This window comes from Vagococcus martis, assembly GCF_002026305.1.
Taxonomy (GTDB): Bacteria; Bacillota; Bacilli; order Lactobacillales; family Vagococcaceae; genus Vagococcus; species Vagococcus martis.
On record NZ_MVAB01000001.1, the window covers coordinates 1 to 57671 of the forward strand.

Annotated in this window: 49 protein-coding genes (1 of these 49 running past the window's edge); 7 read left to right on the forward strand and 42 right to left on the reverse strand. The window is 34.4% G+C overall.

Annotated features, from left to right (window positions below; translation table 11 throughout):
- From BW731_RS00005 to BW731_RS00015, 3 genes are all read right to left on the reverse strand, one after another.
- Positions 1 to 632, reverse strand: a 632-nt coding sequence (locus BW731_RS00005) for a TGS domain-containing protein (RefSeq protein ID WP_079344606.1), incomplete at its 3' end; no start/stop codon positions are given.
- A gap of 320 nt (positions 633 to 952) precedes the next feature.
- The gene (locus BW731_RS00010) at positions 953 to 2581 is read right to left on the reverse strand and encodes a hypothetical protein (RefSeq protein ID WP_079344608.1); all 1629 of its coding nucleotides are present in this window, start codon (positions 2579 to 2581) and stop codon (positions 953 to 955) included.
- Complete coding sequence (locus BW731_RS00015; protein WP_079344610.1) at positions 2574 to 3326, reverse strand: ABC transporter ATP-binding protein; 753 nt, start codon at positions 3324 to 3326, stop codon at positions 2574 to 2576. The genes BW731_RS00010 and BW731_RS00015 overlap by 8 nt, the downstream gene beginning before the upstream one ends.
- Before the next feature lie 126 nt (positions 3327 to 3452).
- On the opposite strand from BW731_RS00015, the gene proC reads away from it, so the two are divergent.
- The gene (proC, locus tag BW731_RS00020; protein WP_079344612.1) at positions 3453 to 4238 is read left to right on the forward strand and encodes a pyrroline-5-carboxylate reductase; all 786 of its coding nucleotides are present in this window, start codon (positions 3453 to 3455) and stop codon (positions 4236 to 4238) included.
- A gap of 41 nt (positions 4239 to 4279) precedes the next feature.
- Here the strand turns inward: proC and BW731_RS00025 are convergent, their stop codons facing one another.
- On the reverse strand, positions 4280 to 6154 hold the full coding sequence (locus BW731_RS00025) for an ABC transporter permease (RefSeq protein ID WP_079344614.1): 1875 nt from the start codon (positions 6152 to 6154) through the stop codon (positions 4280 to 4282).
- On the reverse strand, positions 6144 to 6896 hold the full coding sequence (locus BW731_RS00030; protein WP_079344616.1) for an ABC transporter ATP-binding protein: 753 nt from the start codon (positions 6894 to 6896) through the stop codon (positions 6144 to 6146). Before BW731_RS00030 ends, BW731_RS00025 begins: the two co-directional genes overlap by 11 nt.
- A 189-nt stretch (positions 6897 to 7085) precedes the next feature.
- Between BW731_RS00030 and BW731_RS00035 the strand changes: the two genes are divergently transcribed.
- On the forward strand, positions 7086 to 9185 hold the full coding sequence (locus tag BW731_RS00035) for a Na+/H+ antiporter (protein WP_079344618.1): 2100 nt from the start codon (positions 7086 to 7088) through the stop codon (positions 9183 to 9185).
- A gap of 143 nt (positions 9186 to 9328) precedes the next feature.
- On the opposite strand, the gene BW731_RS13020 is transcribed toward BW731_RS00035, so the two are convergent.
- The 27 genes from BW731_RS13020 to tyrS form a co-directional block, all read right to left on the reverse strand.
- The gene (locus BW731_RS13020) at positions 9329 to 9415 is read right to left on the reverse strand and encodes a PspC domain-containing protein (protein WP_079344620.1); all 87 of its coding nucleotides are present in this window, start codon (positions 9413 to 9415) and stop codon (positions 9329 to 9331) included.
- Between the two features lie 24 nt (positions 9416 to 9439).
- Positions 9440 to 9925 carry a hypothetical protein gene (locus tag BW731_RS00045; protein WP_079344622.1) on the reverse strand — a complete coding sequence of 162 codons (486 nt, stop codon included), beginning with the start codon at positions 9923 to 9925 and terminating at the stop codon, positions 9440 to 9442.
- Between the two features lie 76 nt (positions 9926 to 10001).
- Positions 10002 to 11810, reverse strand: coding sequence for a glutamine--fructose-6-phosphate transaminase (isomerizing) (glmS, locus tag BW731_RS00050; RefSeq protein ID WP_079344624.1), 1809 nt, complete (start codon positions 11808 to 11810; stop codon positions 10002 to 10004).
- A gap of 313 nt (positions 11811 to 12123) precedes the next feature.
- Positions 12124 to 12345, reverse strand: coding sequence for a hypothetical protein (locus tag BW731_RS00055; RefSeq protein ID WP_079344626.1), 222 nt, complete (start codon positions 12343 to 12345; stop codon positions 12124 to 12126).
- A 92-nt stretch (positions 12346 to 12437) separates the two neighbouring features.
- Complete coding sequence (gene glmM / locus BW731_RS00060; protein ID WP_079344628.1) at positions 12438 to 13793, reverse strand: phosphoglucosamine mutase; 1356 nt, start codon at positions 13791 to 13793, stop codon at positions 12438 to 12440.
- Between the two features lie 42 nt (positions 13794 to 13835).
- Positions 13836 to 14807, reverse strand: a complete 972-nt coding sequence (locus tag BW731_RS00065; RefSeq protein WP_158080125.1) for a CdaR family protein — start codon at positions 14805 to 14807, stop codon at positions 13836 to 13838.
- Positions 14797 to 15696 (reverse strand): diadenylate cyclase CdaA, encoded by a 900-nt coding sequence (cdaA, locus tag BW731_RS00070; protein WP_079344632.1) that lies wholly within the window; start codon positions 15694 to 15696, stop codon positions 14797 to 14799. The genes BW731_RS00065 and cdaA overlap by 11 nt, the downstream gene beginning before the upstream one ends.
- A gap of 188 nt (positions 15697 to 15884) precedes the next feature.
- Positions 15885 to 17321, reverse strand: a complete 1437-nt coding sequence (locus BW731_RS00075) for an NCS2 family permease (protein WP_079344634.1) — start codon at positions 17319 to 17321, stop codon at positions 15885 to 15887.
- A gap of 194 nt (positions 17322 to 17515) precedes the next feature.
- Positions 17516 to 18736 carry an ABC transporter permease gene (locus BW731_RS00080; RefSeq protein WP_158080126.1) on the reverse strand — a complete coding sequence of 407 codons (1221 nt, stop codon included), beginning with the start codon at positions 18734 to 18736 and terminating at the stop codon, positions 17516 to 17518.
- Positions 18729 to 19436, reverse strand: coding sequence for an ABC transporter ATP-binding protein (locus BW731_RS00085; RefSeq protein WP_071456915.1), 708 nt, complete (start codon positions 19434 to 19436; stop codon positions 18729 to 18731). The genes BW731_RS00080 and BW731_RS00085 overlap by 8 nt, the downstream gene beginning before the upstream one ends.
- Positions 19436 to 20593: an efflux RND transporter periplasmic adaptor subunit gene (locus BW731_RS00090; RefSeq protein WP_079344638.1), complete on the reverse strand. Its 1158-nt coding sequence runs from the start codon at positions 20591 to 20593 to the stop codon at positions 19436 to 19438. The genes BW731_RS00085 and BW731_RS00090 overlap by 1 nt, the downstream gene beginning before the upstream one ends.
- A 126-nt stretch (positions 20594 to 20719) precedes the next feature.
- Positions 20720 to 21730 carry a DUF1002 domain-containing protein gene (locus BW731_RS00095; protein WP_071456917.1) on the reverse strand — a complete coding sequence of 337 codons (1011 nt, stop codon included), beginning with the start codon at positions 21728 to 21730 and terminating at the stop codon, positions 20720 to 20722.
- Positions 21731 to 21892: 162 nt separating this feature from the next.
- Positions 21893 to 23011: an RNA polymerase sigma factor RpoD gene (gene rpoD, locus BW731_RS00100; RefSeq protein WP_071457838.1), complete on the reverse strand. Its 1119-nt coding sequence runs from the start codon at positions 23009 to 23011 to the stop codon at positions 21893 to 21895.
- 30 nt (positions 23012 to 23041) lie between these two features.
- On the reverse strand, positions 23042 to 24877 hold the full coding sequence (dnaG, locus tag BW731_RS00105; protein WP_079344640.1) for a DNA primase: 1836 nt from the start codon (positions 24875 to 24877) through the stop codon (positions 23042 to 23044).
- Positions 24878 to 24997: 120 nt separating this feature from the next.
- Positions 24998 to 27319 carry a cation-translocating P-type ATPase gene (locus BW731_RS00110; RefSeq protein ID WP_079344642.1) on the reverse strand — a complete coding sequence of 774 codons (2322 nt, stop codon included), beginning with the start codon at positions 27317 to 27319 and terminating at the stop codon, positions 24998 to 25000.
- A gap of 120 nt (positions 27320 to 27439) precedes the next feature.
- Positions 27440 to 28930: a PASTA domain-containing protein gene (locus BW731_RS00115; protein WP_079344644.1), complete on the reverse strand. Its 1491-nt coding sequence runs from the start codon at positions 28928 to 28930 to the stop codon at positions 27440 to 27442.
- Positions 28923 to 29597 carry an ABC transporter ATP-binding protein gene (locus tag BW731_RS00120; RefSeq protein ID WP_079344646.1) on the reverse strand — a complete coding sequence of 225 codons (675 nt, stop codon included), beginning with the start codon at positions 29595 to 29597 and terminating at the stop codon, positions 28923 to 28925. Before BW731_RS00120 ends, BW731_RS00115 begins: the two co-directional genes overlap by 8 nt.
- A 13-nt stretch (positions 29598 to 29610) precedes the next feature.
- Positions 29611 to 31143 carry an ABC transporter permease gene (locus tag BW731_RS00125; protein WP_079344648.1) on the reverse strand — a complete coding sequence of 511 codons (1533 nt, stop codon included), beginning with the start codon at positions 31141 to 31143 and terminating at the stop codon, positions 29611 to 29613.
- 177 nt (positions 31144 to 31320) lie between these two features.
- Positions 31321 to 33102: an ABC transporter ATP-binding protein gene (locus tag BW731_RS00130; protein WP_079344650.1), complete on the reverse strand. Its 1782-nt coding sequence runs from the start codon at positions 33100 to 33102 to the stop codon at positions 31321 to 31323.
- 59 nt (positions 33103 to 33161) lie between these two features.
- A complete protein-coding gene (locus BW731_RS00135) occupies positions 33162 to 34853 on the reverse strand; it encodes an ABC transporter ATP-binding protein (RefSeq protein ID WP_079344652.1) in 1692 nt (563 codons plus the stop codon).
- Positions 34854 to 34938: 85 nt separating this feature from the next.
- Positions 34939 to 35169: a YneF family protein gene (locus BW731_RS00140; RefSeq protein ID WP_071456925.1), complete on the reverse strand. Its 231-nt coding sequence runs from the start codon at positions 35167 to 35169 to the stop codon at positions 34939 to 34941.
- A 90-nt stretch (positions 35170 to 35259) separates the two neighbouring features.
- Positions 35260 to 36159, reverse strand: a complete 900-nt coding sequence (locus BW731_RS00145; protein WP_079344654.1) for a deoxyribonuclease IV — start codon at positions 36157 to 36159, stop codon at positions 35260 to 35262.
- Between the two features lie 104 nt (positions 36160 to 36263).
- On the reverse strand, positions 36264 to 36917 hold the full coding sequence (locus BW731_RS00150; RefSeq protein ID WP_079344656.1) for an amino acid ABC transporter permease: 654 nt from the start codon (positions 36915 to 36917) through the stop codon (positions 36264 to 36266).
- A gap of 16 nt (positions 36918 to 36933) precedes the next feature.
- Complete coding sequence (locus BW731_RS00155; RefSeq protein ID WP_071456928.1) at positions 36934 to 37578, reverse strand: amino acid ABC transporter permease; 645 nt, start codon at positions 37576 to 37578, stop codon at positions 36934 to 36936.
- A 20-nt stretch (positions 37579 to 37598) separates the two neighbouring features.
- Positions 37599 to 38267, reverse strand: a complete 669-nt coding sequence (locus tag BW731_RS00160) for a transporter substrate-binding domain-containing protein (RefSeq protein WP_408645955.1) — start codon at positions 38265 to 38267, stop codon at positions 37599 to 37601.
- A 137-nt stretch (positions 38268 to 38404) separates the two neighbouring features.
- Complete coding sequence (locus BW731_RS00165; protein WP_079344660.1) at positions 38405 to 39136, reverse strand: amino acid ABC transporter ATP-binding protein; 732 nt, start codon at positions 39134 to 39136, stop codon at positions 38405 to 38407.
- 300 nt (positions 39137 to 39436) lie between these two features.
- On the reverse strand, positions 39437 to 40699 hold the full coding sequence (gene tyrS, locus BW731_RS00170; protein ID WP_079344662.1) for a tyrosine--tRNA ligase: 1263 nt from the start codon (positions 40697 to 40699) through the stop codon (positions 39437 to 39439).
- Positions 40700 to 40867: 168 nt separating this feature from the next.
- Between tyrS and BW731_RS00175 the strand changes: the two genes are divergently transcribed.
- Positions 40868 to 43237, forward strand: coding sequence for a transglycosylase domain-containing protein (locus tag BW731_RS00175; protein ID WP_408645865.1), 2370 nt, complete (start codon positions 40868 to 40870; stop codon positions 43235 to 43237).
- A gap of 49 nt (positions 43238 to 43286) precedes the next feature.
- Here BW731_RS00175 and glyS read toward each other — a convergent pair whose 3' ends face one another.
- From glyS to BW731_RS00220, 9 genes are all read right to left on the reverse strand, one after another.
- Positions 43287 to 45362 (reverse strand): glycine--tRNA ligase subunit beta, encoded by a 2076-nt coding sequence (glyS, locus tag BW731_RS00180; protein ID WP_079344664.1) that lies wholly within the window; start codon positions 45360 to 45362, stop codon positions 43287 to 43289.
- Positions 45355 to 46260, reverse strand: coding sequence for a glycine--tRNA ligase subunit alpha (glyQ, locus tag BW731_RS00185; RefSeq protein WP_071456933.1), 906 nt, complete (start codon positions 46258 to 46260; stop codon positions 45355 to 45357). Before glyQ ends, glyS begins: the two co-directional genes overlap by 8 nt.
- 243 nt (positions 46261 to 46503) lie before the next feature.
- Positions 46504 to 47307: a DNA repair protein RecO gene (gene recO, locus BW731_RS00190; protein WP_079344666.1), complete on the reverse strand. Its 804-nt coding sequence runs from the start codon at positions 47305 to 47307 to the stop codon at positions 46504 to 46506.
- A gap of 45 nt (positions 47308 to 47352) precedes the next feature.
- Positions 47353 to 48258 (reverse strand): GTPase Era, encoded by a 906-nt coding sequence (era, locus tag BW731_RS00195; RefSeq protein ID WP_079344668.1) that lies wholly within the window; start codon positions 48256 to 48258, stop codon positions 47353 to 47355.
- 15 nt (positions 48259 to 48273) lie between these two features.
- The gene (locus BW731_RS00200; protein ID WP_198931950.1) at positions 48274 to 48672 is read right to left on the reverse strand and encodes a diacylglycerol kinase family protein; all 399 of its coding nucleotides are present in this window, start codon (positions 48670 to 48672) and stop codon (positions 48274 to 48276) included.
- Positions 48656 to 49132 (reverse strand): rRNA maturation RNase YbeY, encoded by a 477-nt coding sequence (gene ybeY / locus BW731_RS00205; RefSeq protein ID WP_079344672.1) that lies wholly within the window; start codon positions 49130 to 49132, stop codon positions 48656 to 48658. Before ybeY ends, BW731_RS00200 begins: the two co-directional genes overlap by 17 nt.
- A 2-nt stretch (positions 49133 to 49134) precedes the next feature.
- A complete protein-coding gene (locus BW731_RS00210; protein WP_079344674.1) occupies positions 49135 to 51306 on the reverse strand; it encodes an HD family phosphohydrolase in 2172 nt (723 codons plus the stop codon).
- Positions 51307 to 51334: 28 nt separating this feature from the next.
- On the reverse strand, positions 51335 to 52288 hold the full coding sequence (locus BW731_RS00215; RefSeq protein ID WP_079344676.1) for a PhoH family protein: 954 nt from the start codon (positions 52286 to 52288) through the stop codon (positions 51335 to 51337).
- A gap of 562 nt (positions 52289 to 52850) precedes the next feature.
- Complete coding sequence (locus BW731_RS00220; protein WP_158080127.1) at positions 52851 to 53714, reverse strand: helix-turn-helix domain-containing protein; 864 nt, start codon at positions 53712 to 53714, stop codon at positions 52851 to 52853.
- 100 nt (positions 53715 to 53814) lie between these two features.
- Between BW731_RS00220 and BW731_RS00225 the strand changes: the two genes are divergently transcribed.
- The 4 genes from BW731_RS00225 (at position 53815) to BW731_RS00240 (ending at position 57165) form a co-directional block, all read left to right on the forward strand.
- Positions 53815 to 54336, forward strand: a complete 522-nt coding sequence (locus BW731_RS00225; protein ID WP_079344680.1) for a hypothetical protein — start codon at positions 53815 to 53817, stop codon at positions 54334 to 54336.
- Between the two features lie 85 nt (positions 54337 to 54421).
- Positions 54422 to 54910 carry a DNA-deoxyinosine glycosylase gene (locus tag BW731_RS00230; protein WP_079344682.1) on the forward strand — a complete coding sequence of 163 codons (489 nt, stop codon included), beginning with the start codon at positions 54422 to 54424 and terminating at the stop codon, positions 54908 to 54910.
- 95 nt (positions 54911 to 55005) lie between these two features.
- Positions 55006 to 56532 (forward strand): class I adenylate-forming enzyme family protein, encoded by a 1527-nt coding sequence (locus BW731_RS00235; protein WP_079344684.1) that lies wholly within the window; start codon positions 55006 to 55008, stop codon positions 56530 to 56532.
- Between the two features lie 108 nt (positions 56533 to 56640).
- Positions 56641 to 57165, forward strand: coding sequence for a DUF2165 family protein (locus tag BW731_RS00240; protein WP_079344686.1), 525 nt, complete (start codon positions 56641 to 56643; stop codon positions 57163 to 57165).
- Positions 57166 to 57389: 224 nt separating this feature from the next.
- On the opposite strand, the gene BW731_RS00245 is transcribed toward BW731_RS00240, so the two are convergent.
- On the reverse strand, positions 57390 to 57671 hold the 3' portion of the coding sequence (locus BW731_RS00245; protein ID WP_158080128.1) for a GNAT family N-acetyltransferase. Its footprint extends 207 nt past the window's final position; only the last 282 of its 489 coding nucleotides appear in the window; its start codon lies off the right edge, out of view — the gene reads right to left on this strand; its stop codon occupies positions 57390 to 57392.

Consider the following 57671-nt stretch of genomic DNA (forward strand, 5'->3'; position numbering starts at 1 on the left):
TGGTTATCAGAATTTCCTCTCCAGTATGCTCCAGCAACAGATAATAATTTGAAGACTTGAATACGTCCTGTAGATGGCACATGCACCCCACGACATAAATCAACAAAGTCACCTTGCTCATAAACTGTAATCACTTCATCTTCTGGTAAGTCAGTAATTAATTCCACTTTATATGGGTCTTCTTTAAACAACTCTAAAGCATCGGCACGAGAAATTTCTTTGCGAACGATTGGGTTATTTTCTTTTACAATCGCCATCATCTCTTTTTCAATTTCTTCTAAGTTTTCTTCAGAGATAACATTTTCACCATTATCAGTGTCATAGTAAAACCCATTTTCAATCGCTGGACCTACACCAAAGTGGATGTTTGGATACAAGCGTTTCATCGCGTTTGCCATCAAGTGAGCTGTTGAGTGACGTAAAATTCCTAACGCATCTTCATGGTCTGGTGTCACGATTTCAATTGACCCATCCACTTCGATTGGTCGCTCTAAATCAATCAACTCACCGTTTAATTTACCTGCTAAGGCTTTTTTTGCTAAAGAATTGCTTATGCTTTTTGCAATATCTAATGTTGATGAGCCACTCTCAAATTCTTTGACAGCGCCATCTGGAAAAGTAATCTTAATCATACTATCGTCTCCTTTTAATTTTTTAAATAAAAAAAGCCCTAGTAAGTCATATTTGACCTACTAGGACGAATCATCGTGGTTCCACCTAATATTTAAGACATAAACCTATGTCTCCTCGAGCGTGTTAACGGTACGACCGGTCAAGTTTCAACCTGACTTTCGAAAGTGGTCAACACATGCACTTATCTGGAAAACTCTCAATTATGTTTTCCTCCCTGTCAGATAGCCCTCACATATCGGTGTCTTTCTCAACAATTATCTTTTATTTATCTACAGTTATATTTATAACACCTTTATAAATATAAAACAAGTACAAACAATTAATTTTTTAGTTTAAACGTTTTGGGTGCGACTTTTTTTATCACAATTAGCCCAATAGCCACATACAATAACGACACAATAGACAAGCCTAATGCATAGTAAAGTCCTGTTGTTTTTAGTTGTAAATTCATGTAGGCAAATAAATAAAAGACACCGTTCACTACTTTATAAATGGGGTTGATTACTTGAAAATCACTTGTAAAGGGTTGAAGGATATAATAAACAAATAATTCGTGAAACGAAAAAAGTAACGTCAGACTAATCATCACAAATAACACAAGTCCAATCAGATAGAGTGAGTTAAGCCCGACAACGACTAAATTAAAAACGATTAACCAAAATAATAACACACCATTCACCATACTGTTATACAAGAGGATTTTCTTAAATCTAGCAAAAAATCCACTTATAATGGCTTCTTTGGTTCGATAAAAAGGAAAACTTAACATTGAAAGATCACAATTCATAAATAAACTTTGAACCACACTTTTTCCAACTGATGTTAAATATAAAATGAAGAAAAGCGAAGGAACAAGTCGGTACATAAATGATTCTAATTCGCTCACATCAGACATGAATGGAAAAAATAGACTGGCTATCATTAAAGCGAGCCCTAGCACGCTGATGCTAATAACCTTAATCCACATTCCTCGACTGAGCCCTTTTTTAAAACGACTAAAAAATAACGCATTTAAGTAGGCATTACCTGACAAATCATCGAAATTCGCCTCTTCATCAATACTCATTTTTTTCGTTAAGCCAACACCTTCAGTAAAGTTTGTGGTTTTGTTTTTTAACTCTTTATCATCTGCTTCAAATGCATACATTGATGAGTTAACTTTCTTTTCAGCAACTAACGTAAAACGAGGATAAGACAAATAACTTTTGACTACTAACCAACTAGCTAGAATGTTAAACATAATCAGTCCTATTATGACCAATGGATTAGAAAACAAAAAATGCATCAAGGAAGCTAACTTTGTTAACAGGAGGACACTAACCAAGCCAAGCATTCCTACTAAAATCGCAACTTTCTTTACCCATGGATGCTTTTGAATAGTCAACGGTAAATCTATCAAAGACCATAATAATTGACTAAATAGATAAAGACTACTACCAAATAATGTCGCTAATACTACTGGTAGATGGTTCATCATACTCAGAAAAATTAACACAATTGTTGCGATGAACACATCCATACAAATAACGAGTAAATTCATTCTTTTCAAATGAGAGGATTTATTAATCCGAAAATTAGTGATAAATAACACATCTTTTTTATCAGGAATACTAAACAAGGAAGAAAATATTGGCAGATAAAAACCAAAAACAACTAGCCAAATATCAAAACTTGTTAATGATTGCTTGTCAAACGCAATAGTCGCTAAAAACGAACTAACGACAAACGGAATGATTCCTATTATAACTTTGATTGCTAGTGATATAGCGAATTTGATATATGTGAATACTTTTTTCAATGGATAATCTGCGTAGACCATTCCAACTGGGACGATTTTACCGATGAAAGGAATTCTACCAATAAAATATACCAAACCATTTATAAAGGTGGTTCCTTTAAATAACTGAAGGGACATATATTCCTTGAGAGTTGATTTCACATTATTCATCATTAGACTCACCTAATACTTCAGCTACTACTTCTTGCTTGTCACTGACCTCATCAGATAATAAAGAAACAATATCTGCTTCAAAACTGTTTGTATGAATTTTACTTGGATCAAATCCTGTTAGTTTCCCGTTATGTAAGACCACAATCTCATCACATAAATCTTGAGCTAACTGTAAAATATGAGTCGAGAAAATCACAACAGAGTCTTTTTTTATGGATAAAATCAATTCTTTCATTTCATGAGCTGCAACCACATCAAAACTCGTCAATGGTTCATCAAGTAACAAGACAGGTGGTTGAACCATCATGGTTGCAATCATTTGTACTTTATTTTTCATACCATGTGAATAGTCTTTTAATAAACGATGACGATCCTCTTTTTTAATGCCGACTTTTGCTAAGTACTCATCTGGCGTTCGAACGTTTAACATTTTTTCTTTATTCATATCGATAAAAAATTTGATAAATTCATAACCTGTCATAAAATCTGGCACTGTTGGAGTCGCATGAACTAACCCAACTTCTAAATCAGAAAAATCATGCTCTATCATGTCCTCTTTCAACTGAATCGTCCCTGAGTCAATGGATAAATCTTTTGATATACAATTAAAAAGTGTCGTTTTACCCGCTCCATTTCGACCTAATAATCCATATATTTTGCCTTTTTCAAATTGAAAACTCGCTTCATCTAAACTCGCTTTATCATCAAACTTTTTCACTACGTCTTGTATGATTAACTCCACTCAACCCACTCCTTTAATTTAAATGTCTTTATAGTATATCATAAAGTGATATACTATAAAATTAGTTGTCACAAATAATTTTACGTTCTATACTTGAATAAATATGTTAAAGAAAGATGGGATGATATGAAAATAGGTATTTTCGGTGCTGGTCATATGGGTAGTGCCATGATAAAAGGATGGGTTCAATCAAACGAAATTAAACCAGAGGATATTTTAGTTAAGGGTGGTCGTAGTAATACTGCAGAAGAGTTACAAAAAACGATTCCCTTTAAACTAACAGATCATGTAGCTGACTTTAATCAGGTAGATATTATTTTTTTAGCCGTTAAGACACCTATCATTTTGCCGGTGATTCATGAGTTAAAAAACTTTTTAAAATCTAGTATTCCTATTGTGTCAGTATCTGCAGGTGTGCCTGTTTCTGAGATGCAAGTCGCTTTGGGTGAAGCGTATCCTGTGGCTCAAGCCATTCCGAATACACCTGTACAAATCAATCAAGGTATCACGGGTATTGTTTATGCTGACTCAATCACTGACGCCCAAAAAGAGAGGATTCATCAATCACTTGCTATTTTAGGTATGGTGAAAGAAATTAGCGCTGATAACATTGATATTTTTGGTACATTAGCTGGGTGTGGCCCTGCATTTGTTGATGTCTTCATGGAAGCTCTAGGAGATGCGGCTGTTCTTCATGGCATGAACCGCGAACTGGCCTATGAGGTCGTTGCTAAGATGGTGAGTGGTGCAGCTAACCTTTTATCAGAGTCTAAAAAACATCCAGGTGAGTTAAAAGATGGGGTTACTTCTCCGGGAGGCACCACAATAAAAGGGGTTGTCGCATTAGAAAAAAACGGCTTTAGATATGCCGCTATCTCCAGTATTGATACTATTATGGAGTCGTATGAATAAAAAGACTATCCCAGAAAACCATGATGGTATCTGGGATAGTTTTAATCTACAGTGACTTCTTTATATAATTTTTTAAAATAAAATGCTCTAGCAATGAGATAATAGCTAATTTGGATAATTAAAAATATGCCTATTACCCAAAAGGCTGTAATTTGTAGTCCTTGCCCAAACATGGCGTACATTGATTTAAGTGCAACAATGCCATGAATAGAAGACACAATAATTGGTGTGAAAAATAAGATGGCCACTTGCCGATAGACAATACGTTTCATTTCTTTTCGACTAATCCCTAACTGATAAACAATTCGAAATTTTTCCGTATCCACTGACATATCACTATACAATCTAAAATATAAAAAACTACCCGCCGAAACAAAAAAGATCGCCCCTATAAAAAAACCAACAAATAAGACGGGTGTGTATATATCTGTGATTGATTGCATAATAAGTGCCTTACTTTGTAGCCCTTGTATATCCGATAACCGACTTGCCACATGCACTTGTTTGTCGCGTGTTTTCTTATCGGCTAACCAACCAATTTCTTGTTGTTCACCGTATTGATCAATAAAGGCTCGATATGCCTCTTTTGGTACAACATAAACATTTTGAAATCCTGGAATGACTTCTTTTTTTACTTGTATTGACTCCACAGATAGACTCGATTGGTTAGGGACTGGTAATTGTTTTAAATACCCCTTTTGATAATTACTACTCATATCCTCATGTTTGGTTTCAATACGGTATGTTTTACTATCATCTGGCAGTGTTTCATTGCCAATAAATTTGGCCAATTCTTTATATGTGCGGTGACTGATGACTCGATAACCGTTATGCTGTTCATTGGATGGAACGTTTACGATTTTCATCCGCAATTCCATCATGTCTAAATCTTCTTTATCAATCTCGCGTTGCATCACATCCAGATTTTTTGCTAATTCTTGTTTTTTACCATCAATATCAGTCAGATAAAAATCATAGGTCATCGCGTCAACTGAGGCATAAGTCATCTCTTTAAACCCAGTCAATGAGCCAATTGCTGCAAATGCGACAGTGGTAATAATCGACACTAAGAAAAAAGAACGTGCGTTATCTTTCATCCGAAATCCTAAATCAGAGTAGACAAGCATATTAGTTTTATTCCAAAAACGATGTTTATTTTTTTTCAATCGTGAAATCACCAGAATACTAAGCTGATTAAATAAAAAATGCGTTCCGACTATGACAATTAAAATAACAGGTATCATCGCAAAAAATACTTGCATTCCTTTAACAGTTAAAGCAATGGCATACCCAATACCAATTAACAAGACAGCTAATAATGACTTGAAGGGTGACACTTTTAGTTCCCCTTTACCATTTTCATCGCTTTGTAAAAGTTCTTGAATATCCATTTTTGGTATTTTTAATTGAATAAATAAAGAAATAGAAAAAAATAACAAGGTAAAGGCAATAAATGTAATGAGAATTGAATACACGGGAAAATAAAATGGCAACTCAATACCTAATATTGATTTACTCAAAAAAAGGAGTAATTGAGAAAAAATAAATCCTAGTAGTATCCCACCAATTGTCGCCACAAACCCAACAAGCGTATTTTCACCAAATATCATTTTTCTTAGTTGTTTCGGTGACATCCCCTGAATTAGTAACAAGCCAAATTCTTTTTTTCTCGATTGTAAAAAAATATCCATCGAATACAAGACATAAAAAAAGGAAAACACAAAAATAATCAAGGATGAGACATTCATCCCCACTATTACAATCTGGCTCATATTCTCATGACTTAACATAGGATGATGAGCGAAAGTTGAAAAGGTGAAAAAGGTCATCACTGTCGTTAGCGTGCTAAGAAGATAAGCTAGATATAATGATTTATTACGTACAGTATGCTTGAATATAAATTCATTAAAAGTCATCTGCTTCACCTTCTAACTGTTTCAAACACACTAAAATATCATCATAAAATTCACTCTGAGAAGCATGTCGTTGGATTTCTTGTGTCAGTTCGCCATCTTTAATAAATATAATCTTTTGACAATAGCTAGCTGCAAATGCGTCATGCGTTACCATTAAAATAGTAGAATGTAAACGTTGGTTTAAATTGGATAGTAATCTCATGACTTCTTTAGACGCCTTGGTATCTAAATTTCCAGTAGGTTCATCGGCTAGTAATAATTTTGGTTTATGAATCATCGCTCTTGCAATAGCCACGCGTTGAGCTTGACCTCCTGATATTTGACTCATTCTTTTATTGAGTAGTTGTTCTATCCCTAAAATATGTGCCATCTCATTTAAAGCATTTGTCATCAGTTCAACACTTTTACCATCCAACGTCAGTGGTAAAACAATGTTTTCACCAACTGTCAATGTAGGCATTAAGTTAAACCCCTGAAACACAAAGCCTAATTCATTACGTCTAAATTTTACTAAATCATCTTGATTAAATTCAGAAGGGTTTTCCCCGTCAAGTAAGACTTGACCGGTTGTGGGTTTATCAATTGTTCCGATTAAATTTAATAACGTGGATTTACCACTACCGGAAGGGCCCATAATCCCAACAAACTCTCCTTTATCGACCGTTAATGATACACCTTTTAATGCTTGAAAAATCAAGTCACGTGAGCCATAAGATTTTGTGACATTTTTTAATTCTAACATGTTATTTACCTACTTTCTCTTCCAAAATTCCCCTAATTATAGAGTAACATGTAAGAGCCTATATTTAAACGAACAATAGTGTAAGTTTGTTAACAAACGTTTAATATTAACACAATTTTATTAAAAAAGACTATTATTTATACATATTTTTGCTATACTTATTAAGTATAAAACCATGGAGGTGACAAAATGGCCGTTTTAGAAGCGACGATTTTATTTATTATACTTGTTATAATATCCAATATTATTAGTCATTATCTCGTAGCAATTCCAACAGCCTTAATAGAAATTAGTGTTGGTGTGATTGTGGCGTTATTTTTACATATAGATATTGAATTACAAACAGATTGGTTCATGTTATTATTTGTTGCACCACTTCTTTATAGTGATGCCAAGCATTTTCCAAAGAAAGAATTATGGGAGTTACGAACCCCTATCTTTGCCAATGCTATTTTGTTAGTTTTTTTGACGACAATAGCAGGCGGATTATTGATTAATGTGTTTATTCCTCAAGTCAGTTTACCGCTAGCTTTTGCATTGGCTGCAGTCTTGTCTCCAACTGATCCAGTTGCCGTTCAAGGCATCGCCGAGCAAGTAAAATTGCCTAAGAAAATTCTAACGTTGATTAGTGGTGAGAGTTTAATCAATGATGCTAGTGGATTAATTGCGTTTAAATATGCACTTGCAGCCTTTTTAACTGGTTACTTTTCCCTCAAACAGGCAACAGGTGATTTTATTTATATGACGATTATTGGGATTGTCATTGGATATGTGATCAGTAAATTAGTTTACATGATTCAACGAACGTTACTCAGACAAGGGATTCAAGATGTGATTTTACACTCATCATTACAAGTTATGACGCCTTTTGTGATTTTTATCGCTGCTGAACTGGTGCATGCTTCTGGAGTGATTGCCGTTGTGGTAGCAGGTGTGTTGGCGATTCAACAAGAACCACTATTTCGAGGACGATTTTCCGAAATTAAAATTGTCACAAATAAATTATGGGACATCATTATCTATTTATTAAACGGTATTGTGTTTGTTATTTTAGGTACAACACTCCCATATGCGATGCGTGCTGCTATTATTGACCCATCAATTAGTAATGGACTACTGATTTTATATGTACTCATTGTCTGGGTTATCTTAATGAGTATTCGAACACTTTGGTCTTACACGTATATGTGGTACGACTACCTCAAATCCCAAAAGTCCATGCCACTTAAGCCTAGATTTTCTGTTGCTGTATTAACTGGATTAACAGGTGTTAGAGGTGCTGTTACAATGGCAATGGTCTTATCAATCCCTTTCTTCTTACCGGATGGAAATGTCTTCCAGGAAAGGTATTTGATTATCTTTTTAGCTAGTGGGGTTATTTTAGTGAGCTTATTAGTGGCAGTCATTACCTTACCTATTTTCACTAAACAAAAGAAACGTTTAGTTCTGACAGGCGATGAAGCAAATCCAGAACCAATTGATGATCTTTCAGATGACACTCAATTGCCAGAAATTGAAGCACGAAAATTAATTACAAAACAAGCGATTAAATCCTTGCAACAAGATTTGACTTCTGAAAACGAATTGATTATCAACGACATTTTACAAGATTTAGATAAACAATTAAGGTTTCTTTACTTAGATGACGATCGAACGTCAAATGAAATATACTATAAATTAGAACTTGAATACCGTCACCTTGCTGCAGATTATGAAACAAAAAAAGTGTGCGAGCTGTTACCAATACTCAACTTACCAAAGAAAACTGAAAAAAACTATTTAAACATGTTATATTATAAACAACGAGCTCATTCAAGTAATATCAACATGATGGCTCATCAATACTTATATAAATTACAAAAGAAAACCAAACGATTAATTTATCAATCTATCTTAAAAAAACAACCAGATTCCTATCAATTGGATACAATCAAAAAAATTACAACATTAGAAGTGAATAGTTCAGAAGCAACTGTCGATATGCTTCAAACGTGTCAACATCATCTCGATCAATCAGATCGGTATTTTACTGTGCGATATAATATTTTGAATCAATTAATCATGGAATACCAAAGTAAAGTCCATCGACTTCAGCATTATCACCTAGTACAAGAAGCAAGTTATCAAGAACTGTATCAAGATTATTTTTTACGTGCATTAGACGAAGAACGTGGAATGATTCAAACCTTACTTGAACAAGGGCTTATCTCAAATACTATGGCAAATCAGTTAAGACAAGGGATAAACTATAGTGAAACATCGTTCTTACAAACAAACGTTGAAGAATAAAAAATCATCCTGAGAGAAAAACTCTTAGGATGATTTTTTTGTATATGTTAGATAACATGCAAATTTAATAATCTGGAAGAAAAATCACCAACAAAATGTATGGAATTAGTGCTCCAGTGAAAAAGAAAATCAGTCTAAATAGATTAGGTGACATTCCAAAAAAAGTCACCCAATCCTCCACAAATTCCAGAAAAAACTTTATCAGTACTTGATTTCCTTAATCTTTTCATTATTTAATTCTCCTTCAGTTAGTTTTACTTACTGTAAGTTAATTCATACTCGTTACCTAAATCATCTGTTAATCGATTCTCATTTGACTCTGACATAGTAAATTCTTTCGTTATATCTTTTCCACTAATGGTCACTTTTTTCTTCTCATTATCTACTGAAACAGTAACGTTTTTGAACGATTTTTCAACTTTATTGTTAAAATTTTCTTTTTTAATGGTGTCGTTAGGAAACTCTTTGTTTAGATTTTTTATAGTTTCCTCTAACTTTTTATCGTATTCTGAATCGGACGGATTAGTATTTGGGTTTTCAAATGGTGAAAACGTCAAATTGACCTCTAGTTTTCCATTATCAAAATGATATAAAGCATTTTCTTGGAGCGTCTCTTTATTATTTAAAACTGAAGTAATCTGAGCAGATTTAACTTCATTTTTATTAATCGAACAACCAGTCATGACAACGGTCACACAACATATCCCAACAAACCCTATAAATTTAGCAATATTCTTCATTTTAACCACTCCACCCTTTTTAAATATTATACCATAAAAAAACCAACCTTCAATTAAGAAAGTTGGTTTTAATTATTTATTCTACTGTCACACTTTTTGCTAAGTTACGTGGTTTATCAACATCTAACCCTCTTTGTAAACTTGCATAGTATGCTAATAGTTGTAAAGGCACCACACTAACTAGTGGTGTTAGTAGTTCATGTACTGGCAACAACACGAGTTGGTCGCCTTCATGTGCGACATTTTCAAGTGAGATTGTTAAAACATTTGCCCCACGACTTTCCACTTCTTTTGCGTTTCCGCGTGTATGACTAGCCGTTTTTTCATCTGTGATAATCGAAATGACTGGTGTTCCTTCTTCAATCAAGGCAATGGTTCCATGTTTTAATTCACCTGCAGCAAATCCTTCTGCTTGAATATAAGAAATTTCTTTTAATTTAAGTGCTGCTTCCATTGATACGGCATAATCTAGTCCACGGCCAATAAAGAATGCATTGCGTGCTGTTCCTAAGAATGACTCGCTAAGACCAGATATTAATTCTTTTTCACTAATCATTGAATCCATTACAGAGGCGATAATTGCCATTTCATGAGCTAAATCAATGGATGATGCTGTTTCTAACCCTTTTTTCAATCCAATAGATTGTGCTAAATAAGCCATAACCGCAATTTGAGACGTATAAGCTTTTGTTGATGCTACCGCAATTTCTGGACCAGCATGTAACAATAGTGTGTAGGTCGCTTCACGTGATAGTGTAGAACCTTTTACGTTCGTAATAGTCAGTGATGGCAAGCTTAATTCATTTACTTTAACCAATACTTGACGACTATCGGCTGTTTCACCACTTTGCGTTAAGAAAATGAAGAAAGGTTTTTCTGATAAAATGGGCATATCATAGCCCATCTCACTAGCTAAATGCACTTCAACTGGAATATTAGTTAACTCTTCAATGATTTTTTTACCAACTAAACCTGCATGCCAACTTGTACCACATCCGACGATATAGATACGATCACTTGATGCCATATGAGCGATAATGTCTTCATCAATTGTTGTCTTACCATCTTCTGTTAAATATTCAGAAATTAATTTTCTCATCACACTTGGTTGCTCATCAATTTCTTTTAACATGTAATGAGGGTATAAACCTTTTTCAGTGTCTGTTGCATCAAGGTCTGCTACAAATGACTCACGTGATAATTTATTTGACTCTCTATCAAAAATTGTCAACTCACTTGGTGTTAAAATAATGCGTTCGCCATCTTTAATTTCAACGAATTCATTTGTTTCATTAATCATTGCCATTGCATCGCTACCAACATAATGGCAATTTTCGCCAAGTCCGATTAGTAATGGGCTTTTATTTTTCGCAAGGTATAGCGTGTTGTTATCTTCTACGTCCATTAACGCAATCGCATAAGAACCTTCTACTTTGTCTAACGCTGCTTCAAATGCTTCAAAAGGTGTTTTACCTTGACGATAAAAATAATCAACCAATTCAACGACAATCTCACTATCTGTATCCCCTTTTAAGGCGATATCAGTTAAATAATCATTTTTTAACTCTAAATAGTTTTCAATCACACCATTATGTACTAAACAAAATTTCCCACTTGTTGATTGATGTGGGTGTGCATTTTCTGTATTTGGCACACCATGAGTTGCCCAACGCGTATGACCGATTCCAATATGACCGGCAGGAACGTCATTTGCTAAAGCTCTTAACTCACTCACACGACCTGGTGTCTTTACAAGGTATGATTGACTGTCATCTGCAACCATAATACCAGCTGAATCATAGCCTCTATATTCTAATTTTTCTAATCCTGTTAATAAAATGTCTTTTGCTCGGTTATTTCCGATTACTCCAACTATTCCACACATTAATCTTTTCCAACTTTCTTTAAAATAGTTGTTTCTATTTATTGCATAGATAAAGTTTTGTCAAACACGTTTCCCTGTCTTTTTGTCTTTATCTTCAGAGTGCAATCCCCTATGAGCCACCCGCCGAATTTTCGATAAACTCATTCCTCGTCACCTCTTAAAAAGGTCTGGCGCTAATTGGTATAGATAACCTAAATAGTCATATAAAATAGAAACAAGAACATAATAACCTTTAATAAAGTCTCAGTCAACATTTAAATAACTTAATATTGAAAATAACCAACTATTGGTATAGACAAAAAGATGATATTAACTAAATGAGTTTGTCATCACTAATATTTTTTATGGCATCTGATAACTCTTTATAAATTCTTTCATAAGTACATTTAAAGAACAAAGCTGAACAAAAAAAGAGTAAACTTCCTACGATCCCCCATACAGCAACTTGATAGATAGAGATAATAAACGTGACAAAGGAAAAGAACATCACTCCCTGAAATAATTTAATATAGCAGTTGATTCTTTTTAATAGCATCACTCACTCCCCCTTTACTAATCAGATAATTACAACAAAACTTATAGTATACATAAACAGTGAGTGAAATTCTCCACTCACTGTTTATCAGTTTAAATTCCGATTTCTTTTACGACAACATCAGCAATTTTATCAACATAATAATTAACTTTTTCTTCTGTTGGTGCTTCTGCCATCACACGAAGTAATGGCTCAGTTCCTGAAGGTCTTACAAGGATTCGGCCATCCCCATTCATTTCTCCTTCAACTTCTTCAATAATCGCTTTTATAGCCGGAACATCCATCGCACCATATTTATCTGACACTTTAATGTTCACTAATTTTTGTGGGTATTCTTCAATGTCGGCTACTAATTCAGATAATTTTTTACCAGAAGCTTTCATTACTTGCATCAATTGAATGCCTGAAAGTAAACCATCACCTGTTGTATTGTGTTGTAAGAAGACGATGTGTCCTGATTGTTCTCCACCAAGATTGTAACCAGATTTGCGCATCTCTTCAACCACATATCTATCACCAACTTGAGTTGTAACGGCCGTCATACCTGCTTCTTCAACGGCTTTATGGAACCCTAAGTTACTCATAACAGTGGCAACAATTGTATCTTTGTTTAACTCATCATTGGCTGCAAGATATTTACCACAAATATATAAAATCTTATCTCCATCAACGATTTGGCCTTTTTCATCAACAGCAATCACACGATCACCATCACCATCAAAGGCTAAACCTAAATCAGCTTCTTTTTCAACAACCATTTCTGCTAGTTTTTCAGGATGTGTTGAACCAACACCATCATTGATGTTTAACCCATCTGGTCTAACGCCCATTGTATAGAAATCTGTATCTAAATCTGCAAAAAGTTGATTGATTAACGGAGTGGTTGCTCCATTTGCTCCGTCTAGGCAGACACTCAAACCAGTGAATTCTTCATCAACTGTTTTCTTCAAGAATTCAATGTATTTTTGCGCACCTTCACGATAAACATTCAAAGTTCCAAGTCCTAATGCTGATGGTCGAGGTAAAACGTCGGTTTCAGCATCTAATAATGCTTCAATTTCTTCTTCTTCTTCATCAGATAATTTGAACCCATCTGGCCCAAAGAACTTGATTCCATTATCTTCAGCTGGATTATGTGACGCTGAAATCATCACACCTGCTGCTGCTTTTTGCGTTCTTGTTAAATACGCCACGCCTGGTGTAGAAATCACACCTAGCTGTAAGACTTCTATTCCAACTGAAAGGAGTCCTGAAATAAGTGCTTGTTCTAATAATTGTCCAGAAATACGTGTGTCTCTTCCAACAAGTACTTGTGGTTTTCCTTCAGTTAAGTGGCTATGTTGACATAAGACATGCCCTCCACAACGTCCAATTTTGAATGCTAGTTCTGGTGTTAGTTCTTTATTTGCAATCCCTCTCACACCATCAGTTCCAAAATATTTACCCATTTTAATTATTCTCCTAACTCATTTTACAATTTTTATAATGTATTATTTACTATCACTGGTCGTTTTTGCTTCATTTGGTTTAACTGTTATGGACACCATTTCCGGTGTAGCTTTCACACCATTTGGTACAACCACAGAATAAGAACTTGTTGTTGTTTCACGAATGTTTGTTGTATCAACCTTAAGCTCTATGCCATTTATTTCATCCAGTACTTCTTTTGGTCCTTCTATATCCACCATGTCATCTTTTAGTGTAAACGTAAAATCTTTAATCCCTTTTGGAATGGTACCTGATTGGATTGGAGTGATTTTAACTCGTTTACTTGGGACATTGACTTTTACATTAACAGTCACTGTATCAGGTTCAATTCGAACATTCAGTGGTTCTCCAGCTTTATTGACAGCATAAGGCTGCACTTTCTCTGAAAAATTCCCTGTAACGTTTGTTCGTTCACTGACACCAGCAATGACTCGATCAATTTCTTGAATAGACGATTCAGATCCACTTACTTTTACATTCATTGGATCAATCGTCACTTCTTTTGTTGAGTATCCGTCTTGGTAAATTTTATTATCAATCGCTGGTTCAACTTTGAATGAATTGCTATCTTTATTCTCTATGGTAACCGATAATTTATTCGGTTTAACAGTTCCTTTAACCGAATTTGGTAACCCAACAATTTGCAATGGTACTTCATGTGTCCCAACACTATATTTCGTTAAGTCCATTACCACTGAAAAGCCACGTGTTTCAGCATTAGACTCCTTGTCTAACAAAATTTTATTATTACTTGTCAATTCAACAGAGACACTTTCTTTATAACCGGAAATAAAATACTTATCTTGGTTATAAGTAACATTAACTGGTACATTTTCAGCTGTTGCTTCCAAATTAGTTACTGCGTTATTTGTCTTATTTGATATGACAAATGAGTTGGCATTATAGTATAAAAGAATGGCAAAAAACAAAGATAATATTCTAATAAACCAAGGTGATTTACGATCATTTTTCATCGTTTTTTCCTCCCTTAGTAAAACTTTTTTTAATATCTTCGATAAACATTGCCAAATTTGATTGGGATACATCTTCTTGATCATCAGCTAATTCTTGTTTTAATACTTCTAAATAAGCTTCACGCTGAAGACCTGGTAAAAATGTCTTGTTATGCGTAATACTCACATCACCTGTTTCTTCTGATACAACAAGTGTCAACGCATCCGATGATTCACTCATACCAATTGCCGCACGGTGACGTGTCCCAAATTCTTTTGGTATTTTATTACTTTCTGATAAAGGCAGATAACTCGATGCTGATGCAATTTTATTATCTTTAATAATGACAGCCCCATCATGCAATGGTGTATTGGGTATAAAGATATTAATTAGTAATTGACTCGATATATCCGCATCAAGCGGAATACCCGTTTCAATAATATCTATTAAACTATCATTTCGCTCAATCGTAATCAATGCCCCTATTTTTCTCTTAGACATATATTGCAACGATTCATCTAACGCAGTAATGAATGATTGTTGCATATTTTTTTGTTTGTTAGAGTGCGTTAGTGCCGCACCTCTACCAAGATGTTCTAATCCACGCCGAACTTCAGGTTGAAAAATGACAATCGCAGCAACCACACCATAAGTAATCACTTGATTCATTAGCCAAGAAACTGTATTTAAGCCAATAAAATCACTGACAATCCTTACAATGATAATCACAGCAATCCCTTTAAATACTTGAATCGCTTTTGTGTCATTAAGTAGCATCAACAATTTATATACGACATACCACACCACTAATATATCGATGATATGTACCAGTACACTAAGCGTAAAATATTTATCTAATAAATTTTGCCATATCTCAGGTCTGAACAAGCTCGCTTGAGTTAACATCATCTTGCTCCTCCCCCTTTACAATGAAATAGTTTGCTCTATCTTACTCCCCCCTAGCATTATGGTGACTTTCTCATACTTTTACTATTATAACATAGCATGGTTATCGGAAAACTTTCAATGACTTTTTTTAATAATTTAATTACCTTCAATAAAAAACACACTCAACAGTTGTCGAATGTGTCAATAAATTATAACGTTGCTAATACAATGAAGTTAATTATAAATAGAGCCGTCACTACCCATAAAACAGGTGAGACTTCTTTTACTTTTCCTTTAACGACTTTGATTAATACGTAGAAAATAAATCCTGCAGCTATACCATAAGAAATACTATATGCTAGACCCATAAATATCGAAGTAAAGAAAGCTGGCACAGCGTCTTCAAGATTAGTCCAGGCAATTTCTTTAAATGACGCCATCATCATGATACCAACTAAAATTAACGCCGGAGCGGTTGCTTGAGAAGGTACTGCCCCAACAACAGGTGATAAGAAACTACTTAACAAGAACATAATGGCGACAACCACTGATGTTAAACCAGTACGTCCACCCGCACCAATACCAGCTGCACTTTCTACATAAGTTGTTACGTTACTTGTCCCAACTACTGCTCCAGCTGTTGTTGCAATAGCATCAGCAAACAATGCTTTGTCCATTTTTGATTTAATCCCTTTACTTGTCATAACAGATTCTTCTTCTTCTTTTGAGAAAATACCAGTACGACGACCTGTCCCAATAAATGTTCCAATCGTATCAAAAATATCAGATAAACTAAATGCTAAAACCGTTAATAAGACTTGAGGTATTTTGGCTGCATCAGAAAATAGTGAAGGCATGCCATTTGGACCAAAAGCTGCACCAAATGTCGTTCCTAAGTCTTTGATTGAGTTTCCTAGTGAATTCTCTTGAAAATTAATAGAACTAAAATCAACGACCCCCATTGGAATCGCAATAATCGTAGTCGCTACTATCCCTATTAGAATAGCCCCTTTGACGTTTTTAATCACTAACACTGTAGTAATAACTAGCCCAATCAGTGCCAAAATAATAGCTGGGTTATTAAAATTCGCCAATGCTGGGACAATCCCACCATTTGATACAACGTTCGTTGCTTTATCCCCATCAACTACTGAAGAAACAATTGACGCTTCATCTGATGTAAATTGAAGTAATCCCGCATTTTTAATTCCGACATATGCAATAAAAATCCCAATCCCACCGCCAATAGCATGTTGTAAACTTTCGGGAATTGATTGAATAATTAATTTTCTCAAGTTTGTGATGGTAATAATAATATTGATAATACCACATAAAAAGACCATCGCTAAACCTTGTTCCCATGAATAGCCTAATCCCATGACAACAGTAAAAGTGAAAAACGCATTTAAGCCCATACCTGGTGCTTGTGCATAGGGTACATTAGCAAACAATCCCATAACGAGCGTTCCAATTGCAGACGCGATAATAGTCGCTAAAAAGACTGCTTGAAACGGCATCCCTGATAAAGATAAAATGGTCGGATTCACAAATAAAATATAACTCATTGCAAAAAATGTCGTTAATCCCGCCATGATTTCCGTAGAAACCGTTGTGTTATTCTCTTTTAATCTAAAAAACTTTTCCATTTCTTAACATTGCACCTTCCATAATATAATTAGTTCGTTAATAACTGTAACAAAATTGATTATAGAATTAATAATGAGAAATGGCAATCATTTATTTATATTTATCTAAATATTTCTTCATATTGTTCGTATTTTACTTATTTAATAACAAAAAACACCTAATTTGCTCGATTTGAACAAATTAAGTGTGTTATTTATTGATAAATTGCTTTTATAGGATCTAATTTGGCTGCATTAATAGCTGGTATAACACCAAATATTAACCCAATTCCTGCTGAAATAGAGGCTGAGAGTATTGCCATACTTGGACTAACGATTGCTGTAATACCATCTGCAAAAGTTGAAATCAGTGTTGCAAGTCCCCAGCCAAAGAAGATACCGATGACCCCACCAATTAGCGTAATAAAAGCAGCCTCTAATAAAAATTGTAATAAAATGGTGATTGGTTTCGCACCGATTGCACGGCGAATCCCGATTTCACGTTTTCGCTCAGAAACAGACACATACATGATATTCATAACCCCAATTCCTCCAACTAATAAAGAAATAGCCGTAATGAATAACAAACCTGTCACAACTGCTTGAAGCATCGATTCAATTTGTTGACGTGCTTGTTCATTTGAACGATCTTCTTCAAATGTTCCAACTAAATTAGGGTGTTGTTCTTTAAGTAACGTATTTGCTTGATCAATAACGGCTTGTCTGTCACCCTGTTCTGTCGTTTTTAATTTAATTGCATTGATTGGTTTATTCTTTGCAAGTTCATTAAACGCTTTTTTAGGCACTTCGTCAAAAAAGGCTGAATCATCCATTATCATGGCACCATCATCAATTTTAGACTTTACACCAACTACCAAAAATTTTATACCATCAACATCAATCGCTCTTCCAATAATATCTTTAGGTTTTCGGATGCCTAACGTTGATTGCATTGTATCATACGTGATGATAATACTATTTGATTCTAATTGCTCAGTAGTAAAACTATTTCCAAAACCAACTGGTGTATTCGTTTTACTTGTTGCCACAATTTGACCACTACCTGAAGTGTCAAAATAGTTTAGTGTACTCGTCACCATTTCTTTAGCACCGAATCCAAATCCATAATCAGCACTAATTGTATCAACACCATCGAGTCCTCTTAGCAGCTTTAAATCAAGTTTATCAAACGCAAACGGCTCTTCGTCTTGAAAGCCAATACTATCATCACTCTGATCGATTTTATAGATTAGACGAATCACGTTAGCATCAGTAGATTCCATTACTTTTAAGCTACTTTGCTTCATCCCTTCTCCGATTGCTGATACTGTCACGACAGCTGTGATGCCAATAATAATTCCAACCATCGTTAAAAAAACACGTAGTTTATGTGCCCTTAAACTTAGGAAAGTACTTAATAATAGATTTTTAAGCATTGATAAATTCCTCCTCGGTAAGGAATAAACCATCTTTCATATAAACCACTCGTGTGGCATACTTTCTCATATCAGGATCATGGGTGACCATAACAATTGTTTTTCCTTCTTTATTTAAATTCGACAAGATAGTCATAATATCTTCACTCGTTTCACTATCAAGGGCTCCTGTAGGCTCATCTGCCATAATTAAGAGTGGATCATTCACTAAAGCTCTAGCTATGGCGACACGTTGCTGTTGTCCTCCTGATAACTCAGTCGTTTTAGAAAACTCTTTTCCTTCTAAACCAACCATCGCTAAATAGTCTGAGGCGATTTGACGACGTTCTTTTTCTTTTTTCTTCCCACCATACACCATTGGTAATTCAACATTTTGAATCACATTTAATGATTGAATTAAGAAAAATTGTTGAAAAATAAATCCGATGTATTCGTTTCTTAAAGTCGATTTTTGATTTTCAGTTAATTCTGACGCGTCTTTATTATCAAAAATATACTCACCATCTGATAGTTGATCTAAAAATCCAATAATATTCATCAGCGTCGTTTTTCCACTACCGGATTTCCCCATAATCATGATAAATTCGCCTTGCTCAATAGTAAGGTTGAGATTTTTTAAGACATGCAGTGTTGATTTGCCGACTGGATAGTATTTATTTATATCATTTAACTCAACTAATACTGGGTTGTCGTGACTCATTATTTTTCTCCTCCTTCATTTTCGGTAACTTCACCTCCAGGAGTTGGTTCACCTACTGTTAAAGGTGCTTCGGATGAAATAATGACACGATCTAAGCCTTCTAAACCACTTGTAACGATAATTTTATCTTTTGATGCACCTTGGTCGGTAGTTTCAACTACACGTTTTGCAATTGTGCCAAAATCATCAACGAGTACATAAACTTCTTTCGTTTTATCATCTACTTTTACTGCTTCTTTTGGTATTTCTATTTTTTTATCTTCTAGCTTAATTGAAGCTTGTACATGGAATCCTTTACGAATTTCTTTTGCATCTTTTAAACTTAATTTTACTGTGTAAGTTGATAAAGAATTCCCACTATTTGATGCACCACCTTCTGTTGCTTGCTGTGTATTTGGAATATTAGACACATAAGTGACTTCACCTTTGTATAATTTATTATCAGCAATGGTTCTAACGTCCGCTATTTGTTTTTCTTTCACTTTTTCTAAATCTTTCTCATTGACACTGCCTTCAACATAAAAATCAGTTGATGATAAAGTTAAAATGGCACTATCTCTGTTTTGGTCTTGTGGAATAATAACCTGACCGTCAAAAGGTGCAATGACTTTATTAACCTGTTTTTCACTTAATTCATTAATTTGTGTTTGTAATTGACTCATTTTAATATCATAACTACCTAAATCATATTTTAATTCTATGCTTTCTTTCGATACAGGGCTACTGGCAGCTTCCCCTGATTCTGATGTTGGCATATTATTCATTTCATTTATTTCAAGTTGCATTTGTCTTGCAGCTTTTTCTTTTTCGGCTTGTGTTGATTCAATTTGAAATTTCAAGTCTCTAATTTGAGAGTCTGTTGTCTCATCTAAGTATTGATAAAGCACTGTATCTTTTGTGACATTTTCACCATTTTTTACGTTTAAATCACCCAATTTACCTAGAGTTGTATCTTTGGTAAATTCTTTTGACATAACAGGAGTTACCACACCATTAATAAACACTTGATCGACATTTTCAACGGTATAAAACTCAATTTTTTCTTCTTCCTTTGTGTTTACTGGCTCTTTTTTCGATAACACCATTTTGCCACCGATTGCAGCAATCACAACCAACCCAATAATACTCCCAATAACCACTTTTTTCTTTTTCGACATCCCAAATAACTCCTTTTTCATTAGTAATTTAAGTATACCTAAAAATAACATTAGAAAAATCAGTCGATGGTCGTATTGTGGATAAGTATAAAAAAACTACCTAGTTTTCACTAGATAGTTTCAGCGTTACTTAAATAAGTTTGAGAAGAAATCTTTAATCTTTTGCCAAATTCCTTTTGCTTTTTCTACATTTTCTTCTGACAATAAATTATCTTTAAATTCTTTACCATTTTTCACGATGTCATCTTTAAACCCAGATAATTGACTGGTTAATTCTTTATCTGTGATGGCACTTGTATTAGTAAAGTTCACCATGTTATTGACGACTTGCGTTTTTAGTTCTGGTGTAATGGCTTCTTGTAGCCCGTTTTTCTCAATTTGTTCGTCAACCACATTGGTTACTTCTTGTTTCTTTTTCTCATCAGACATGTCACTTAATTTCTTATTAATTTTTTGTAATTCCATTTGAATATCAGCTAACATGACTAAGATGTTTTCAGAAGAATAATCTTTATTATCTTGGTTTTGTTGATCAATGGCAGAAACCACTTGCATTTGATCTTGTGCTACTTCACGCTTTTCATCACGCTCTTTTTGTTCTGTTTGATTAGAGGCAGGGTCTACTTCATCATAAATCTTATAAATACCAGCTAATGCCCCACTACCATCCATTGGTCGAACGCTTGCAATACGAATGTATGCATCATATACACCACTTGTAATAGCTGCTGAGCGGTACATTGCTTCTGTTCTGGCAGTAATTTTATCTGGTGTCACAATATCAACTGTCACACCCGACCCACTTTTTGTACGAGCAATCAACGCACTTGAATAAGCTTTTGACGAACTAGTAAATTCTGGAACGTCGGTTACATATTTCACTAAATCATTGCCATCAACAATGTATTCATTTATATTCTGAGTGTTTGTTCCACTTAACATGGATACTTTACTCAAGTCTTTGGTTAAAATATCACGTGTTTGTTGCTTTTCAGCATCTGTTAAGCCATTACCTAATGCGATATTGGGAATATCCCATCCTTCATCTTTCGCTTTTTCTGCAGCCGAAACTTGCGTACTTAATCCAACTGTTGAAAGTAGTGTAAGACCTAGTAAAATCTTTTTAAATTTATTCATAACATCACCTTTTCATCTTAATTCCTACTAAATGTAACACATCTATTCCTTATTTCCATCCATCTTTAGAATGAATTCAGTCTTTTTATTGATTATTTAACATTCTTTAAAAAAAAACAAGTAAAAACAAACGCACTAGCTTTAACTAGTGCGATATTCTTTTTATTCTAAAAAGTCTTTTAATTGTTTTGAACGAGATGGGTGGCGTAATTTTCTTAACGCTTTTGCTTCTATTTGACGGATTCTCTCACGTGTGACACCGAATACTTTTCCAACTTCTTCAAGAGTACGCGTACGGCCATCATCTAAGCCAAAACGTAAACGCAAAACATTTTCCTCACGATCAGTCAATGTATCTAATACACTTTCTAATTGTTCTTTTAATAATTCATAGGCTGCATGTTCAGCAGGACTTGTCGCTTCTTGATCTTCAATAAAATCTCCTAAGTGCGAGTCATCTTCTTCCCCGATTGGCGTTTCAAGAGACACAGGCTCTTGTGCAATTTTAAGGATTTCACGTACTTTTTCAGGTGATAAATCCATCTCCGCTCCAATTTCTTCAGGTGTTGGTTCGCGTCCTAAATCTTGTAGTAATTGACGTTGGATACGAATTAATTTGTTGATTGTTTCAACCATATGAACCGGAATACGAATCGTTCTGGCTTGGTCGGCAATCGCACGAGTAATCGCTTGGCGAATCCACCAAGTCGCATAAGTAGAAAACTTAAATCCTTTTTCATGGTCAAATTTTTCTACAGCTTTCATCAATCCCATGTTACCTTCTTGGATCAAATCAAGGAATTGCATCCCACGACCAACATAACGTTTGGCAATACTAACCACTAAACGCAAGTTAGCTTCTGCTAGTTCTTGTTTTGCTTCAGGGTCACCTTCTTTAATACGTAACGCTAGAGCCACTTCTTCGTCAGCTGTAAGAAGGGATACACGACCAATTTCTTTAAGGTACATACGAACAGGATCATTAATTTTTACCCCAGCTGGTGCAATTAAATCCTCTTCTTCTTCTTTTTCTTTTGTCTTCTTAGATTCTTGATTTTTTTTAGCAACACGCAAACTATGTTCACTTGGCTCGCCTTTTTCGTCCACAACGCTGATTCCTGCGTCCTCAACTTTTTCAATCAATTCATCCATATCATCAGCATCTAATTCATAAGGAGTAGCTAATTTGTTTGTTAACTCATCATAAAACACCGAACCTTTTACCTTGTTCAACTTGATGAATTTGGTTACTTCTTTTTTGTATGCTTCATCTTTTACCATTTTTGACACGATGGACTCCCCCTTATATTATCACCAATTACTTAATTTTTTTTGTAATTGGATAATCTCTAATGTTACTTCCATTTCTTCAACAGCATTCCCTGTCTGCTTAGCTGTTTGTTGTCGAGTCATTAAATCGTCAATTTTAGATTGAATGCTCGCTTTTTCTATCACATGTAAACAATCACTAATCTCTGTCTCATTACTTTGTTGACTAATGTCCTGCATGGTAATCGTGACTAATAATTGTCTTAAATTTTCTTCTTTTAAATAATTAATAAAATCTGCTAGTTCAATTTGACCATATAGTTCATAAAAACTTGCTATATGCTGAAATAACTCTTGGTATTCATCATGAACAAACGAAAAATCCTTTTTATTTACTAATTGAGTAAATATCGCCTTCTCTTTTAATATACGATAAATTAGTAATCTTTCAGCTTTTTCAACCACCGTTTGTTTTCGGACTTGTTGAATTTGTGGTATCACAACTTCTGGTTGTTTTGGGATGACTTTTTTAAACTGATGAGCTTTGTTTGACTGAATAAACGAATTTAACTGGATTTGCAAGGTATCTTTTGAAACGTGATACTCTTCAGATAATTGAGTTAACGCAAAATCTTTTTCAATAACTGATGGGATTTTCGCTAATTCCTGTAAGACAAGGTCTAAATAAGTTAAAACATCTGACTCATTGTCTAGATTAAACTCTTGTGATAAAAATTGTTTCTTAAACTGAAACACGGTTAACTGATGGTGTTTTAATTCATTTTCCAATGCTTCAAGACCATATGTTTTTCTATACTCATCTGGATCTAACCGATTGGGTAACATCACTACTTGAACACCTAGCGTTGTATTATCAGTTAATAACTCTACCGCACGATTTGTCGCATTTATCCCAGCAGCATCACCATCATAAACAATCGTCACATCTTGACAAACTCTCTCGAGTCGACTAATCTGCTGTTCCGTCAAACTCGTTCCCATTGTAGCGACCGCATTTTTTACCCCTGACATATGAGACGCTATTACATCCATAAATCCTTCAAATAAAAACACATCATTCGACTTTCTAATATGGGGTCTTGCCAAATGAAAATTATAAATGACATCTCGTTTATTAAAAATTTCCGTTTCAGGACTGTTTAAATACTTTGGTTGTTTGACGTCTTGTTGTGCCTGTTCAGAAGGCATCATGCGACCTGAAAAGCCAATTGTTTTACCTTGAGCATCTTTTATTGGAAACATAATCCGGTTAACAAATCGATCTGTATATGACCCATCATCTCTTTCAATAAATAAACCTGACTGCCCATAAAGCGTATCATCAAACTCTTTTTCCATAACTTTTAATAAAATTTGCCGATTGTCCGGAGCAAACCCTATCTCAAATTCTTCTATCACGTCTTTAGGAATATCTCGCGACTCTAAATAAGCCATCGCCTCTTTTCCAGCCTCTGTATTCACTAATATATGATGAAAAAACTTTTTTGCATGCTCATGCATTGTGATTAACGTCTGGTGCGTTTGATTTTTTTCAGTGCTACGTTGTTCACTATAAACTGAAGTTGGTAATGAGACATTTAAAGGTTCTGCCAATTTCTCAACAGACTCAGGAAACGACAATCCTTCTATCTCTTGAATAAACGTAAACACATTACCACCCTTGCCACACCCAAAACAATGAAAGATTTGTTTGTCCTCTGCTACAGTAAACGAAGGCGTTTTTTCGTTGTGAAAGGGACATAAACCAAGGTAGTTTTTACCAGATTTTTTTAATTGAACATAGTTTTCAACAACCTCAACAATATTTGTTTCTTGTCTAACTGTATCAATTAATTCTTGAGGGATTAATTGTGACATCGTAATCATCCCCTTTTTACATACTTAAGTCAGAAAAGTCGCACTGAACCCAGCGCGACCATGACATAACTTTTCATAATAAATTATAACATAATTCGATATGTTTGCAACAGTTTCTACTTAGTGAAAAGAACCCATTTTTCCAGTAATCAATTTATCTAAAATTAACTTACCTAAAATTGAACAGATAACAAGCACGATAAAAATAGGGAGTGTTGTCGCATTGAGCCACGTAATTTCAAGTAATGACTTGAATAGCATAGCGGCAACAAATGTTCCAACAGTTGTTGTCACAGCTAAGAATAATCTTAATGGATTAAATGGAAGACAGGCTTTAATGACTGCCATTGAGCTCACTGCAATTAACATATAATACATTAACGTCGTTTGATCGACTCCACTAATACCAAACTTCGGCGAGATAAAGTAAATAACAAGGATGTTTATTACCACCAGTAACGCATTTGGTAACGCCCGTCTTAACGCAGTTGGTAAGAATTTTGTTGTAATCTTGCGTTTATCTGATTCAAATGATAAAAAGAATGTTGGGTAACCTTCAATTGCCAAATCAAGTAGTGTAATTTGAATTGGAATAAATGGAAATCCAATCGCTGCTACCATACAAATGATTGACAAAATGAATGAATAGATTGTTTTAATAAAGAAAATACTTGCCACTTTTGTCACGTTATTAACCACACGTCGACCTTCAAATAATACGTCTGGCAACGTAGTAAAATCTGAGTTAAGCAAAACAAGATTCGCCATTTGACGTGTGGCGTTATCTCCTTCCGCCATGGCGATACTACAATCTGCTTCTTTCATTGCTAAAATATCGTTGACACCATCACCTGTCATAGCAACAATATGGTCTTTTTGACGCAAAGCTTCCACTAACCATTTTTTCTGTTGTGGACTCACTCGCCCAAATACAGTGTAATCATCAACTATTTGTTTGACTTCTTCTTCAGTTTCGATAGTCGATAAATCGATATATTGCTCATAATTTTTTAATCCCGCACGTCTAGCAACATTTGATACGGTAATTGGGTTGTCACCTGAAATAACTTTTAACGCGACTCCTTCACTATCCAAATAAGCTAATGTTTCTTCCGCATTTTCACGAATGGCATCTTCAATAACTAAAACTGATTGAGCGTCAACAGAACCAACTGTGTCGTTAATTTGTGTCGCCTGTGCATCAATACCTATTAATAAGACACGACTTCCCTGTTCTTGAGCTTGCGTCACTTCTGTAGGTATTGAACTTTCTGATACTAATCTTTCTGGTGCACCTAAATACACACAACCAATGCCTTCAAATAACACAGCACCCCATTTTCTATCAGAAGAAAATGGTAATACATCTAATACGTTTAAATCATTTGATGTCTTGAAATATGAACGTAAGGCTTGCATTGTAAGGTTATTATCATCTGTTGCATTGATATAATTGCCCATTAACTTATTTGTGTCAATTTGGCTATTTTTACTCGCCATATCAATCACTTCTGAGACAATCATGTTACCTTGAGTAATGGTTCCAGTTTTATCCAAACATAACACGTCAACATGAGCTAACGTTTCAATAGAATGCATATCTTGTACTAATACTTTTTTCTTCGTTAATTTCACAACACCTGTTGCAAGCGCAATACTGATTAAAAGCACCATTCCTTTTGGTAACATGCCAAGTAGTGCTGCAGCTGAAGAAACAACGGATAGCTTGATGTCGCTGTTTCTTAAAAAATAAGCTTCTAAAAATAAAATGACCCCTAATGGAATAATAATGTAACTCGTAAATTTTGCCACTTTTCTAATGGATTGAACTAATTCAGACGTCACAGGTTTATGTATTTTAGCTTCTTCGGCAATTTTAATCGCATAATTGTCTTTTCCAACATGAATGACTTTAGCCACACATTGACCACTTGTCACGTAACTCCCTGACATTAGCTGGCTATCGACACCTTTTTTAATTAAATCTGCTTCACCGGTTAAAAGTGACTCATTGACTTCCACATTACCTGAAACAATAATTGTATCAGAAGGAACTTGCTGTCCAGCTGATAAAATCACAATATCATCCATTACTAACTCAGTCGTAGGAATGCCCATTTTTTGATTATCACGATAGACATCCACATTTTCTTCGTTCACAATGGAGAGTTGTGCTACTAAATTTTTCGCACGAATTTCTTGAGACACACCAATCACAACATTTAAAATAATGATTGCCATAAAAAACATATTACTATAAGCACCGACTAAAGCTAAACATATCGCAATAATCACGTTTAGTAGGTTAAATAGGGTGAAGACATTATCAAAAATGATATCCTTATTACTTTTTGAAGTATCTGAAACATAGTCATTCACTTGTCCATTGGCTATTCGCTGATTAACTTCCTCTTTTGTTAATCCTGTTTCATTCATTTTCATTTTATCTACTCTCTCTTTTTCATTTATTCTTTCATTATTATATAGATATTTATCATAAGTTTAAAGTCTTTTAACAAATAATTAAACTCCTAACTAAAAAAGCTTAGGAGTTTAATTATTTTACTCATCTTGACTGGTCGTTTTTTCATCAGGTAATGAGGCATATCGACCATTACTTACAGCAAACACTAAATGTGCATTTGTCGAAATATATTGATTATAGGCATTGGTATTCACAATTTGTCCTTTTTCTTTATCTGAATCAACATAATACACTTCATAAGTAACTGAAGCACCTTTTGAATTAAAGTTTTCATAAATTAGTTTTGGGATGTCTCCTTCAAGTTGACCAAAAAATGACTTAATATATGGTCGTCCAGCAGAATAGGTGACATTAACCGTTTTATTATCATTACCTGTCAATTTTTTACCTGCTTCAACAGATTGAGCAATTAATTGACCAAATGGCACGTTATCAGAAAAGCTTTGTTTCGTGACAACCTGTAAATCAGGCGAGACGTTCGTTGCTTCTTCGGCAGAATAATTCGCAAAATTAGGAACAACCACGGCTTTTCCAACAGATATCGAGACACTCATTTTATCATGCTTGGCTAATTTTGTTTCTGGAGAAACTGTTTGTGATATGACAAAATCTGGTTCAATCTTATCTGAATCCGCTTCTTTGAACTCGACATTGATGTCATTTTTCTTTGCCCAATCTTCAACCTCTGATTTTGCTTTTTTTCTAAAATCAGGAACAGAGATATTCTTTTCAAAAACTTCTTTTCCTTTAGAGAAGTAAACATTGGCAATATCTTGACGCAAATAATTCTCTTTATTGACTTCTTTATCAGTAAATTCCAACCTAATAAATTTACCTGTTTCGATTTTATCATTGTATTCATCAATGATTGTGACATTTTCGGCTTTATTTTTTTTAATCCATTGTTCCACTTCTTCTTTAGACATCGTTTCAAAATCAGGTAACGTAATTTTCCCTTTTGGATCTGCTCCTTCACTTACCTTAAATGTTATGTTAGAGCCTTTTTTAATCTTTTTATTTGGTGTAACTGATTGACTTATAATACCGTTTGAATCTATTTTTAAGGAATATTCTTGTTTTATTTCAGGTTTCATTTTATTTTCAGTTGCCCAGTTTTTTGCCTCCACAACGGTTTTACCTGAAAAATCTGGTACTGATACACGGGTCATTTGATAATATACCATATACAACAACAGTAAACAGATACCAACTATCCCACCTATCAGGATTCGTTTTGTTTGTTGTTTTTTCTTATAATCAGGGTCTATTTCAACATCATGTTCTACCCCATTACCTGTCGAATGGTCTTCATCTATCCCCTTATCAGATTTTTTTCGTTTTCTTTTAACTTTTATTTTGGTGTCATTGACATGTTTTGTTTCTTCTTGAAACATAACATCTACATCGTCAAACTCTTGCTTATCATAGTCGGAAGCTGATGATTGTAAATCATCGGTTTCTAATGCGAGATTTTCGTTTGTATCTGACGACACGTCTTTATTATTTTTTTTTTCATTCAACATATTTTTATAATTATCACTATCAAAATTTGATAAAAAATCAGACATTCTCTTTTAAAGCTCCTTTTCTTAGAAGGTAGGAGTGATCAGATTGTAACGCTATCTCAGGTGAGTGTGTGACAACCACTACACATTTGTTGTGTTTATGAGCTAACATTTTAAATATTTCCACAATCTCTTGTTCCATCTCTTCATCCAGATTACCGGTTGGTTCATCAGCCAATATCACATCTACATTAGTTGACAAAGCTCTTGCGATTGCCACCCGTTGTTGTTCTCCTCCTGATAATTGTGTCACCAAGCGTTTTGATTTTTCATTTGGTATTCCCATATAATCTAATAAATTAATGGCGACAGTTTCTTGCTCATCAGGTAGTTTATTATCCGTAATGGCCATTGGGACCATCACATTCTCAACGGCTGTTAAATACGGAATTAAATTATAATTTTGAAATATTATGCTAATGTAATCTCTACGATAAGTATCATAGCCAATTTTTTCAATATTTTTCTTCTCGTAAAAAACTCGACCTTCCTGCGGTGTATCAAGTCCCGCTAATAACGATAGTAAAGTCGTTTTACCAGATCCAGATTGCCCAACAATGGTATAAAATTTACCTTTTTCAAATGCAACGTTCGTATTTTTCAAAATGAACCGACGCGTATCACCATCTTGGTAATAGTAGTTTAACTTACTTGCTTTTAATATAGACACGGCTTAGACTCCTTTACATCATTATTTTCTTCGGATTGAGCCTCATAATGTAAACTAGAGGAACAATCGTAGATAGTAACACAACTATTAACCCAACGAGATAAAATAGAACAATGTAGGAAGGCGTTAATCTAATTTCATATGCACTAACAACATCATCTTCAGTTAGATTGATGTCGTTTATCGGGCTACCATAAATTATGGTATTATCCTCTGTCACATGATCGCTTTGTGTGGTCATCAATGAGTCAGAAAATCCTTTTGCTAGCAAATTACCAGAAAATACGGATAACGTCATCGCTACCAATGCTACTAACATTACTTCCACGACAATTTGTCCTACAACGTTGAGTCGCTTCTCTCCAAGAGACAAGTATATCCCTAATTCGTGTTTTCGATCTCTTAAGAACAGTATCGTTACTAACGTAATAATAAAAATAGACGCAATCACAGACACAATAAGCACGATACGAGAGATTTTCGCCATTCCTTTAATAGGACCAGCAATTGAATCAAACTGATCAGAACTTGCTTCTATTTTATAGTATCCTAACCCCTTATCTTTTAGAATTTGGTTTCCAAGCATTCGAAAGTCTTCAATGTCTTCAGGTTTGTTTAATACATATGTTGCTTGAATAGATGTATAAGAAAACTCTTTTAACACTGTGTCTTTGTCCATTACTTTTTCATTTTCATCTAAAAAATTATCAGGGAAACTATCATATGAAAATTCTAGCATTTCCTTTTGTGTTTTTTCGATGTAATCATTTGGTAAGTATATAGCATTTAACTTGTCATATAAATCAATGGTTTGATTCATTTTTTGATCCGTGTCTTTTTGAGTATTTCCTGTTGATTTTTTTTCTTTTATTTCTTTTACATCAAACAAACCAATAATTTCAATCGGATACTCTTTTGCTTTGGTTTCAGTCTCTGTGTCACCAGACCCTCCTTGACTAATATGCGTAACGAGTCGGTCAAACACCACTTTATCTCCTACATGAATGTTGTTTTCTTTTGCTACTTTATCCGAAATGATGGCAACAGCCGATCCCTTTTTAATTTCATCAGCATTGAAAGTTCGACCGTCTACTAAGCTAATCTTTTTAGATTGCTCATCAACAAGTTCTGGTCGACTCGCTCCCTTTATATCAAAATAAGAGATGCCTTCAAATTCACGCACATAACTATCATCTGAAGGCTGCACGTTTTTAATCTTTTTGGTTTGCATCATATCCGTAACTGAGTAGTCATAAAATTTCACTTGTTTTAACTGACCAATTTCTTTATAAACAGTTGTATCTGGCTCTTTGATGTCCAGTTCTTTTCCAGACTCTTCTATTTCTTGAATTTTATCTTCATTAAAAGATACCGTTGCATTGGCACCTAGTTGTGTTTTAATATTAGTCTCAACACCACGAGTTGCTTGTTGAATCGCAATCGCACCTGCCATTAAGTTTCCTAAAATAAATATCACTAAAAATAAAATGATCGATTTACCCTTTCTCCGCTGAATACTTAATAAGGCTCTTTTTAAAAAGTTCACTTTTTCACTTCCTTTTTAATAACTGTCTTATCAATCATTTTATCATCCTTTATTATAAAATTCATTAAAATTTAATTTTTTCATAAAAAATAATTCAAACTTTTATCACTACTCTCTCCTTTTGCTAATAAAAAAGATGGCAAAGCGTGTTGAAACGCCTTACCATCTTTAAAAAATTTATATTTGGTTATTTTGCAAACGATACATATCGTAGTATAACCCCTCTTTATCAATTAACTCATCATGCGTTCCTTTTTCAACAATATGACCTTTTTCAAGAACTAAAATAAGATTGGCATCTTTAATAGTAGACAATCTATGTGCAATGGCAATCGTCGTACGACCTTTACGCATTTTCTCTAATCCTTCTTGAATCAGTGTTTCGGTTTCAGTATCAATATTAGCAGTGGCCTCATCTAATACTAAAATCTTCGGGTCAGTAACGATTGTTCTGGCAAATGAAATCAACTGACGTTGGCCACTTGAAAAACTTGATCCGCCTTCCAAAACAGGTGCATGATACTTTTTAGGTAATGTCTCAATAAATTTATCCGCTTGAACAAATTTTGCCGCATGAACAATCTGCTCATCTGTAATCGCGCTATTTAACAATCTAATATTGCTTGAAATGTCACCATAAAACATAAACGCATCTTGTAAGACTAATCCCATTTTCTCACGTAATTCTTCCATTGGATAATCTTTGATATTCACATCATCAATTAAAATGTCACCATCATAAAACTCATAAAATCGCATCAGCACATTGATAATTGAACTTTTACCACTTCCAGTATGACCAACTAACGCCACTGTTTCACCTGGATTTGCGACAAAACTAATGTTATTTAATACGTTATGCTTTCCATCATAAGAAAAACTAACATCTCTGAACTCGATTTTTGCGTTTGTAATGGTTGCATTAGCTCCTTCATTTTGTTGTGGAACTAATTCTTCATGATCTAAAATACGCATAATTCGGCTTCCAGCAACAAGCCCATCTTGAAATGTACTTAAAAAGTCCATCATCTGTGTCATTGGATTAAAAAATTGTTGTACGTATGAAATAAACGCATAAATCATCCCAACTTCAACTAATGAGTTGAATGATTTAAACCCAAAGAACCCTAAAATCATCGCTGTTGCTAAAGCGAAAAGTAAGTTAATAATCGGTGCAAGAAGTAATGAATTGGTCCGAATCATGGCATACTTTGTTTTTAAGTATTCATTATTATTTTCTTCAAATTCTTCTTCAAGACGTTCTTCTTGTCTAAAGTATTGCACAATTTGCATACCTGAGATCGATTCATTTAATTTTGTGTTTAATTGACTTAATCTCTCACGCATGTTGCGGTAAATCTTTGAACTAAATTTTTGATAATACCAGATAATCACCAGTAATATCGGGAAAAAGATCAAACAAGCAAACATTAATTGCACATTAATTGTTGCCATGGCAATAAATGATGCCACGATACCAAATAACGCAGATAAAACCATCAAGAAAACTAACCAAAAATCAAATAACGTTTCAGTGTCATTTGTCACACGAGAAACAATTGATCCAGCAGGTGTCTGGTCAAAGTATCTCATGCCCATCATTTGTAGTTTTGAGAATAACTTAACGCGGATAGATTGGTATGTTTGCAATGAGCCTTTGTAATATAAAATCCACTGTCCAAACCATACAATAGCTTTAAATAACGTTCCTAAACCATAAAGGGCAGCGAAATATAAAATCGTCTGTGTCGTCACACTAGTATCTGTTAGATGATTATCCATAAACACTTGCAAAATTTTCGGCAAAATAATATTAACGACCGCAAGTAACACGGCAAATACTAATGAGCCGACAAAGTATTTTCTAAACGGTTTAGCAAAAGTTATCAAACGCTTAACGATTTCTTTTTGCTCTTTCATCGTAAACGACTTGGACCATGCTGATTGTTGTTCTTCCATTAGTTTAGCCCCCCTTCAATTTTTTGTTCAAGTTGTTGATGGTCATACATTTTCTTATACTAACCATTTAACGCAATCAACTCGTTATGGGTGCCTCGTTCGATGATTTTTCCTTCATCAATCACAATGATTTCTTTTGCATGTTTTACACTACTTAATCTATGAGTCGTGATAATCGTTGTTTTATTTTGTCTTGTTTCTTTCAAACTAGATAATATTAATTCCTCTGTTTTAGCATCAACAGCAGATAACGCATCATCTAAAATTAATAATTCTGGTTCTGTTAATAGGGCTCGTGCAATCGAGATACGTTGTTTTTGACCACCTGAAAGAGAGACACCACGTTCTCCAACCATTGTGTCATAACCATGACTAAATCCCATAATATCATCATGTACAGCAGCTTGTTTAGCAATCGTTTCGACTAATTCTTGCGATGCTTTTGGGCGACCAAATCGAATATTATCTCTTACTGTCATCGAAAACAGGAAATGATCTTGTGGCACATAACCAATCGAATGAAGTAGTGCATCTAATGTATAATGTTGTAATTTGTTACCACCAAATACTATTTCACCATCATAATCATCGTATTCACGCATTAACAGTTTTAGTAATGTTGTTTTCCCTGATCCAGTTTTACCAACTATTCCAAGAGTATCTCCCTCATGTAAGGTAAAATCTATATTTTCTAATGCTGTTACCTCATCACCTGGGTAATTAAATTTGTCTACGTGATAATGGATATCTCCTTTTGCTGGCTGAGATACACCTGTTTTCATTTCTATAATCGCTGACTTTTCACTTAATAATTCATTAACACGGTCATAACTTGCATTCCCTCGTTGCAAAATGTTGAAGAAACGCCCGATTGCGAACATTGGCCAAACCAACATTCCAATATAGTTAAAAAATGAGATTAACTGCCCAATTGAAATACTTCCAGTTTTAACTAAGTAGCCACCTAGTGAAATCGAAATAATGTAACTTAACCCAATAATAATTGTAATCAGTGGATCAAATAATGCATCTAAAAAGTTGACGCGATTATTTTTTCTAACAGAGTAATCCACTTTTTCTTTAAAATCTTCTATTTCTTCTTTTTCTTGTCCAAAAGTTTTAATCACTTTTATCCCAGTAATTGTTTCTTGTGTTTTATCATTTAATCTTGAAAACGCATCTTGTGACTCTTTAAATGCTGCATGTAACTTGTCTCCAAGTTTACTAGATAACACAGCAAGTAGTGGAAACGGTAGTAACGCTAGTAATGTTAAACGCCAATCAATGAAAATAATCATCGCAATCACCGTTATAGCTCCTGTAATAAACGCATCAGCAAAGGTTAAAATCCCTCCACCGGCCACGTTTTGGATGGCGTTTAAGTCATTTGTGGCATGTGCCATTAAATCTCCTGTACGATAACGTTGATAAAACGTTTGGTCCATCTGCGTAAAATGATGGAACAATCTTTTTCTCATACGTTTTTCTAATCTAGCTGCACCACCCCAGATGTGTGTTCGCCACACATAACGCAATAAATACACCACGATAGCCGCTAATACTAATAATCCAACCCAAAACATTAATTTTTGAACGGTTAATGTTTTATCAGCAATAGAGTCCACGACAATCCCAATCACTCTCGGCGGTAATAATTGAATGATAGCAACTAAAATTAATGCCCCTACACCGATAATGTAGTTTTTCTTTTCTTCTTTGAAAAACCAAGCTAATTTTTTAAAAACGCTCAAGTTGTTCACTCCTTTTGACCATAAAAAAACAGGTGCGAAAAAGCACCCGTTTTTTATGTTTTTTATTCATTCCAAAACAAAACAACTATTTTTTCTTCTTGTTGTTTTGAGCTGTCATGTTTTGCATCATTTGACGTATTTTCTTCTCTGACGGTTTTTGACCCATCTGTGACATCATCATACGCAACATATCCTCATTAACGGGAGGATTTTTCTGTAATTGATCTTCAAATGTTTTCTTTGCTAAAAAGAATCCACCGACTGCTCCTAAAATTAGGGCAATAATAATGAATAAAATAGCTAATCCAGTATTCATCTTTTCGACGCTCCTTCCTCCAATTAATCTACTCCACAATAATCAATTGTACTAGAAAATAACGTCAATGAAAAGACTCTTTTAACAAATTTAGGCATTATTTTCAATATCTATTAACAAATTAGGATTAAATTCTCCTTTTTTCAACATTTTAATCTCATGATAGTATGGTGCTTTGGCTGTTTTTTTATCTTCACCTACAAAAGGTGTTTCTAAAATTTTCGGTAACTCTGTTAATTGGTCGTGATGAACCACATAATTTAATGCATCAAACCCAATTGTCCCAAAGCCAATATTAGCATGACGGTCTTTATGTGAGCCTTGATCGTTTTTAGAATCATTGACATGAATGACTTTTAATCTGTCCAAACCAATGATTTTGTCAAACTCTTCTAACACACCATCAAAATCTTCACGTACATTATAACCCGCATCGTTAATGTGACATGTATCTAGAGTGACAGATAATTTATCGTTATGTGTTACACCATCAATAATACGTGCGATTTCCTCAAATGAACGACCGATTTCTGTTCCTTTTCCCGCCATCGTTTCTAGCGCAATCTGTGGTGTTTGATCACTTGTTAACACTTCATTTAATCCTTTAATAATTTGGTTAATCCCCGCATCAACTCCCGCTCCAACATGGGCACCAGGATGCATTGTTATTTGTGTTGCACCAATAGCTGACACACGTTCAATTTCTTGACGTAAAAAGTCAATGGCAAACCCAAAGTTTTGTGGTTTCGTTGTGTTACCAAGATTGATGATATAAGGAGCGTGTACCACTATTTTATTCATGTCTAAATCATGTTGAAGCATAAATTCTCGACCTGCTTCAATATTTAACTCTTCAATTGGTTTTCTTCGTGTATTTTGTGGTGCCCCTGTATAAATCATAAAAGTTGATGCACCATATTCTGCTGATTGTTTTGCTGACCCTAACAGCATCTCTTTTCCACTCATACTAACATGAGACCCTAATAACATAAAATAATTCCTCATTTCTATTAACTTACTTTATAGATTGTAGCGTTTTATCGAATTGACTACAAGATTATTGCCTAAAAAAATAACCGAACAAATTCGTTCGATTATTTTTGATAATTTAATTCAAATCGTTTCGCAAAAAGCGATAGTGAGTAGCAAATGGCAAAATAACACACTGTCATGATGATGAACATCACCAATACTGTACTAGGGTATTGGGCATAAATAATTTTAGAATTGTGTGTCAACTCTGGTAACGAAATCACAACTGCTAACGATGTATCACGAATTAACGAAACAAACTGGCTAACAAGCGGAGGAACCATCAATTTAATCCCCTGTGGTAATACAATATAATACATTGTTTGAGCAATATTAAGACCAGTTGAACGACCCGCTTCCATTTGTCCTTTAGGTACAGCTTCAATACCACCTCGAATAATTTCAGATAGCATTGCTGATTCAAAAATCGTCAATGCCACAACCGCTGACCAAAAAATACTAAACTGTATACCAATTTGAGGCAACGCAAAATACGTAAAGAATATAATTAAAAGTAATGGTAAATTTCTGATGATATCAATGATAAGTCCAACTATTTTGGATAAGTACGGTATGCGTAAAAATCGGATAACACCTAAAATCCCACCAATGATAAAACTAAAAATAATCGAAATAACCGCTACTTCGAGAGTTACTAATAACCCATCAAAAATAAAACGTAAATTAGGTAATGTCAAAGCTTGAGCAAAATTCATTTCTTTCACTCCTTTCTTAATTTGTTGCAACGCGTGTTTCAATATATCGCATCAAATACGACAACGGCATCGTCATCAGTAGATAAATGAGGCCAATTAATGTATAAGTGCCTAACGTATTAAACGTTTCACTGGCAATCAAGTCACCGGTATACATAAGATCTGCTCCTGTAACCATAGCTAAAATAGACGAATTTTTAACTAAATTGATAAATTGATTCCCCAATGAAGGCAACGCTACCTTAAATGCTTGGGGTAACACGATATAGTACATAATTTGGAAATAATTTAAGCCTGAAGACATTCCTGCTTCTTTTTGACCCGTTGATACAGCTTCAATACCTGATCGAACCGTATCCGCAATAAAAGCTGATGTATATAGTGTTAAGCCGATGGTACCTGATGTGATTCCATTAAATTTAAATCCATACAACGGTAATACAACAAAGAAAAACATTACCACAATTAATAAAGGAATATTACGGAAAAAATTAACGTAGATATTGCCAATTCGTCGAATCCATTTTTTTGTGGCTACTTGCATCATGGCTGTTATGGTTCCAATAATCAAACTACCAATTAACGCAATCAAGCTGGCTGTCAATGTTACTTTTAGTCCAGATAAAATATCTTGATGATAAGTATTCCAAATTTCTAACATAGTCTCAACTCCTTTATCTTTTAGTCTTTAATCCATTTTTTATATATCTTGTCATAGGTGCCATCTTTTTTCATGTCTGATAACAAGCGATTGACTTCATTTACTAAGTCTGTTTGCCCTTTATTAAACGCAATTCCATATGGTTCCTCAGTAAAATTACCACCAACTAATTCATAATCAGGGTTTTCAGATGCCATACCTAAAAGGATGCTATTATCTGTTGTCATCGCATCGCCTTGACCAGATTGAAGAGCCGTAAACGCTTCAGCATAGTTTTCTAATTCTAAAACTGTCACATCAGGGGCTTTTTTCCTCACGTTTACAGCTGAAGTAGATCCTTTTACTGCTAAAACTATTTTCCCTGCTTTTAAATCATCAATACTTTTTATGTCGCTACCTTTTTTAACTAAAAGAGATTGTCCCGCATCAAAATAAACATCTGAAAAATCCACTTGTTTTTTACGCTCGTCACTAATGGTCATAGTGGCAATAATCGCATCAATGTTTCCATTTTTCAAAAGAGGGATTCTTGTTTTTGATGTCACCTCAACAAATTCTGCTTTCTTTTCATCACCTAACAGACGTTTAGTGATTTCTTTTGCGATATCAATATCCAATCCTTCTACTTCTCTTTTTTCTATATTCATCAAACCAAATAATTTGGTGTCATACTTGACTCCCCAAATCATTTTATCGTTCTCTTTGATTTTATCTAACACATTTGATTCAGAAATACTTTTTGCCCCACAAGCTCCAAGTAAAAAAACGAAAGAAAGCATCATTAACATCAATAAACCACGATAAACTTTTTTCATATTGCTCCCTCCTAATGACTAATAATTTTACTTAAAAATTGTTTCGCTCTTTCATCTTGTGGATCATCAAAAAAGGCTTCTGATTCGCGATCTTCTAGTACTTCTCCATCAGCCATAAAAATGACTCTATCCGCTACTTCTCTGGCAAATCCCATCTCATGAGTTACCACAACCATCGTCATACCAGACTCTTTTGCTAGAGACTTCATAACGTCCAATACTTCTCCAACCATCTCTGGGTCAAGTGCTGACGTTGGTTCATCAAATAACATATAATCAGGTGTCATAGCTAAACTTCTTGCAATAGCCACACGTTGTTGTTGACCTCCTGACAATTGTGAGGGATACGACTCTTTTTTATCTAACATGCCAACTCTTTCTAATAAACGCTCAGCACGTTCATTTGCTGCTTGCTTATCTAGACCCAATACTTTTATTGGTGCTAACGTAACGTTTTCTAAAACCGTCATATTTGCATATAAGTTAAATTGTTGGAATACCATCCCTAGATTTTTTCTGACATCATTTAAATTCGTTTTTGGATCAAAAATATTCGTTCCATCTACTATTAATTCGCCCGTTGTGATATCTTCAAGTGCATTGATACAACGTAACATGGTACTTTTCCCTGAACCAGAAGGGCCTAGCACAACAACAACCTCACCTGTCTCAATGCTTAAATTAATATTTTTCAACGCATGAAACTCACCATAATACTTTTCTACATTTTTAAATGTAATCATTGTTAAAAACCCCTTTCTTATAACATCATGATAAATAACATTCTTCTCTCATTAAAACCTAATGTTATTCTATTAAGAACTAATTATATACTCAAAACTTAACAGTTGTAAAGGTTTCTTAAATGAAAATTTCTGAAAAAATTATTAAAAACGTTGTATTTAGAGAAACAATTTATCCTATTAAGAACAATAAATAATAAAATTTACAAGTTATGTTGCAACCTATCCACTTCATTATGGACAGATAAAAAAGCTAAAAAAATGATGTTATGCATCATTTTTTTAGCTAATTTAAAAACCTTAAAATGTTAAAAGGAAATATTTTTTCTTACCACGACGAACCACAATAAATGAGTTCTCGATTTTATCTTTATCTGATAAAACATAGTCTAGGTCTTGGATTCTATCGCCGTTAATGTAAATAGCACCATTTTGGACATCTTCACGTGCTTGACGTTTTGACGATTCAATACCAGAGTTGACTAGTAATTCAACAAGGTTTAAATCATCATTAGCTGAGACATCATAACTAGGAACATCTTTAAATCCTTGTTTAATTTCTTCAGCTGTTAATTCCTTGATGTCACCACTAAACAGTGCTTTAGAAATTCTAACAGCTTGTTCGTAAGATTTTTCACCATGAACAAGTGTTGTCACTTCTTTAGCCAACGCTTTTTGAGCTGCTCTTTCATGAGGTGCCTCATTAAATTCTTTTTCAATCTCAGCAATTTTATCTAGTGATAAAAATGTAAAGTATTTTAAGAATTGGACCGCATCACGATCATCTGTATTTAACCAAAATTGATAAAATTCATAAGGAGATGTTTTATCTGCATCTAACCAAACCGCATTTCCTTCTGTTTTACCAAATTTTGTACCATCTGCCTTTTTAATTAGTGGCATCGTTAATCCGTATCCTTGAACTTCTTTTTCACGGCGTAATAACTCAATTCCTGAAGTGATATTTCCCCACTGATCACTTCCACCTAATTGAAGTTTTACTCCTTCAGTCTCATATAATTTTAGAAAGTCATAAGCTTGCAGTAATTGGTAGGCAAATTCAGTATATGAAATACCTGTTTCAATACGACGCTTCACACTTTCTTTACTCATCATATAGTTAATTGTAAAGTTTTTACCCACATCTCTTAAAAAGTCAATCAATGTCATACTAGTTAACCAATCAGCATTATTAGCTAAAATTGCAGGATTTGTTTTATCATCAAAATCAATAAAACGAGACAATTGATTTTTAAGACTATTAGCCCATGATTCAACAATTTCAGTAGAATTTAAACTACGTTCTGCATCTTTAAATGATGGGTCACCAATCATACCCGTTCCCCCACCAACAAGTGCTACTGGCACGTGTCCTTGTTCTTGAAATCGTTTTAAGGTTAATACTGGTAATAAATGACCGATGTGTAAACTATCTGCTGTCGGATCAAAACCAATATACAACTTAACAGACTCTTCATTCAATAATTCTTCTAATGCTTGTTCGTCAGTCATTTGATAGACGAGACCACGATCCTTTAATTCTGATAAAAAATTCGTTGTCATATTAGTTCCTCCTTAATTTTATTCATCTTTAATCTTAACCTATTCAAATCATAAAAGAAAGATGAAAACGTCATTTTTATCTTATAAAATCAAAACAATTTGACTAAGTATAATGATTAATTGTAAAATAATATAATTGAGCATATTAATATAAGATGAGGTGATACATTGAATGAGGATAATCAGTTTGACCCCTCTAACGAATTGAACAGTCAAGTTCCCGAACAATTGGACACACAAGCACCTGAACCCAATAGCAAACACGATTGGCCATTTGTCCTAAATGTGACATATCGCGTCATTCGCTCTCTCATGTTATTACTTATCGTTGTTGTACTAGCTGTTGCAACGTTAGGTGTTGGAACCGGTATAGGATACTTTGCCTCACTAGTCAAAACGGTAGATGTTCCAAAACCAGATGACCTTATAAAAAAAATCTCTAATTTGGATCAACAATCAAATATGACTTATGCAGACGGATCACAAATTGCTGTTATTCAATCCGATTTAATCAGAACAAACGTCTCTTCTGATAGCATTTCGGACTTTATAAAAGAAGCCTTGATATCAACTGAGGATGAGAACTTTTTTAAACATAAAGGAATCGTTCCAAAAGCCATTGCTCGTGCAACGATTTCTGATGTCATAGGTATTGGTAATAAATCTGGTGGTTCAACAATTACGCAACAGCTTGTCAAACAGCAAGTTTTAACTAATGAAACATCTTATCGTAGAAAAGCATCCGAGATTGTACTAGCCTTAAAAACAGAGAAAATCATGTCAAAAGATGAGATTTTAAGTTCCTACTTGAATGTATCCCCATTTGGGCGAAACAATCATGGTGAAAACATTGCTGGTATTGAGGAAGCTGCTTTAGGTATATTTGGTGTTCATGCCAGTGATGTGACACTTCCACAAGCTGCCTTTTTAGCAGGATTACCGCAAAGCCCTATTGAGTATTCACCTTACACCAATGACGCACAACTAAAAGAAGACTTAAGTGCTGGATTGAATCGAAAAAATGACGTGTTATTCAATATGTATCGTGAAAAAATTATCACAAAAGATGAATACGAAGCAGCTAAAGGGTATGATTTGAAGCAAGATTTTCTCAAACCAGAACCAAAAGCAGAAAATGATAATGGCTTTTTATACAACTATATTTATGACGAAGCCACGCGTGTGTTAATGCCTAGCTACTATGAAGCAGACGGGTATACTGAAGCCGACATTAATGAGTCGAAACAATTATTCGATCAATACTTTGAACGCGTGAAAAAAGATATTGCTCGTTCTGGTTATACGATTCATTCTACTATTGATAAGACAACACATAATGCCATGCAAGAAGCAGTTAATAACTTTGGGTACTTACTTGATGACGGCAGCGGAAAATTGCTCGAAACTGGTAGTGTCTTGATGGATAATCAAACTGGACGAATCTATGGGTTTATTGGTGGACGAGATTACAATCAAAATCAAAATAATCATGCCTTCCAAACAAGACGCTCACCTGGCTCTACGATGAAACCTATTTTAGCTTATGCTCCTGCTATTGATAATGGGATTATCGGTTCAGAATCAAAACTTTCTGACTACCCATTGAAATACAAAAATGGTCAAGAAGTAAAAAATTATTCTGATAAGGGGAGTAATTCGTTCAAATCAGTCAGAGAAGCGTTAAAATGGTCGTTGAATATTCCTGTTGTGAATCTTTACAATGATATGCTTCAAAGCATTGATCCTAAACAGTATTTTGACAAAATGAATATTGGACTTAACCCAGATGAATATTACCGAGAATCAATCCCTCTTGGAGGAACGGATCATGGTATGACTGTATTAGAAGAAACTGAAGCCTATGCCACTTTGGCAAATAAAGGGGTATATAATAAAGGGTATTCTATTGATAAAATCACCAATGAAAAAGGTGACGTGATTTATGAGCATAAACAAGAACCTAATCAAGTCTTTAAACCTGCCACTGCCTCAATCATGAATGACATGATGAGAGACGTATTAAAAAGTGGTACCGGGCAACCTGCTCAAGACGCACTCAAATCTGTTAATCCAACACTAGCTAAAGCAGACTGGGTTGGAAAAACGGGTACTTCTGAAAACGAACAAGATTATTGGTTTACAGCTTCAACACCTGGTGTGACAATGAGTAGTTGGATTGGCTATGATGATAACACCCAAATGAACTCTACTTGGAACAAACAAAACATGGTGTACTGGGCTTATATGACTAATTATGTTTACCAAAGAAATCCAGATGTTTTCAAAGCATCTGATAAATTTACCCTAGATCCTTCAGTGAAAAAAGAAAAAGTGGTTGAATTTACCGGTGAAAAAGTTGGGGTCGTTAAAGTTGATAATCAACAAATTAACCTAAAAGGGTCTAAAGAAATTGATAGCCTATATGCAACTGATGGACCAAAAGATAGCGTCTTTAAGTTTGGTATTGGTGGAACCGATGCTAATTATAAGGATGCTTGGAAAACATTTAGTAAACCTGCAACAAACAAACGTAAATAAATACATAAAAAAAGAGTGATAGCTTATTTTTAAGCCTCACTCTTTTTTGTTATTTCACAATCAGACGATCTAAACTAGCAAATGATAATGCAATATTTGCAATAGTACGTAATTGATTTAAACGATTTGTTCGAACTTCGTCATTATCAACCATCACCATTGTATCTTCAAAATAAGCTTCGATTAATGGGTTTAACTGACGTAATTCCTCATATAATTCATTTAACGTCAACTCACCCACTTTTTTAGAAACGGATGCGATGGCATCATATAATTTTTTCTCTGATTCATTTTCAAATAAATCAGGATTTACTGCACCTATTTCGTTATCTTCCACTTTATTTGATAAATTGATGACACGTGTCAACGACTCAATTGTTGGTCTAAAGTCCGATTCCGCTGCATGACTTTCTAGAATATCAGCCGTTTCAAACATGGTATGCAAGTTTTCTTGGCGACTTTCTAAAACTGCTTCGATGATATCATGGCGAATTTTTTTACCACTAAACCATTGTTTCATACGACCTTTAATGAATTCTGTTAGCACTTCTTCATCTGAGTCAATACTTAAACCAAAACGTTCAATGTCTTCATTAATTAATTCTTTCATTTGTTGTTGTAAACGAACGATTGGGAAATCCCATCCTTTCGATTCGATAATACGGATAATACCATAAGCTTGTCTTCTAAGTGCATATGGGTCATTTGATCCTTTAGGCATAAGTCCAACAGCAAAAAATGATAATAACGTATCAGACTTGTCTGCAATAGCTAAGACAGCCCCCACATTACTTTCAGGTAACTCGCCATCACTTGATTTAGGTAAATAATGCTCGCGAATCGCTTGAGCTACACCTTTACTTTCACCTTTAATTGTTGCATATTTTTCCCCGATTAATCCTTGTAACTCTGGAAACTCATCTACCATTAATGTGACCAAATCAAACTTATAAATTTGAGCAGCACGTTCTAAATCTTTCATCTCTGTGTCAGATAGACCAACTGATGTTCCAATTAATCTTGAAATCACAGAAACACGTTGCATTTTTTCATACATTGACCCAATTTTTTCATGGAATGTGACTGATTTTAGTTTTTCGACATAATCAGCAATAGATGATTTCAAATCTTCTTCATAGAAAAATTCTGCATCTTCCAAACGAGCTTGAAGAACTTTTTCATTTCCTTTTCGAACGTTATCAAGATAGTCGGAGTTACCATTTCGTACAGAGACAAAATGATTTAGTAAGTTTCCTTCTGAATCTAGGACTTCAAAATAACGTTGGTGTTCTTTCATCGACGTAATTAAAACTTCTGAAGGTAATGATAAGTAGTTTTTCTCAAAGTTTCCAACAAAAACAGTTGGGTATTCAACAAGATTAACGACTTCTTCTAATAAATCGGCATCTTGAGGAATTGTCCATTGATTTGCTTCTTCTATATCATTGATTTGTTTACTAATTTTGTCTTGACGAATCACTGGATTAACAATCACAAACTGTTCTTCCAAAGCTGTTTCGTAATCAGATGAGTGATTAATTGTCGCAACTTTTCCTAAGAAACGATGTCCACGAGAGGTGTTTGAGCTGTTAATGCCAAACAATGACATAGGGATAATGTTATCTTCAAGTAACGCCACTAACCAATGTACTGGACGGATAAAGCGGTAGTTTCCTTCTCCCCATGTCATACTGATTGGAAACGTTAAATGAGCAGCGACATCTGTTAAGCCTGGTAAAATCGTTTCAACAGGTTGGCCTTCAATAAATTTATCAACAAAGACATACTCAACATCTTTAATTGTTTCAACATATAAATCATCAGTTGTTGCCCCTTGACCTTTAGCAAACCCAATGGCTGCTTTTGTCCAATTACCGTCCGCATCTTGTGCGATTTTTTTTGCAGGTCCTTTTGCTTTTTCTTCTATGTTTTCTTGTTTATCAGCTAATCCATTTACACGAATAGCAAAACGTCTTGGTGTAGAAAACACTTCAATATTATCAAATGACACACGGTGTTCATTCAAGTAATCTGCTGCTTTTTTGGCAAATTGTTTTGATGTTGGAGTGACTAAATGAGCTGGTACTTCTTCCAACCCGACTTCTAATAAAAATTGTTTACTCATGAATATCCTCCTCCACTGATTCTTTTAATAATGGGAAACCTAATTTCTCACGTTCTTCAACAAACCCTTTAGCTAACGCTCTAGCCATATTACGAATTCTTGCTAAATAACCCGCACGTTCTGTAACAGATACGGCTCCTCTAGCGTCAAGTAAGTTAAACATGTGACTACATTTTAATACATAATCATACGCAGGATGAATTAATCCTAATTCAATGGCACGTTTTGCTTCGTTTTCATAACTGTTAAATAAGTTTAATAATAACTCTTGGTCACTTTGTTCAAATGAATACACTGAATGCTCATATTCAGGTTGCACAAAAATCTCACCGTATTTAACACCTTTCGTCCACTCTAAATCATAGACACTTTCAACTTCTTGAATGTAAGAAGCCAAACGTTCTAATCCATATGTAATTTCTGATGTAACAGGTTTACACTCTAATCCACCCACTTGTTGGAAATAAGTAAACTGAGTGATTTCCATGCCGTCTAACCAAACTTCCCAACCTAATCCAGCACAACCCATAGAAGGATTTTCCCAGTTATCTTCAACAAAACGAATGTCATGTTGTAATGGGTCAATGCCTAATACTTTCAAACTATCCAAATATAATTCTTGGATATTTTCTGGTGAAGGTTTCATCACGACTTGGAATTGATGATGTTGATACAAACGGTTTGGGTTATCTCCATATCTTCCGTCTGCAGGACGACGTGATGGTTCAACGTATGCTGCGTTCCAAGGCTCTGGACCAATCGCACGTAAAAAAGTATATGGACTCATTGTTCCGGCCCCTTTTTCCGTGTCGTAGGCTTGCATTAACATACAGCCTTGATTTGACCAATAATTTTGTAGAGCTAAAATCATTTCTTGTATGGTTAATTTTTGACTCATTGTTTCTCCTCCTATTTTTTTACATAATAAAAAGTCCCTATGCTTGATAAACATATCAAACATAGGGACGACTATTCGCGGTTCCACCCTACTTCCGTTTTCACGGCAGCTTCATTTTAAAACACTCCAGAATGCCTTCAAGATGATGTCTAATATTTGGCTTACACTCTCCCAAACTCGCTTTCATTAGCTCACTCAACTTTACTTAGTTCTTTCAACGTGTCTATCTAAGTTGTCTTTATTTTAATTGGTATTGTCTTGTTTGTCAATTTTGTTTTCTCTTTTTGGCATCATTTCCTTCCAATTTTGCATATCATCAATAAATTTTTTACTTTTTAGATGCAAGCCAACGTATTCTTCATAGATGGAATCAATCACTTGTCTAATGTATTGTTTCGTCTCGTCAGACAAGTTGATGCTTTTAATCTGTTCAAAACTAATATGATTAAATAATCGAATAAAATGCAATGCTCTTGGTGAGTAGTGAAACCTTCGATCATCCATTGACCAATGCTTTTGGCACAACACCCCGTGATATTTATCAGAAAAATCAAATGGTTCCTCTTGACTACCACAAATGGCACACGATGAAAAATTAAGTTGTATGCCAAAACGTTGAAGCAATTGGATTTCAAAAATATTGGTGATTATTTCGGCATCATAGCCCTCATCTATCAGGGTTAGTGAGTCTTTGATAAAACCAAATAAAAACGGATCATAGACATTATCGTCAATGGCAGCATCACTTAGATTCAAGATATAAGTAGCATAGGCTGATAAAAAAATATCCTGTTGAATCGCAAAAAAAGGATGAATGTCTTTGGCAGAGTTTAAAAAAGAGAGCCCTTCCTCTTTCAAATCACCAATGTAATTGGCTTGAGTAAAGGGTTGGATGGCTGAATTAATTTGACTGTTCTTTTTATTCGCGTGACGCACAAAAAACATGCGTTTGCCACTTGATTCAGTAAAAATCTTAACAAGTTTATCACTCTCACGATAATTCCTTGAAAAAAGAACAATCCCATTAACCTCTTGTGGTCCTCTCAATTTGCCACCTCCTTAAATGAATAAAAAACATGGAAAAATCCATGTTTAATAATCTGTTTCTCTGTATCCATAATTTTGTAAATCACGACGTTTATCACGCCAATTTTTTTGTACTTTGACCCACAATTCTAAGAAGACTTTATCACCTAAAAGGTTCTCAATATCTTTACGACTTTTCGTTCCGATATTTTTAAGCATTTTACCACCTTTACCAATGATAATACCTTTTTGGCTATCGCGTTCCACTATGATTGTGGCTTGAATATGAATTTTATCATGATCATCACGTTTCATACTTTCTGTTACGACCGCTACAGAATGAGGCACTTCTTGTTCTGTTAATTGTAAGACTTTCTCACGAATAAGTTCTGACACGATAAAATACTCCGGATGGTCAGTGACTTGATCATCTGGGAAAAACTGTGGCCCTTCTGGCATATCATTTACTAGTGTTTCTAATAAGTGTTCTACATTATTTCCTTCTGTTGCCGAGATTGGGACGATTTCTTTAAAATCAAGTTCTTGACGGTAATCATCAATAATCGGTAACAATTCATCTGGATGCACGGTATCAATTTTATTAATGACTAGATATACAGGAGCATCTGCTTTTTTCAATCGTTCGATGATAAAGTCATCACCACGACCTCTTGGCATATCTGCACTCACCATAAAGATAATGGCATCGACTTCACGTAACGCACTATAGGCTGTTTCTACCATGAAATCACCTAATTTATTTTTAGGTTTATGAATTCCTGGCGTATCAATAAACACAATTTGTGCTTCTTTTGTGGTATAAATTCCTTGAATTTTATTTCGTGTTGTTTGAGCTTTATTACTCATAATCGCAATTTTTTGAGCCACAATACGATTTAATAAGGTTGATTTCCCAACGTTTGGTCTTCCGACGATTGCGACAAATCCTGATTTAAAATTTTGTTCTGACATTCAATTTATCCTTTCTTAACGACCTACTAAAAATGATATTATTTTAGGTAGGAAGATGATCATCCCCACAAATAAAGCAAAAAAGGCACTGAGTAACACCATTCCGGCAGCCATGTCTTTTACTTTTTTCGCCAAAGGATGATACGTTTTATTTGTTACTAAATCAACTAATACTTCAAATGCTGTATTGGTCATTTCAGCCATCAATACTAACACAATCGCACAAATTAACCATAGCCATTCAGCGATTGAAATGTGACAGAAAACACCTAGTATAACCGCACTGAGTCCTAACAACATATGATACTTCATGTTTCGTTCTTCTTTTATCACAGTCTTTAATCCATATAATGCATGAGTTAAAGACTGGATAAAACGTCGATTTTTCTCAGTTTGTTTATCGTTCCAAGCCATACGCATCTAAAATCTTTCTCTGTAAATCAAACATCTCTTTCTCATCTTCTGGTGTCATATGGTCATATCCATTAAGATGCAAAAATCCATGAATCGTTAAAAAACCAAGTTCTCTATCAAATGAATGGGCATATTCTTCTGCTTGTTCTTTCGTTCGATCAACAGAAATGAATAAGTCCCCAATATTTCTTGGTAAACCAAGTTCTTCTAAATCAAATTCAAAACCTGATAAATCATCTTCTTCTAATGCAAAACTGATTACATCAGTCGGACGATCTTTTTGACGATGCTCTTTGTTGATTTGATGAATTTCTTCATCATCGACAAACGTTACTGACATTTCCGTATTTTCTGGTAGATTAATGACTTCTTGTTTCGCTGCAAAATCTATAATCGTTGAAACCAAGTTTAATTGTTCGTCTGTAAGTGTGTTCGTTTTATCAAGGAGTACCAAATCCATTGTTAAATCCTTCTTTCTTCTTGTTCTTGTTTCATTTTTTCTGCTTCTGATTTCATTTTCGGGTATTTAATTCGTGAATGGAATGTTGAACATAACCCGTCCACTAAGGATTTTTCAATTATGGCAATCTCATCCAATGTCAAACCTGATTCATTTAACTGCCCATCTTCTAATCTTGATTGAATTAAATTATGGACAAATTCTTTGATTTTTTCATTCGTTGGGTGATCCATCGCACGAACAGCTGCTTCAGCACTATCAGCAATATTAATCACACCTGCTTCACGAGATTGAGGTTTTGGTCCAGGATATCTAAATGCCTCTTCCGTTGTCTCTGGATGTCGTTCTTGCTCTTTAATGAAGAAATACTTCATCAAGGTTGTCCCATGATGTTGTTGACACACATCAATGACAAATTGTGGCATATTCGCTTCTTCTAGAATCTTCACACCATCTGTCACATGACTAAAAATAATTTCTTTACTATCTGATGGTAACAAGAAATTGTGAGGATTTTCTGCCCCATCTGGTAAATTTTCCACGAAAAAGTTTGCGTGTTTGATTTTACCCACGTCATGATAGTAACTTGCCACGCGTGTTAATAACGAGTTTCCTCCAATTTGAGCGACGGCGTTTGCACTTAAACTAGCAACCATCATACTATGATGATACGTTCCAGGAGCTTCTTCTAACAATTGTTTCAATAAAGGTTGATTTGGATTACTTAATTCATTTAATACAATCACACTATCATCTGTTAACAATAGTTCAATGTATGGATATAACCCAATAGATAAGATAAATGAAAATAACCCACTACCTGTTGAAATAAATAACGTCGTAATAGAGCGACTATCCCCAATATTAAAGCCTTGATAAATCACTAACACTGCCATAAATAAAATGGGCATAATAATTAATAAAAAGAAAGACTCTTTCAACTGTGCTCCAATCCGTTTGTTTACTAAAAATGTCGAAACAAACGCAGAGAACATGTAAAATAGCGAAATAACTAAAAGTGACGTCGTACCAGCAAGGTTATAAAAGATAAAGATTGAGAAAATTGCTTGGAACATCCCCATCAGTAGTCCCCAGCGTTTATCTAAAAACATATACAAAATAACCGAGCCAAATGCCGCAGGGAATAATAAAGAGACGTTGCTTAAGCTATCTTTTTGTAACAGATAAAGTAATTTCATAAACAGAACACTTACCGTAATAGCAATTGTGTACAGTGTCACACTTTTAACCCGAATCTCTTTATCTGAATGGCGTAAAATATAAATAATCAATACAATTTGCAACACGATCGCTAATATCATTGATAAAAGCGGTGATGTCGAGGTTGATTGATTGGTTAATCCAAGCAACTTAATTTTTTCCATTGCTTTTGAATCAATTTGTTCCCCTTCTCGAACAATGATTTCACCTTGATAAATCATGACAGGTAATACATTATTCTTAGCACTTTCTTTCATTGTGTCTGTCGCTTTGTCGTTGACTACTTCATTGACAACAATCGCTTTATCAAAAATCATAACCAAGAGATTCAATTCTTGAGACGTTAACTCTTTGTATTGAACCAATTCTTTGGCTGCTTGTTTTTCACTCTGTAATGTTGAGTTTCGAATATGTTTCGATAAAATTGTTTTTAAGGTACTTTCTGCTGCTTGTTCTAGATTATCAAGATCACTTGAAGATAATTGTAGTAATTCTTCATAAAATGTATCTGGAAAAGATTGAAAAAAAGCGATGTCTGCTTGGTTAAATTTTTCAAAATTCGATTTTAGCATCGGCAATTTATCTTCTACAGTTGGTTTAGAAGAACTTTTTTTGTCGTTATATTGTTTTTCTGCTGTCTCATTGACTTGCTTAACCAATTTAAAAATCGTTTGGACAGACTCTACTTGTTTTGTTTCAACATCTGGATTAAACGTGTACTCTGGCGTGATACTTTCCATCGCCAACCGTTGTTTTTCTTTTGTTTCATCCTTATTTTCAATTGTTTTATTAGCACGAATGGTCTCACTAGATAATTGCCCGACTTTATAAGTCACTTGCTTTTGTCTAACACTACCAAACATCAAACCAAACATGATTAAAGACATTAAAAATAGAATTAGAGGTGTATAATATTTTCCAAGTACTTTAGGCACTTGTTGTATTGTTTTCATTTACCTCACTCACTCCTTTTTGCTCCTTTTAGTTGTCTGCATATGCCTTAATGATATCAGCCACTACTGGATGTCTAACCACATCTTGAGTAGAAAATTCGATAAATGTAATATTTTTGATTCCTTTTAGAATTTTTTCCGCATGAATCAAACCACTTTCAACACCGCGTGGCAAATCGATTTGGGTTTTGTCACCATTGATAATCATTTTTGATCGATTTCCTAAACGGGTCAGAAACATCTTCATTTGAGCATTGGTTGTATTTTGTGCTTCATCTAAAATAACAAATGCTTCTTCTAACGTACGCCCTCTCATATAAGCTAAAGGTGCAATTTCAATCACACCTCTGTCCATCAAACGTGTCGTATGTTCCATACCAAGTATTTGATACAGTGCGTCATAAACTGGACGTAAGTATGGATTAACCTTCTCTTGTAAATCACCAGGTAAAAACCCTAAATTTTCTCCTGCTTCAACAGCCGGACGTGTGAGGATGATTTTTTCTACCTCACCTTTTTTTAGCGCACTCACCGCCATAACAACCGCTAAAAACGTTTTTCCCGTTCCAGCTGGACCAATACCAAACGTGACGTCATTTTTTTTAATGGCATGAATGTATTTTTTTTGCCCGTCGTTTTTTACACGAATTGGATTGCCTTTATTGTCTTTTAATAAAGCATGCTCATAAAGACTAAAAAATGTCTCCAATTGGCCTTTTTTAGCTAACTGGATAGCTGTTAAGACATCACTACTATTAATTTTGTGTCCTCTTAATATTAGTTGTTGTATAGCTGTTAAGATGTCTTGAACCATCGAAACATCTTCAGCATTTCCTGATAAATGAACAACCTCTCCCCTAGAAGAAATTGATACATGGGTATAATCTTCAAGCATTTTGATATGTTTATCGTGAGTTCCAAATATATCATTGCTTTCAATGTTTTTATCTAACATAAAAACTAATGTTGTTTCTGACGTCAATCACTACAGCTCCTTCATCATCTTATAACCTAAATAATACCATATTATGTCAATAAAAAAAATCAGGACTCATTATTTTATGAATCCAACGATTAACACAACGATTAACTTCTTTATCAAATCTGCCTTAACTTTTGACGCCGCCTTTAACATTTTCTTTATTAAATTCATAAAACCTTCGTATATTTTTACAGTTCATTTAAGGTTTGAAGACTATGATTAAGACAGTTCAAAGAAAGAAGATGATGTCGCAACAAATTGCCTGATTCTTTTGAGTGTTAGAGGCTCATTTGTCTCTACCTCCTTTATATAATGTGGGCGAACGTGGTGTTTTCACTCTAAGAGTCTAAACGTGTGTTTGTTCTCTATTTACCGAGGTGTAGGTTCGAATCCTACCGTCCACTTAGCACCACCATTTATCTTGAAAGGATGATTCATATGAAGAAAAAAACGATTCTCTTAGTAACCCTTGTAACTGCCATTACCACACGTGTCCTTGTGTTAAAAAAACACCAACGGACTGCACTCAATAAACAGACTGGCGACTATAGCTAGTCTGTTTTTATACGTGCATTTTGTTAAAGGCTTGTATTTTTTGTTGTAACTCTCGCTCTTCTTCTGGACTAACGCTATGTTCTCTTATTTTTTTATTAACCCATTCAGGTAATGATTCCCTCTTTTGTTTTAATTTTTTTGGTTGTTGTGCTTTCTTTTCTACAAGAAGTCTTTCAAATTTCTCTCGTAAAACGTTTGGATTTCTGACATGTCGCGACCAAAAATCATGTGTAGCTAACCACGTCACCATCTCTTCTATCTCACTCATCTCGATGTTTTCCTCCTCATGAATCCGTCGCAAATCATTCGCCCAACGTGACACATTGACACGGCTCATCTCTTTTGGAAAATCTTTTGCTAGATTGTCACGAAATGTTTTAGCTAAGTGCAACTGGCTTTTTGTGTATTGACACGCACTCTTTTTATTCTTTGTATTATTATTTTTAGTATTAGTTATAGTATTCTCTTTAAACGTTTCTTTCATAGGGTCATCACCTTTTGTTGGGGAGGTCGACTTTTTTTCTTTAATAGGCTCTTCAACTATTCTTATACGCCTCTGATCGATTTCTTTACTGTCTTTTTTATACCGCAATTCCACTGTGATGAACCCCTGTTCTTTCAGTTGATTGACCCATTTTGAAACGGAAGTCTTACTCACGCCATAACGTGTCGCAAAATAATCATTGCTTGCCCAACAATAGCCTTCTTGATTGCAAAGTGCTGTAATTTCTCCGTACAATAATTTGGCATTCGGACTGATCGTTTTGGCATATCTCACGTTCGCTGGAATAATACATAATAATTCGGTTGTTGTGTCATTAACTTGTCCTCCATGATATTTTTTCTCTACACTTATATAAACGATTGCCAAATCAATTTTGTCACCTATTTTTTTAATTTATTTTAACCAACTATTATTTAACTATGTTATGATATAGCTATATAACAGACTGACTAAGGAGAGAATAACGATGGATTTAAACTTATTTATGACTTGGATTATTGGTATTGGTGTTATTGCAAGCGTGATTTTTACCGGTATCCAATTACAACAGAATAAAAAAAATGACTATAAAAAACTTGTTTCAAAAAATGTGTTTGTTTGGGTTGCAGAATTTAGAGAATTAATGACGCAATTCCTACTTGAATACAACGGAACAAACGATAAGAACGAGTTGAAAAATTTGTTGTTTGAAATAAGACTAAACTGTTCAAACAATAACCCTGATCAGGTCGATTTAATTAATTTATTAACATTGGCAATCGAATTTGATGAGTACCACGATAAAATATCTGATGATATCATTCGCCAAACTGATGTTGTGCTAGATAATGCAACAAGACTTTTTGCGTTAGAATATGGCGTGACAGAGCAAGAATTACAAATGAATCATCAAAACATTTACGATAGCTATAGCCCACTAACTATCCGCTACATCAAAAAAGAAAAAAATAAAGATATTAAAAAGAAACCGACATCAACTAAACAATAAATAGACATTTTTTAAACGTGCTGATACATTTATACTATCAGTGCGTTTTTATTTTAAAAAATACGTGTTAAAAAGGAGACTGATCATGAAAAAAGGACTTGCCCCAATTTTTAACCAAGACACTAGCATACTCGTTTTAGGAAGTTCACCCAGTGAACAATCTTTAAAAAAGCAACAATATTACGGAAATAATGGCAATCAATTTTGGAAAATTTTATTTAACTATTACAATGTGCCATTTGAAACAGACTATAACAAACGTGTGACTTTCCTTTTAGATCACCACATTGGTTTATGGGATGTTTATCATTTATTTGAGCGTAACGGCAGTTTAGATACGTCGTTTAAAACAGTTGAGTTAAATGATTTTAGCCAAATTCTAACTCAAGCAGATATCAAATTAATTATCACAAACGGTAAGAAAGCCTATGATGAAGTCATTAACAATCAGCTATTTCCACAAATAAAAATCGCTCCTTGTATCTCAACTAGTGGTGCTGCAAATGGACAGATGGAAAAACGAAAAATGCAGTGGGAGGAAGCGTTGGGAATGGTGGATAAAGAATTTTATTAAATCTACTTTTCAATGTAGAATCACTCATATTTTTATGATAAAATAACTCAGCAATTGTTCAAAATTGCACAATTTATTTTGAGAGGGTTTTTTATTTGAAAAATATACTTGATTACCAACCATTAAATCTTTATACCAACTACAAAGAGGCGGCCGAAAAAACACCGATGATTCCGATTATTTTCGATGAAACACTCCCAGCTTTTGCCTCACTTGGCTTAGAAACAACGTATAAAGATAGCCATGACAAAACATTAAAAAGAGCCTATCAGTTAGCTCAACTAGGTGTTAAAAAAGGCGATAAAATCATCCTATATAAAAGTCCTAAATTTGATACGTATTTACTTGCTGTCGCAGCATCTTTCCTTGGTGCGATACCTGTCATGGTGTCTTATCATTTACCACCTGAAACAATTAGCGTGTTTGTTGAGCGTTTAGAAGATCCATTTATTTTATTTGATGATATGACTGAAGAACATGTAAAAGCTGTGCAAAATAGTTCACATGATAAAAAAATTTCATTAGATATCTTGTTAAATGCCTCAGCACAACCTGTATCGCAAGAAGAGTTGGGCAAAGATGACATAGCATACATGACTCACACGTCTGGCACAACAGGTATCCCAAAACTGATTTGTCATTCTTATCACTCAATGGGATGGCGAACTAAATGGCAACGAGAAATATTTACTCATATTTCAAAAAAAGAATTGGTCGCGTTTCACATCTCTCCTGTTCATTCTCGTTTTAATATTGGAGTCTCTTCATTGATGAGTATGGGATTTCCTATGATGCCGCTAGCCAGTGCCACACCTCAACGAGTGGAAGATATGCTAACAACACACCAACCTATTGCATTGGAAACTCATCCAAACAATTTCGTCCAATGGGCAAGACTGGCAAAAGAAAAACCTCATGTGTTTACTAGTATTAAGTTTTATCATTCAACATTTGATGCAATAAACAATGCGACTATGTTAGCCTTTTTAAACGCATCTAAAGAAAATGATCCTATCTTTTTACAAGTTTATGGTCAAAGTGAATGCGGTCCAATGATTTTACGGTCACACACGATTGAGTCACTAAAAGACTCTGATGCTCGTGATATGGGCGTTGGACTTGAAGGATTAACAAAAGCCAGAATCACCGATGAGAATGGTACACTGCTACCTGTCATGACAGATGGACACATTCAGTTTTTATCAAAAGGCCGTGCATTAACTTATTATAAAGAAGATGCTCGTTTTGAAGAAAATGTTTATGGTAAATGGTGGGATAGTGGCGATTACGGCATGATGGACGAGCGTGGTCACTTATACTTAAAAGATCGCCAAGTCGATTTGATTGAAAACATTGATAGCACTCTTGCACTGGAAGATTATTTATTAGATGCCTTGGATTTCTTGGAAGAAGTCGTGATTGTGCGTGGAAAAGATAACTCTCCTCAACCTGTTTTAGCTGTTGTGCCTGGAAAAGAAATGGATTGGGACGCGTGGTGGCTGCAAGTAGCTGACCTCCCTCATTTAAATGAGCCTATTATTAAAACATTTGACGAGATACCTCATACCGCCACAATGAAAGTACAGAGATTATTGTTGGAGAGATGGTTGAAGGAAGGGTAGGAAAAGTTTGAATAGCTTATTCAGAAATTTCATCTTAAATCAAAATTTTTCAATTAATTAAAAAAATATATTATAATAAACCTAGTTTTTTAGAAAGAAGGTTTATTTATGACAGAGCAAAAAGTTCAAAAATATTTAAAAATTTTCGTAGTTTTTTTATTCGCAACATTTGCCTTATTTGTTTTTATTGGTAACCTAATGGATTTCGACTCTAACTACGAATTTGTTAAACATGTACTATCTATGGATACAACATTTCCAGGTAATAAACTGATGTGGCGATCCATAAACAATAAGTCATTGTGGTTAATTGCCTACTGGATTTTAATCCTTATAGAAGGAATAGTGGCTCTCCTAGGGTATGTTTCTGTCTATAAAATGTTAAAAAATATCAATAATTCATTAGAAGAGTTTTCTAATGCCAAAGTATTTGGTTATTATATGTTTGGCTTAGCTTTAGCTCTTTGGTATGGTGGTTTCGCAATATTAGGATCTGAATGGTTTGCTATGTGGCAATCAAAAGATTGGAATGGAAAACAAACCGCTATGGATATCACAGAAGTAGCTTTAGCCTTTTTAATATTCTACGCTTTACCTATTTTTAATAATAAAAGTCATACAAAAAATGAATAAATAATGACACTATAATTAGTTTTATATGTTATAAAAACATACAAAGATTAGAAGGTAAAATCAGACGTCGATGTCCTTACCTTCTAATCTATCTTTTTAGCAATTTATTATCCCACTGATCCTTCTATTAAAGATATTAAATTATATATCGCAATTAACCAAGATACCTATCTAATATTTAAACACTTAGATAGCATAAAGATAATTTTTGTAGCCAGGGCATATTATTGCTCATAATAAGAATCAATAATTTCAGGATTTAATAAATCCATCATCATACTAAATGATTGCTCACTTTCCTCGATTACTTGAAATCCCACTTTTTCGTAAAAACCAACTGACGTTTTTACTGATTGTAAAAATATAAATCTATTATTCATTTCTCTGCAGACTTCTATAAGATGGTAAATTATAGCTTTTCCAACACCTTGCTTTTTATGATTACAATCCACTCCTAAATATTGTATTTCAATCGCATGAATCTTAATGATATTATTAGTTTCTGG

Excerpts from the sequence above, each read along its gene's own strand:
- BW731_RS00010 (WP_079344608.1), bottom strand. The coding sequence starts at position 2,581 with ATGAATAATGTGAAATCAACTCTCAAGGAATATATGTCCCTTCAGTTA.
- proC (WP_079344612.1), top strand. The coding sequence starts at position 3,453 with ATGAAAATAGGTATTTTCGGTGCTGGTCATATGGGTAGTGCCATGATA.
- BW731_RS00025 (WP_079344614.1), bottom strand. The coding sequence starts at position 6,154 with ATGACTTTTAATGAATTTATATTCAAGCATACTGTACGTAATAAATCA.
- BW731_RS00030 (WP_079344616.1), bottom strand. The coding sequence starts at position 6,896 with ATGTTAGAATTAAAAAATGTCACAAAATCTTATGGCTCACGTGACTTG.
- BW731_RS00035 (WP_079344618.1), top strand. The coding sequence starts at position 7,086 with ATGGCCGTTTTAGAAGCGACGATTTTATTTATTATACTTGTTATAATA.
- BW731_RS13020 (WP_079344620.1), bottom strand. The coding sequence starts at position 9,415 with ATGAAAAGATTAAGGAAATCAAGTACTGATAAAGTTTTTTCTGGAATT.
- BW731_RS00045 (WP_079344622.1), bottom strand. The coding sequence starts at position 9,925 with ATGAAGAATATTGCTAAATTTATAGGGTTTGTTGGGATATGTTGTGTG.
- glmS (WP_079344624.1), bottom strand. The coding sequence starts at position 11,810 with ATGTGTGGAATAGTTGGAGTAATCGGAAATAACCGAGCAAAAGACATT.
- BW731_RS00055 (WP_079344626.1), bottom strand. The coding sequence starts at position 12,345 with ATGCTATTAAAAAGAATCAACTGCTATATTAAATTATTTCAGGGAGTG.
- glmM (WP_079344628.1), bottom strand. The coding sequence starts at position 13,793 with ATGGGTAAATATTTTGGAACTGATGGTGTGAGAGGGATTGCAAATAAA.
- BW731_RS00065 (WP_158080125.1), bottom strand. The coding sequence starts at position 14,807 with ATGAAAAATGATCGTAAATCACCTTGGTTTATTAGAATATTATCTTTG.
- cdaA (WP_079344632.1), bottom strand. The coding sequence starts at position 15,696 with ATGATGTTAACTCAAGCGAGCTTGTTCAGACCTGAGATATGGCAAAAT.
- BW731_RS00075 (WP_079344634.1), bottom strand. The coding sequence starts at position 17,321 with ATGGAAAAGTTTTTTAGATTAAAAGAGAATAACACAACGGTTTCTACG.
- BW731_RS00080 (WP_158080126.1), bottom strand. The coding sequence starts at position 18,736 with ATGCTTAAAAATCTATTATTAAGTACTTTCCTAAGTTTAAGGGCACAT.
- BW731_RS00085 (WP_071456915.1), bottom strand. The coding sequence starts at position 19,436 with ATGAGTCACGACAACCCAGTATTAGTTGAGTTAAATGATATAAATAAA.
- BW731_RS00090 (WP_079344638.1), bottom strand. The coding sequence starts at position 20,593 with ATGTCGAAAAAGAAAAAAGTGGTTATTGGGAGTATTATTGGGTTGGTT.
- BW731_RS00095 (WP_071456917.1), bottom strand. The coding sequence starts at position 21,730 with ATGAATAAATTTAAAAAGATTTTACTAGGTCTTACACTACTTTCAACA.
- rpoD (WP_071457838.1), bottom strand. The coding sequence starts at position 23,011 with ATGGTAAAAGATGAAGCATACAAAAAAGAAGTAACCAAATTCATCAAG.
- dnaG (WP_079344640.1), bottom strand. The coding sequence starts at position 24,877 with ATGTCACAATTAATCCCTCAAGAATTAATTGATACAGTTAGACAAGAA.
- BW731_RS00110 (WP_079344642.1), bottom strand. The coding sequence starts at position 27,319 with ATGAAAATGAATGAAACAGGATTAACAAAAGAGGAAGTTAATCAGCGA.
- BW731_RS00115 (WP_079344644.1), bottom strand. The coding sequence starts at position 28,930 with ATGTCTGATTTTTTATCAAATTTTGATAGTGATAATTATAAAAATATG.
- BW731_RS00130 (WP_079344650.1), bottom strand. The coding sequence starts at position 33,102 with ATGGAAGAACAACAATCAGCATGGTCCAAGTCGTTTACGATGAAAGAG.
- BW731_RS00140 (WP_071456925.1), bottom strand. The coding sequence starts at position 35,169 with ATGAATACTGGATTAGCTATTTTATTCATTATTATTGCCCTAATTTTA.
- BW731_RS00145 (WP_079344654.1), bottom strand. The coding sequence starts at position 36,159 with ATGTTATTAGGGTCTCATGTTAGTATGAGTGGAAAAGAGATGCTGTTA.
- BW731_RS00150 (WP_079344656.1), bottom strand. The coding sequence starts at position 36,917 with ATGAATTTTGCTCAAGCTTTGACATTACCTAATTTACGTTTTATTTTT.
- BW731_RS00155 (WP_071456928.1), bottom strand. The coding sequence starts at position 37,578 with ATGTTAGAAATTTGGAATACTTATCATCAAGATATTTTATCTGGACTA.
- BW731_RS00160 (WP_408645955.1), bottom strand. The coding sequence starts at position 38,267 with ATGATTTGGGGAGTCAAGTATGACACCAAATTATTTGGTTTGATGAAT.
- BW731_RS00165 (WP_079344660.1), bottom strand. The coding sequence starts at position 39,136 with ATGATTACATTTAAAAATGTAGAAAAGTATTATGGTGAGTTTCATGCG.
- tyrS (WP_079344662.1), bottom strand. The coding sequence starts at position 40,699 with ATGACAACGAATTTTTTATCAGAATTAAAGGATCGTGGTCTCGTCTAT.
- glyS (WP_079344664.1), bottom strand. The coding sequence starts at position 45,362 with ATGAGTAAACAATTTTTATTAGAAGTCGGGTTGGAAGAAGTACCAGCT.
- glyQ (WP_071456933.1), bottom strand. The coding sequence starts at position 46,260 with ATGAGTCAAAAATTAACCATACAAGAAATGATTTTAGCTCTACAAAAT.
- era (WP_079344668.1), bottom strand. The coding sequence starts at position 48,258 with ATGTCAGAACAAAATTTTAAATCAGGATTTGTCGCAATCGTCGGAAGA.
- BW731_RS00200 (WP_198931950.1), bottom strand. The coding sequence starts at position 48,672 with ATGGCTTGGAACGATAAACAAACTGAGAAAAATCGACGTTTTATCCAG.
- ybeY (WP_079344672.1), bottom strand. The coding sequence starts at position 49,132 with ATGGATTTGGTACTCCTTGATAAAACGAACACACTTACAGACGAACAA.
- BW731_RS00210 (WP_079344674.1), bottom strand. The coding sequence starts at position 51,306 with ATGAAAACAATACAACAAGTGCCTAAAGTACTTGGAAAATATTATACA.
- BW731_RS00225 (WP_079344680.1), top strand. The coding sequence starts at position 53,815 with ATGGATTTAAACTTATTTATGACTTGGATTATTGGTATTGGTGTTATT.
- BW731_RS00230 (WP_079344682.1), top strand. The coding sequence starts at position 54,422 with ATGAAAAAAGGACTTGCCCCAATTTTTAACCAAGACACTAGCATACTC.
- BW731_RS00240 (WP_079344686.1), top strand. The coding sequence starts at position 56,641 with ATGACAGAGCAAAAAGTTCAAAAATATTTAAAAATTTTCGTAGTTTTT.